The organism is Desulfosporosinus sp. BICA1-9 (genome assembly GCF_000802135.1).
Genome location: NZ_JUEE01000088.1, coordinates 57,672 through 115,342, shown reverse-complemented (window position 1 = coordinate 115,342; position 57,671 = coordinate 57,672). Strand labels below are relative to the sequence as shown.

Annotated in this window: 47 protein-coding genes and 3 pseudogenes (2 of these 50 cut by a window edge); 10 read left to right on the top strand and 40 right to left on the bottom strand. The window is 42.6% G+C overall.

The window, feature by feature from the left end; translation table 11 throughout:
• Positions 1 to 1,033, top strand: partial view of an acetyl-CoA hydrolase/transferase family protein gene (locus tag JL57_RS11980; RefSeq protein ID WP_045691798.1) — the 3' portion only. It extends 332 nt beyond the left edge of the window; 1,033 of the gene's 1,365 nt are visible here — the last part of the coding sequence; the start codon falls outside the window, past its left edge; the stop codon is at positions 1,031 to 1,033.
• 2,224 nt (positions 1,034 to 3,257) lie between these two features.
• Here JL57_RS11980 and JL57_RS11975 read toward each other — a convergent pair.
• The 6 genes from JL57_RS11975 to JL57_RS11950 form a co-directional block, all read right to left on the bottom strand.
• Positions 3,258 to 4,076, bottom strand: a complete 819-nt coding sequence (locus tag JL57_RS11975) for a methyl-accepting chemotaxis protein (RefSeq protein WP_034142273.1) — start codon at positions 4,074 to 4,076, stop codon at positions 3,258 to 3,260.
• 1,073 nt (positions 4,077 to 5,149) lie between these two features.
• Complete coding sequence (locus JL57_RS11965; protein WP_034142271.1) at positions 5,150 to 6,295, bottom strand: acyl-CoA dehydrogenase family protein; 1,146 nt, start codon at positions 6,293 to 6,295, stop codon at positions 5,150 to 5,152.
• A 22-nt stretch (positions 6,296 to 6,317) separates the two neighbouring features.
• The gene (locus tag JL57_RS11960; protein ID WP_291299995.1) at positions 6,318 to 6,695 is read right to left on the bottom strand and encodes a MaoC family dehydratase N-terminal domain-containing protein; all 378 of its coding nucleotides are present in this window, start codon (positions 6,693 to 6,695) and stop codon (positions 6,318 to 6,320) included.
• Positions 6,696 to 6,724: 29 nt separating this feature from the next.
• A complete protein-coding gene (locus tag JL57_RS11955; protein WP_291299994.1) occupies positions 6,725 to 7,858 on the bottom strand; it encodes an AMP-binding protein in 1,134 nt (377 codons plus the stop codon).
• Positions 7,859 to 7,868: 10 nt separating this feature from the next.
• Positions 7,869 to 8,288: an AMP-binding protein gene (locus JL57_RS34245; RefSeq protein WP_291299993.1), complete on the bottom strand. Its 420-nt coding sequence runs from the start codon at positions 8,286 to 8,288 to the stop codon at positions 7,869 to 7,871.
• 30 nt (positions 8,289 to 8,318) lie between these two features.
• A complete protein-coding gene (locus JL57_RS11950) occupies positions 8,319 to 8,576 on the bottom strand; it encodes a thiolase C-terminal domain-containing protein (RefSeq protein WP_034142270.1) in 258 nt (85 codons plus the stop codon).
• Between the two features lie 440 nt (positions 8,577 to 9,016).
• Between JL57_RS11950 and JL57_RS11945 the strand changes: the two genes are divergently transcribed.
• A complete protein-coding gene (locus JL57_RS11945) occupies positions 9,017 to 11,143 on the top strand; it encodes a sigma-54-dependent Fis family transcriptional regulator (protein WP_034142269.1) in 2,127 nt (708 codons plus the stop codon).
• A gap of 189 nt (positions 11,144 to 11,332) precedes the next feature.
• Positions 11,333 to 11,542 (top strand): hypothetical protein, encoded by a 210-nt coding sequence (locus tag JL57_RS11940; RefSeq protein ID WP_034142268.1) that lies wholly within the window; start codon positions 11,333 to 11,335, stop codon positions 11,540 to 11,542.
• 94 nt (positions 11,543 to 11,636) lie between these two features.
• Here JL57_RS11940 and JL57_RS11935 read toward each other — a convergent pair whose 3' ends face one another.
• Together JL57_RS11935 and JL57_RS11930 are read right to left on the bottom strand one after the other, a co-directional pair.
• Positions 11,637 to 12,860, bottom strand: coding sequence for a thiolase family protein (locus tag JL57_RS11935; RefSeq protein WP_034142267.1), 1,224 nt, complete (start codon positions 12,858 to 12,860; stop codon positions 11,637 to 11,639).
• A 39-nt stretch (positions 12,861 to 12,899) separates the two neighbouring features.
• Positions 12,900 to 13,670 (bottom strand): 3-hydroxyacyl-CoA dehydrogenase, encoded by a 771-nt coding sequence (locus JL57_RS11930; RefSeq protein WP_034142266.1) that lies wholly within the window; start codon positions 13,668 to 13,670, stop codon positions 12,900 to 12,902.
• Between the two features lie 490 nt (positions 13,671 to 14,160).
• Between JL57_RS11930 and JL57_RS11925 the strand changes: the two are divergent.
• From JL57_RS11925 to JL57_RS34240, 5 genes and pseudogenes are all read left to right on the top strand, one after another.
• Positions 14,161 to 14,408: pseudogene (locus JL57_RS11925) on the top strand (transposase); the annotation flags it as partial.
• Between the two features lie 839 nt (positions 14,409 to 15,247).
• A complete protein-coding gene (locus JL57_RS11920) occupies positions 15,248 to 16,390 on the top strand; it encodes an acyl-CoA dehydrogenase family protein (protein WP_034142264.1) in 1,143 nt (380 codons plus the stop codon).
• A 58-nt stretch (positions 16,391 to 16,448) separates the two neighbouring features.
• On the top strand, positions 16,449 to 17,807 hold the full coding sequence (locus JL57_RS11915) for an acetyl-CoA hydrolase/transferase family protein (RefSeq protein WP_034142263.1): 1,359 nt from the start codon (positions 16,449 to 16,451) through the stop codon (positions 17,805 to 17,807).
• Between the two features lie 553 nt (positions 17,808 to 18,360).
• Positions 18,361 to 18,888, top strand: a complete 528-nt coding sequence (locus JL57_RS11905; protein ID WP_291299992.1) for a spermidine/putrescine ABC transporter substrate-binding protein — start codon at positions 18,361 to 18,363, stop codon at positions 18,886 to 18,888.
• Positions 18,866 to 19,153 (top strand): transposase, encoded by a 288-nt coding sequence (locus JL57_RS34240; protein ID WP_291299991.1) that lies wholly within the window; start codon positions 18,866 to 18,868, stop codon positions 19,151 to 19,153. The genes JL57_RS11905 and JL57_RS34240 overlap by 23 nt, the downstream gene beginning before the upstream one ends.
• A 509-nt stretch (positions 19,154 to 19,662) precedes the next feature.
• Here the strand turns inward: JL57_RS34240 and JL57_RS11900 are convergent.
• From JL57_RS11900 to JL57_RS11840, 14 genes and pseudogenes are all read right to left on the bottom strand, one after another.
• A complete protein-coding gene (locus tag JL57_RS11900) occupies positions 19,663 to 20,892 on the bottom strand; it encodes an NADP-dependent malic enzyme (protein ID WP_034142261.1) in 1,230 nt (409 codons plus the stop codon).
• Between the two features lie 59 nt (positions 20,893 to 20,951).
• A pseudogene (locus JL57_RS11895) lies at positions 20,952 to 21,332 on the bottom strand (4Fe-4S dicluster domain-containing protein); the annotation flags it as partial.
• Positions 21,331 to 21,477 (bottom strand): annotated as a pseudogene (locus tag JL57_RS34235) (succinate dehydrogenase); the annotation flags it as partial. The pseudogenes JL57_RS11895 and JL57_RS34235, both read right to left, overlap by 2 nt.
• A 301-nt stretch (positions 21,478 to 21,778) precedes the next feature.
• Positions 21,779 to 22,021: a hypothetical protein gene (locus JL57_RS11890; RefSeq protein ID WP_034142260.1), complete on the bottom strand. Its 243-nt coding sequence runs from the start codon at positions 22,019 to 22,021 to the stop codon at positions 21,779 to 21,781.
• 1,674 nt (positions 22,022 to 23,695) lie between these two features.
• Positions 23,696 to 24,112: a PIN domain-containing protein gene (locus JL57_RS11885; protein WP_034142259.1), complete on the bottom strand. Its 417-nt coding sequence runs from the start codon at positions 24,110 to 24,112 to the stop codon at positions 23,696 to 23,698.
• Positions 24,096 to 24,323 (bottom strand): type II toxin-antitoxin system Phd/YefM family antitoxin, encoded by a 228-nt coding sequence (locus tag JL57_RS11880; RefSeq protein ID WP_034142258.1) that lies wholly within the window; start codon positions 24,321 to 24,323, stop codon positions 24,096 to 24,098. The genes JL57_RS11885 and JL57_RS11880 overlap by 17 nt, the downstream gene beginning before the upstream one ends.
• A gap of 327 nt (positions 24,324 to 24,650) precedes the next feature.
• Complete coding sequence (locus tag JL57_RS11875; protein WP_034142257.1) at positions 24,651 to 25,277, bottom strand: NF038143 family protein; 627 nt, start codon at positions 25,275 to 25,277, stop codon at positions 24,651 to 24,653.
• A gap of 76 nt (positions 25,278 to 25,353) precedes the next feature.
• Positions 25,354 to 25,641 carry a hypothetical protein gene (locus JL57_RS11870; protein WP_034142256.1) on the bottom strand — a complete coding sequence of 96 codons (288 nt, stop codon included), beginning with the start codon at positions 25,639 to 25,641 and terminating at the stop codon, positions 25,354 to 25,356.
• Between the two features lie 36 nt (positions 25,642 to 25,677).
• Positions 25,678 to 27,426: a YeiH family protein gene (locus JL57_RS11865; protein WP_034142255.1), complete on the bottom strand. Its 1,749-nt coding sequence runs from the start codon at positions 27,424 to 27,426 to the stop codon at positions 25,678 to 25,680.
• Between the two features lie 476 nt (positions 27,427 to 27,902).
• The gene (locus JL57_RS11860) at positions 27,903 to 28,271 is read right to left on the bottom strand and encodes a hypothetical protein (RefSeq protein ID WP_034142254.1); all 369 of its coding nucleotides are present in this window, start codon (positions 28,269 to 28,271) and stop codon (positions 27,903 to 27,905) included.
• A 65-nt stretch (positions 28,272 to 28,336) separates the two neighbouring features.
• Positions 28,337 to 29,689: a YeiH family protein gene (locus JL57_RS11855; RefSeq protein WP_034142253.1), complete on the bottom strand. Its 1,353-nt coding sequence runs from the start codon at positions 29,687 to 29,689 to the stop codon at positions 28,337 to 28,339.
• On the bottom strand, positions 29,689 to 31,080 hold the full coding sequence (locus JL57_RS11850; protein WP_034142252.1) for a sigma-54 dependent transcriptional regulator: 1,392 nt from the start codon (positions 31,078 to 31,080) through the stop codon (positions 29,689 to 29,691). The genes JL57_RS11855 and JL57_RS11850 overlap by 1 nt, the downstream gene beginning before the upstream one ends.
• Before the next feature lie 5 nt (positions 31,081 to 31,085).
• On the bottom strand, positions 31,086 to 33,221 hold the full coding sequence (locus JL57_RS11845) for a PAS domain-containing sensor histidine kinase (RefSeq protein WP_034142251.1): 2,136 nt from the start codon (positions 33,219 to 33,221) through the stop codon (positions 31,086 to 31,088).
• A 565-nt stretch (positions 33,222 to 33,786) separates the two neighbouring features.
• Positions 33,787 to 34,323, bottom strand: a complete 537-nt coding sequence (locus JL57_RS11840; RefSeq protein ID WP_034142250.1) for a GNAT family N-acetyltransferase — start codon at positions 34,321 to 34,323, stop codon at positions 33,787 to 33,789.
• A 152-nt stretch (positions 34,324 to 34,475) separates the two neighbouring features.
• Between JL57_RS11840 and JL57_RS34230 the strand changes: the two genes are divergently transcribed.
• Positions 34,476 to 34,625 (top strand): hypothetical protein, encoded by a 150-nt coding sequence (locus JL57_RS34230; RefSeq protein ID WP_291299990.1) that lies wholly within the window; start codon positions 34,476 to 34,478, stop codon positions 34,623 to 34,625.
• 145 nt (positions 34,626 to 34,770) lie between these two features.
• Here the strand turns inward: JL57_RS34230 and JL57_RS11835 are convergent, their stop codons facing one another.
• The 3 genes from JL57_RS11835 to JL57_RS11825 all read right to left on the bottom strand — a co-directional run bounded on the left by JL57_RS11835 (position 34,771) and on the right by JL57_RS11825 (position 36,990).
• The gene (locus JL57_RS11835) at positions 34,771 to 34,953 is read right to left on the bottom strand and encodes a hypothetical protein (RefSeq protein ID WP_034142249.1); all 183 of its coding nucleotides are present in this window, start codon (positions 34,951 to 34,953) and stop codon (positions 34,771 to 34,773) included.
• 39 nt (positions 34,954 to 34,992) lie between these two features.
• On the bottom strand, positions 34,993 to 36,084 hold the full coding sequence (locus JL57_RS11830; RefSeq protein ID WP_291299989.1) for a D-alanyl-D-alanine carboxypeptidase family protein: 1,092 nt from the start codon (positions 36,082 to 36,084) through the stop codon (positions 34,993 to 34,995).
• 117 nt (positions 36,085 to 36,201) lie between these two features.
• Positions 36,202 to 36,990, bottom strand: coding sequence for a M23 family metallopeptidase (locus JL57_RS11825; RefSeq protein ID WP_034142248.1), 789 nt, complete (start codon positions 36,988 to 36,990; stop codon positions 36,202 to 36,204).
• A 143-nt stretch (positions 36,991 to 37,133) separates the two neighbouring features.
• On the opposite strand from JL57_RS11825, the gene lexA reads away from it, so the two are divergent.
• Positions 37,134 to 37,748, top strand: a complete 615-nt coding sequence (gene lexA, locus JL57_RS11820) for a transcriptional repressor LexA (protein ID WP_034142247.1) — start codon at positions 37,134 to 37,136, stop codon at positions 37,746 to 37,748.
• 213 nt (positions 37,749 to 37,961) lie between these two features.
• Here lexA and JL57_RS11815 read toward each other — a convergent pair whose 3' ends face one another.
• The 15 genes from JL57_RS11815 to miaB form a co-directional block, all read right to left on the bottom strand.
• Entirely contained in the window at positions 37,962 to 39,065 is a 1,104-nt protein-coding gene (locus JL57_RS11815; RefSeq protein ID WP_034142246.1) for a D-alanine--D-alanine ligase family protein, read from the bottom strand.
• Positions 39,066 to 39,197: 132 nt separating this feature from the next.
• On the bottom strand, positions 39,198 to 39,743 hold the full coding sequence (lepB, locus tag JL57_RS11810; RefSeq protein WP_034142245.1) for a signal peptidase I: 546 nt from the start codon (positions 39,741 to 39,743) through the stop codon (positions 39,198 to 39,200).
• 134 nt (positions 39,744 to 39,877) lie between these two features.
• Positions 39,878 to 41,143, bottom strand: a complete 1,266-nt coding sequence (locus JL57_RS11805; protein ID WP_034142244.1) for a methionine gamma-lyase family protein — start codon at positions 41,141 to 41,143, stop codon at positions 39,878 to 39,880.
• A gap of 597 nt (positions 41,144 to 41,740) precedes the next feature.
• Positions 41,741 to 43,351, bottom strand: a complete 1,611-nt coding sequence (hflX, locus tag JL57_RS11800) for a GTPase HflX (RefSeq protein WP_034142295.1) — start codon at positions 43,349 to 43,351, stop codon at positions 41,741 to 41,743.
• Positions 43,352 to 43,430: 79 nt separating this feature from the next.
• Positions 43,431 to 44,408 (bottom strand): AAA family ATPase, encoded by a 978-nt coding sequence (locus JL57_RS11795; protein WP_034142243.1) that lies wholly within the window; start codon positions 44,406 to 44,408, stop codon positions 43,431 to 43,433.
• A 74-nt stretch (positions 44,409 to 44,482) separates the two neighbouring features.
• The gene (gene typA, locus JL57_RS11790) at positions 44,483 to 46,306 is read right to left on the bottom strand and encodes a translational GTPase TypA (protein WP_034142242.1); all 1,824 of its coding nucleotides are present in this window, start codon (positions 46,304 to 46,306) and stop codon (positions 44,483 to 44,485) included.
• A gap of 155 nt (positions 46,307 to 46,461) precedes the next feature.
• Positions 46,462 to 46,710, bottom strand: a complete 249-nt coding sequence (gene hfq / locus JL57_RS11785) for an RNA chaperone Hfq (protein WP_034142241.1) — start codon at positions 46,708 to 46,710, stop codon at positions 46,462 to 46,464.
• Positions 46,711 to 46,745: 35 nt separating this feature from the next.
• The gene (gene miaA, locus JL57_RS11780; RefSeq protein WP_034142240.1) at positions 46,746 to 47,687 is read right to left on the bottom strand and encodes a tRNA (adenosine(37)-N6)-dimethylallyltransferase MiaA; all 942 of its coding nucleotides are present in this window, start codon (positions 47,685 to 47,687) and stop codon (positions 46,746 to 46,748) included.
• Between the two features lie 14 nt (positions 47,688 to 47,701).
• Entirely contained in the window at positions 47,702 to 48,499 is a 798-nt protein-coding gene (locus tag JL57_RS11775) for a class I SAM-dependent methyltransferase (RefSeq protein ID WP_034142239.1), read from the bottom strand.
• A 95-nt stretch (positions 48,500 to 48,594) separates the two neighbouring features.
• Complete coding sequence (gene mutL, locus JL57_RS11770) at positions 48,595 to 50,631, bottom strand: DNA mismatch repair endonuclease MutL (RefSeq protein WP_034142238.1); 2,037 nt, start codon at positions 50,629 to 50,631, stop codon at positions 48,595 to 48,597.
• Entirely contained in the window at positions 50,628 to 51,962 is a 1,335-nt protein-coding gene (locus JL57_RS11765; protein ID WP_034142237.1) for a histone deacetylase, read from the bottom strand. Before JL57_RS11765 ends, mutL begins: the two co-directional genes overlap by 4 nt.
• A complete protein-coding gene (locus tag JL57_RS11760; RefSeq protein ID WP_034142236.1) occupies positions 51,959 to 53,626 on the bottom strand; it encodes a hydantoinase/oxoprolinase family protein in 1,668 nt (555 codons plus the stop codon). Before JL57_RS11760 ends, JL57_RS11765 begins: the two co-directional genes overlap by 4 nt.
• Before the next feature lie 431 nt (positions 53,627 to 54,057).
• The gene (gene mutS, locus JL57_RS11755) at positions 54,058 to 56,592 is read right to left on the bottom strand and encodes a DNA mismatch repair protein MutS (protein ID WP_034142235.1); all 2,535 of its coding nucleotides are present in this window, start codon (positions 56,590 to 56,592) and stop codon (positions 54,058 to 54,060) included.
• A gap of 126 nt (positions 56,593 to 56,718) precedes the next feature.
• Positions 56,719 to 57,147, bottom strand: coding sequence for a YlbF family regulator (locus JL57_RS11750; protein WP_034142234.1), 429 nt, complete (start codon positions 57,145 to 57,147; stop codon positions 56,719 to 56,721).
• A gap of 75 nt (positions 57,148 to 57,222) precedes the next feature.
• Positions 57,223 to 57,671, bottom strand: partial view of a tRNA (N6-isopentenyl adenosine(37)-C2)-methylthiotransferase MiaB gene (miaB, locus tag JL57_RS11745; RefSeq protein ID WP_034142233.1) — the 3' portion only. 892 nt of this gene lie beyond the right edge of the window; 449 of the gene's 1,341 nt are visible here — the last part of the coding sequence; the start codon falls outside the window, past its right edge — the gene reads right to left on this strand; the stop codon is at positions 57,223 to 57,225.

The following is a 57,671-nucleotide window of genomic DNA, read 5'->3' as shown; positions in this document are numbered from 1 at the left end:
AGCTGACAAATTTTCAAGCAGGGCTGACGTATTTATTGCTATGGTTACGCCACCCAATACCCAGGGTTATGTTAATCTCGGATTAACTAATTTTTACACGATGGAAACTATTAGGCAGGGCAGGGCGTCCGGTAAGCAGCGCGTTACCATAGGAGAGGTCAACGATCAAATGCCTACTGTTTTCGGAAATAACTGGATGCATATTTCGGAATTTGATTATTTTGTGGAAAATTCAAAGCCGATGCCCAACTTTGGGCGAGGGGAACCGTCAGAAATAGAAAAAACCATTGCCCAGTATGTACTGGAGTTAATTAATGACGGAGATACAATTCAAATGGGTATTGGAGGTATTCCTGAAGCAGTAGTCAGTGGCCTAAAAGGAAAGAAGGATCTTGGCGTTATTACTGAGATGTTTCCAATCGGACTGCGAAATCTCGTTGAAACAGGAGTTATTACTAATAAAAGAAAGCCAATTCATAAAGGCGTAACTGTAGCAACATTCTGCATGGGTGACCAGGATATGTATAATTATGTTAATAGCAATCCCTCCTGCGAGTTTTACCCTGGGTCCTATACCAACAGCCCTCTTGTTATTGCTCAACATCCGAATATGGTTGCCATGAATATGGCGCTTATGGTGGACCTCAGCGGTCAAATCAACTCGGAAGGCTTGGGACATCAGCAGATAAGTGGCACTGGGGGCCAACTGGACTTTATGATCGGTTCCTATTGGTCGCAGGGAGGCAAAGGAATTACATTGCTAAGTTCGGCCAGAAAAATGAAGGATGGTAGCCTAGTCTCCGGAATAGTCCCAGAATTACCGATCGGAAGCCCGGTCACTGTTCCTCGAACCTTTGCTCAGTACGTTATTACCGAGTATGGAATTGCCAACTTGAGGAATAAGACTAGACGGGAACGGGCTAAAGCTTTAATTGCTATAGCTCATCCTGACCTGCGTGGGGAATTGCTTGCCAATATGAAAAAGAATTTCTTTCCATTTGCCAGTTTACAGAATGCCAGTTCAGTTTCCTAATCATGGATTTAGGTGATACAACATAGTGAACCCAGTACTTTAGTACTCTACCACAGTCAAACCATTGATATCAATGGCATTTTTGAGCATTAGTTTTGAGCATTAGAATGAACATAGTTATCAGACAAGAAATGCAAGGCCACCTGGGCGGCCTTAGAAGTGACCTGCCCGGTAGTCAACAGCCGGAAGCGAGTCTTGCATGTTAGGAAGCATTTCTAGTGTGAAGCGTAGACAGCAAGTACAAAAGCTGTGTGATTGAGCCTCGATCGCAGCCCATAAACCTGTCTATACTAACCGGTGAAAGTCCGGCCGCGGTAGTTTTCCCGTTCGACCGTGTAGTTATATCCGACTCTCATTTCAGGTGACTGAATGAGGGAAAGCTCGGAAGTAAAAGTCCTCGCTGCTCCACTGAGAGTAGACTGGTTAGGGGGACAAGCAATCTTGGAGGCCGTAGCATAAAGCGAACACTGCAGCGCCGAAATAGTCACCCTGCGATAGGCCAGATTTGAGCAGGATTTTGGAGGGTGTCGAGTCGTTTCGAGGTTGACGAAGACTGGTAAGCTTTCGGAAGTAATGGGAATATGCACGAAAGTTACCCTCGGCAACCCTCTATTTCGTTGGAGCTTTCGCTTTCTTCAGGTCGAGAGCAGTACAATGGTACCTTATAGACCTGGTACCATTGTCCGACCGGGGTGGAGCAGCCGTCAAGGCTGAGAATCTAATGGAGTGAAAGTCTCCTGTCACCAATTGACCGGATTCGGGTGACTAGCTTATCCAATGCGTGAGGAGGTAACGAATCACGTTCTGCTTGGACGAAAAAGCCGCGGCGGCCCATATTACATTGGGAATAGAGGGTCGGAACAGACGGTGCGGCGAGCAAATATTGAGGTCAGAAGGATTAACGAATACTGCAGCCCCGAAATGGACACCCTTCTGAATCTGTTGAAGGGATTTTGTGTAGCGCCGACCCAGTGCCCTAGTGGGGAAGGCCGAAGCTTTGTGGGAAGAAACGGTTAAGTGCACCACAAAGGCAGCCGGGGTAGGGGTTCTGACATCAATAGAAGGATTCACAGAGATAACGACGGGAAGGTCCTACTTCCAGCTGGGTGGCAACAACCAGCAAAGACTCATTTTATAGGGACAACCGAAATAAGTGAGAGGATTTAGGATTGGCGCATGAGGTAGTAGTAGCGATGAGAGAAGGGTAACGTCTTCTTAAGTACAAGAAAATTGTACTTTCAACTAGGTAACACCTAGTTGAAGCAAAGGACCTCTGGGCACTTGGGGGCCTCAGAGAACGCAGTACATCGAGACTGATGACGTATCTCTTAAACGAAGGCTAACCTTTGAGCAAACTAGATAACCAATGGGCGAATATGAGTGTCAGCATTTAAACCTAGGGGTATATAGGAAGGCGAAAGGGATACACCCAAGGTCAGAACCGGACTCGGGAAATCCGACTGTCCGGGATCGCAGGGAGGCTCTGGGAAACGTGGCCTGCATTGGAAGGTGCGCGCGCCCAGTTTCTATCCCGACCTAAGAGCAGAGCAAATGTACAAGAGGTTCCCCAGGAACCTGGGAGAAACTGTTACGTCCATCTTAAGTGTCCGGTGGGGATTACGGGATAACAACTCCAGGCTTTCTAAGGCATGTTCTCAGCTATGGGAAGAGCGAACAATGAGAATAAGGATGGTACTGCCAAGCGAAGGAAACGAAGTGCGGTGGGATGCGATAACAGTAGTCGTAGTGTCGTCATAGTACCAATGAAGTAGGAAAACTCACTCGAGAGGATCCTATAGAGGGAAGGAAAAGGAGAGCTGAGACCAATCGGCATACCCACTTTAGAAGATAAAGTACTAAACGAATATTCATAATTATCCAAAATAAGAGACCGAGAACCCCAATTTGCAATTCAAATTGAAGGCAGATTCAGTGTGCTTTAAGCTTGGGGGCTCTGCCCCCAACGCACCCGAAGTTTAACGCTTTGGTTCTACCTGTAAGGAAATGAAACTAGGAAAAGGAACATTTTGCAATGCTCCCCATTTCCTTCAGCAGAAACCAACTGAGCGCTCAGGTTGCTCTTCAGCATTACCTTATCCTCTACAAGTTGGCAAGAGCTACCTATAGTTTTGCCAAAAAAATCTTAGAAGTAAAATTTCCATTTACACAAAATTATTACATACCCAAGTATGTTGATTTATCCATCTGTTCTTCTGCCAAATGGTTACACATTGCCCAATTTGACGAGCCTTTCAGCCATACGCGATATTTGATTTAATGCCTGGGTGAGCTCAGTTACTCCTTGAGCTTGGGATTCGCTAACGACGGCCAGTTGACTGACAGACTCAACTAAACGATTAACAGAGGATTGTACTTCAAGTACATCTTGTTCAATCGTTATTGCAGAGTTTTTTGTGTGTTCTGCAAGTTTCCTAATTTCTTCAGCGACAACTCTAAACCCTCTACCACTTTCTCCCGCACGAGCAGATTCAATAGCAGCATTGATACCTAAGATATTGCTTTGCTGTGATATTTTTTTTATGGCTGTTGTTATGTCAGAAACATGGATAATATCACTTTTAACATGTAAGGTTTCATCATCCATCGTTTTAGCGGTTGCAAATAGTTCTTGGCTTTGGGCTGAAAGGTTTTCAGCAGAAGCATAAATTTCTTCGACTGATGATAGAATTTCTTCTCCAATTTCCAACAGAGCATTGTATTTTTCAGCAGATATTGCGATGGTAATTACTCCAACCAATTTGCCGTCATCTTGAATTGGGCTGCTAATAACAACGTAGGAGATGGAAAACTGGGACTTTCCTTTGGGAACATGGGCAAGTGTTCTCTCCCCAGATTGTAATACTTCATATGAAATAGTATTCTTATACTTCTCAGTTGGATCGCCTGTTTGTACTCTAAGATCAAGTCTAGGATTATTGTAAGCTGCCAACACATTTTCTTGATTGGCAACAAAGACTGAAATATCTTGGTCGTACCATTCTTGCAAATGAGATGCAACTGATATTACGTGTTCGATCTTCATGAAAAACCTCCAACTATTCATTTTGTTGTGGAGTTGTCAAATTTGGTGCAGTCATTAAACTCGTAAAAATAGTCTGGAATAATGTGGGTACTAATTTATGGTTAGGATATAGTTGGTTCTTATCTACCGGAAGGATAGTGCGCTGCTGGAGAGCAAGAGATAGAGTAATGCACAAAATGTCTTATCAAAGGTTTGAAATTTGTAAACAACTAGGTCGGCACTATTACCGAATGTTCTTTGAGTTTCTGTAATGGTCTGTTCAATATCTGAGTAAATGTTATCCTTAGATAACGACTTTGAATCGGATTGTTTGACATTTAGCAGCTTGCGAGGTTTAAATAACTTTTTGAACAAAAGCAAAAGCCTTCTTTACGTATTAGTAAAATCAGTATTTAGCTTTTGCTGTTTAGGAGTAATAATACTAAGAGTAGACGTGTTGTTTTTGAAGAGCCAACAGAGAGTTGGGACCACTAAGGGGAGTCGCCAACATTTCAGCCACAAAACAATAGTTTCATTTTTGCGTTATAGTTCGTCAAAAATGGGATATACTGTCTTGTGGCTGTTTTTTTCACGAATCATTGCCGTACCCCAAATACACTCGATACTTTGCTTTGCTAATAGGTCGGCGCGTTTCGAAGAGCACTTCTGGGTATTGTTCGGCCGATCATCGAACAGCGCTGCCGCGCGGCCCTTCAGGTGCCGGTTGAAGAACGTCAGCGAATCGGGTTGATGATATTGTGCGCCCGATTTCCATCGGTCGGCCCGGTGACACCCGGCCGGGAGAAAAGCGGGACCAGTACGGGAGGTCCATCAGGTTGACGTGGAACCTCCCGGGCACCCGCACGAAGTAAAATCCTCCGGCCGGCTCTTCTCGAACACCGCCTGTATGGTAGTCAGTAGTTCCAGATTCAACTAAAATGCCCGCTCATGTTTGCAGGAATTACACTACTGAAGCTTTTTGAAATTTCAATTATTCTCATTGAAAATTCCGTCAAATTCATACTTCCGTCCGCTATTTGTTGTGTGTGTCCTGCTTGGTCTCCGCTTATTGCGGCAAAACTACTCACACTTCATCATAAGCCAATTTCCTTGGCGATGATGCTTTTCATGACCTCGCTGGTGCCAGCAAAAATGGTAAAAATTCTGACGTCTCGATAATCGCGGCAAATCGGGTATTCTTCCATATAACCATATCCGCCATATAACTGCAGACAATCGTAAGCTATCCTATTAGCCATCTCGTTTATCCAATATTTTGCCATGGATACCTTCTTCACTACATTTTTGCCTGCCATATGGTCTACCACCAAAGAATCGATAAAAGTGCGACCTAATTCAACCTCAGTTGCCATTTCAGCAATCTTAAAGGAATTATGTTGGAAATCGGAAATCGGTCTGCCAAAGATGGTTCTGCTTTTACAATAATCAATCGTCTCTTTAAGCATTTTTTCCGCCATGGCCTGGCCCCATATAGAACTAAACAGTCTTTCTTGCTGCAGTTTAAGCATTAAGTATTTGAAACCCAAACCTTCTTCACCGACTAGGTTGGTACACGGTACCCGACAATCCTCAAAGAATAACTCAGCGGTGTCCTGGCTACGCATACCCATTTTGTCCAATTTGCGGCCCTTGATGAATCCTGGCGCTCCTTCTTCTACTACGATAAGGCTAATGCCCCGGTGAGGCGGGATAGCCTTTGAGTCCGTTTTGTAGGCTACAATAACTAGATTGGCGTTGATTCCATTGGAAATGAAGGTTTTGGACCCGTTTATGACATACTCGTCTCCTTCTCGAACAGCGGTCGTTTTAATGGCAGAAAGGTCGGATCCTGTGTTGGGCTCTGTCATGGCAATAGCTGATATTATTTCGCCGCTAGCAAATTTGGGCAACCATTTCAGTTTTTGCTCCTCTGTTCCGAAACTGTAGACATATGGAGCAATTATATCGCTGTGCAAAGGAAACAGGGTGCCTACGACTCCGGCCAGAACCATTTCCTCAGCAATAATTACTGAATACTCCAGCCCTGCTTCGGGCCCACCATACTTCTCTTCCAGCCACGGGCAAAGAAACCCCATCTGCCCAGCTTTACGCCATAGCTCTTTGGGAATGATTCCGTTCTCTTCCCACGCGTTATAAAAGGGAACCACTTCTGCCTCAAGAAATTTCCGGAATGAATTGCGAAAAATCTGATAGTCACCTGTTTTTAAATCCATGGTCATAGTGAAGCTACCTCTCTTTATTTTAATTACAGGGATAACCCGCCTGACACGATTTTTTTTCCTCTATGCTTGATACTGTGGTACAACATTGTACTAAATCACCGGGGTTGATTTCACCCAAGTATTGGAATTCTTGTTCTCCGTGTAAAATCCGCAAAGGATTCAGTTCTAACGCCCGGACTAATAGATCAAAGTCTGCTCCTCCCCAGAAATTCATAGCAAATCCAAAAGTAGGCGACGCAATAATGTCGCGATAACCCTTTTCTCTTGCTGTATTACTATTGTAATAAACAGGGTTGGGGTCGCCGATCGCCAGGGCTAACTCCCTAATTTTGCCCGCTTCTACACGAAATTCGAAACTACCAATGATTTGACCGATCTTGATATTCTTGCTTGCCACGCCGATTCGCTCCCCTCGTATTTTGAAGGTTAGTACTTCATTGCTGAGCCAAACTTTTCTCTTAATTTGGTTTTGAGCACCTTTCCGGCAGCATTGCGCGGCAGTGCTTCGGCAAAGTCGATAGACCGGGGCTTTTTATAACCGGCCAAGTGGGCAGCACAGTATTCCAACAGCTCAACGGCGGATATGTACTGGCCATTTTTCAAGACGACCACCGCATGGACCCCTTCGCCCCATTTTCCGCTGGGAATTCCGATCACAGCTGCTTCCAGAACTTTTTCATGGTTGTATAACACTGCTTCCACCTCGGCTGGGTAGACATTTTCCCCGCCGCTGATCACCATATCCTTCTTGCGGTCAACAACGTAGACGAACCCTTCACTATCTAGGCGCACAAGGTCACCACTGTGGAACCAACCGTCCACAATGGCTTGCTCGGTGGCTTCGGAATTCTTGTAGTATTCTAAGAGCATGCCAGCGCTGCGGTAAATAATCTCTCCGACCTGTCCGACGGGTACGTCTTGTCCATGGTAATCGACAACCCGTATTTCGACCCCAATGATGGGTTTTCCCACAGAAGCAGTTTTGCGCAGTGCATCCTTTGGTTTTAACAAAGTTGTGACTGGACTCATTTCTGTCTGACCGAACATATCATAGAGCTTAACATTCGGGATTATCCCGGAAATAGCCTTTCTTAGGCTCTGTGGCAAGATTGCCGCACCTGTAATAGCTAGCTTAAGAGAGCTAAAATTGAATTTTCCAAGGTTGGGTACTTGCAGTAGCGCATTCCACATCGCAGGGACCATAAAGAGGGTCGTTATTTTTTCCTTTCCTATCGTTTCGGAAATTGCTGCCGGGTCAAATTGCCTTTGAATGATGGTTGAACCTCCCATCATGACTGTTTCCAAGGTTAGAGCCAGAGCCGCCTCGTGAAAGAGGGGCGGGATGCACAGAAATATTTCGTCGGGACTGGAATCACGTTCTATCAAGACACTTAAGGCGTTGGACAATTGGTTCTTGTGGGAGAGGATGGCCCCTTTGGGTCTTCCTGTTGTTCCGGAGGTATACATAATGTGAGCAGGGTCATTGTCATTTACAGATATACAAGGTTCTTCCCCGTTCCCTGAGATCAAAAACTCATTATAGTTAATTGCATATGACAATTCGCTTCCATTAGGTACCAGTGATAAAATGCTTGACCTTTGGTATCTGATCTTTCACAGAATCAATCATCTTTTCAAAGACTTGGTCAAAGATCACTGCCACTGAGTCAGAATTGTCAACAATATAGACTATCTCAGGACCTACAAAACGGAAATTGACTGGTACAGCCACAGCACCCAGCTTGGCAAGGGCAAAATAGCAGTCGATGATTTCCAGGCCATTGAACAAAAAGACTGCTACCTTGTCTCCAGCACCGATTCCAAGGCTAGTTAAAGCATTGACCAGTTTATTTACCCGGATATTATATTCAACATAGGTGAATTTACAGTCTCCCTCTTGAAAAGCTAGTTTATCGGGATACTTTCTGGAGTTTTTGGTGAGTAACTCCCCGATTAACAGGTGTCTGGTCAGGTGCTCCTGAACACTCATAATTACCCCTCCTCGTCAAAATCGTCCCTACTAACCTTTTCGGTACATTGTTACCACACAAGCTCCACCCAGGCCGATGTTATGTTGCAAAGCAATTTTCGCCTCTGGCACTTGACGTTTATCAGCCTGGCCCCGCAGTTGCCATACCAGTTCTGTACATTGGGCCAGACCAGTCGCACCAAGGGGGTGACCCTTTGACATTAATCCGCCTGATGGATTAACCACTATTTTTCCACCGTAAGTATTGTCCGCGTCGTTAATAAACTTCTCGGCATCCCCCACTATCAAGAATTGACTTTACACTCTTTATCTCTTTGTTTCCTTTTGCTGCAACTTAACAAGCCCTTATGATCGACCTCCATTTCACGTTAGAGTGTTCAGAATATTCTGATCGTCACAGATATATGTATATGCAAATTATATGCCAACAAAAATGCTGCTAGAGGGATACTGAAGACGTATTTTTTTGTCGCACATAAATCGTTATAATTATAATTACAACAATTAATTCTGATTGATGCCCTCATAAGTTTAATTAGCAAGTTGAGTCACCGCACAAACCAGTTTAAGTAATAAAGCTCGCTACACTTATATGTATTAAAAGTATTACAGATGCGAACACTTCTGTACGTCTTTCGTTACAACCTAATCAATTCTTGTGATACAATATTGACTGTAAGCAGACTCTAATGGTTGATTGGAAATCCATTAGAATTGGGGGTGATTGAATGCTCTTTAAGGACATTATCAACATGGAAATGGTATACCTAAAGCCAGAGGACACTTTAGAGAAGGCAATACTAATTTTTAAGCAGACCAAAATTGATGGCCTTCCTGTTGTCACAACGACCTGTGAACTAATTGGAGTGTTTACCAGAACAAACCTTTACAATGCTCTTCTGAACCGATCATCACTAGAGGATATGATCGATCCTTGGATTACCAAAGATGTTTACAGTCTACCTGAAAGTACCCCTTACGAAGAGGTGGAAGAGGCAGTCAAAAGAAGTCCAGTTGGATCTGCCCCGGTTGTGGATAAACAAGGTAGGGTCGTCGGGGTATTTACCAAGGCTAATATGGTTTTAACCCTGTTAAGAAAATCGAACCTTCTAAATGCTCAGCTGACCGCCATTCTAGACTCAATGCATAACGGAGTAGTAGCCTTTGACCGCGATGGAGTTATTTCCCTAATTAATAAAAACGCGGAGAAAATACTAGGCCTTAGCAGCGAAAAGTTATTAGGAGTACCCTATGACAGAGTTTTGAACGGATTGAACCTTAAACCAATCCTTAAACAAGGGGAGGAAAAAATTGGGATTAAATACGAATGGAATAAAATTGAAACCATCGTTAATATTATGCCTATTCACGATGGGACCTCAGTTACAGGAGCGATTGCTATATTTCATGACCTAACCGAGCTGGCTCAGACTGCCAGAGAACTTGAGTTTGTCAAAAAGCTCAACAGGACACTTGATACCGTCATCAATATCATTAATGATGGACTAATAGTTGTTGATGGGAAAGGGTATGTCTCCCTGATTAATAAGGCCACTGCTGACTTCTTGAAGGTCAAACGGGAAGATGCGATCAATCAACATGTGACTAAATTGATGGAACAAAGCCGTCTGCACGTCGTTGCCCAATCTGGGATACCAGAACTTAGCGAAATTCAAGGTATTGGGGATCAACAATATTTAGTTTCCAGATTGCCTATCATCAAAGATGGCGTCCCTGCCGGTGCAGTTGGGAAAATAATATTTCCTCAACTTCCGGAGATTAGGGAATTGATTAAGAAAGTTAATTCGCTTCAGAGCAAGGTTACTTATTACAAAGAAGAACTGCAAAAATCCAAATCAATCATGGTGGAACCAGCCAATATTCTTGGGACAAGTCCACTAATAATTAAGTTAAGGGAGGAAATTCAAAAAATATCGCAAACAAATTCTACTGTTTTAGTTACTGGCGAAAGTGGAACTGGTAAAGAATTGGTTGCCCAGGGACTTCACTATAATAGTCCAAGGAGAAATGGTCCATTTGTGAGCATAAATTGTGCTGCTATTCCAGAACAATTACTTGAGTCGGAGCTATTTGGCTACGAGCCCGGCGCTTTTTCGGGGGCAAACAAGAATGGAAAACTTGGACGTTTTGAGCTGGCAAACAAAGGAACAATTCTGCTGGACGAGATTGGCGATATGTCCTTAAGCTTACAGGCGAAACTCTTAAGAGTCATTCAAGAACGCAAAATTGAGAGGGTGGGCGGGACCAAATCGATTGATATTGATGTGCGTATTTTAGCTGCAACTCATCGGGAGCTGCGGAAGGCTATGGATGAGGGTATCTTTCGGGGAGATCTTTACTACCGAATTAACGTGATCAATTTACACTCTCCCCCTTTAAGGGAGCGGAAAGAAGACATTAAATTATTAGTATCAAGCTTCATCGAAAAGTTTAACCGTATTTTAAAGACGGAAATTACCGGATTCATTCCTGAAGTATTTGAGATCTTATTAAACTATTCGTGGCCAGGAAATATCCGGGAATTGGAGAATGTAATGGAACGAGCGGCCAACTACGCCCAAAAGGGTAGAATTACACCGGAGCACCTGCCGGCATATCTGATGATCGGTAATATTAATTCAAATGTTGAAGAGCACGGCGAACAAGTCATACATCATGTAGTGCAAGATGATTATCGGGAAAAATTAAATCTGACCGAAAGGGACATTATCCTTTCTGTGCTGGAGAAAACAGGCGGGAACAAAAGCAAAGCAGCTAAGCTGTTGAACATGAGCAGAACTCGTTTTTATTCTAGGTTGAATAAATTGGGATTGGATGGAAATGTATTTTTATAACGCTTATTGCGTAATTACTCCGTTGAAGTTTATAACTCAACTTTCGGTCGCGACCGAGCATAGGTCGTGTAATTTAGCGGGTGGAAATCCCGCTTGGTAAGACGCAAGCCACGTCACCAATAGCGAGTCTCGAATATTAACTACATAATGGATATGACGAAATCGTTTCTAGCTGGTGAAATCGACTGCATGAGTTATTATCTGGACTTCCCCTATGAGGTAGAAAAGCGCTATCGGAAGATGGTTCGAGAAGACAGGGAATATGCGGATCTAATTTATGAATGTCTAGTAGAAGAAGGAACCGATAAGTTTGATGATCTGTCCGATGCCCAGTTCAAGAGGCTGATCAAGAAACAGTATAAATACATCCAAGATGTTGCAAGTGAAGGATTTTTATAAGAACGCGAAATTCGCCCCGATTTTCAATAGCTGAAAATCGGGGCGAATTTTTTGTGCAACGCCCATTATGATCACATATTTATGCAAACAATATTTAATCAACCTTAAGTATAACTGCATCTCCCTGGGCCAGGCCTCCACATATGGAGGCTACCCCATAACCTCCACCACGACGGCGCAGTTCAGCTATAAGTGTCATGGTGATCCGTAAACCACTTGCACCTACTGGGTGGCCCATTGCTACCGCGCCACCGTTTACATTGGTAATGTCGCGTAACTTCTTAATTTTCGCTTCATCACCATCACCCAAAATTTTAGTAGCGACTAAAGGCATAGCAGCAAAAGCTTCATTAATTTCAATAAGTTTGATATCATCAAGTTTCAACCCAGTAAGCTCCAGACCCTTTTGAATTGCTGGTGCCGGGGCAACCGCAATTTGTCTAGGTTTTAAGGCTATACTGGCTACCCTTAGTACAGTAGCGAGCGGTTCTAATCCTAATTCCTGAGCCTTTTTACGGGTAGTTACCATTACTCCTGCTGAACCGGTGTTTAGACCCGGGGCATTTCCCGCGGTTACTGTAGGACTTCCATTGGCCGTGGGTAGTTTGGCAAGAGTTTCTACTGTAGTGCCCGGACGGGGTTGCTGGTCACGATCAAAAATGATTGGTGGCTTCGTTTTCCCTTGGGAAATTTCAACAGGGAAGATTTCTTCCTTAAAATATCCTTTGGAATCGGCTTCGCCCCAAAGGGCATGACTGCGTTCAGCCCATTCATCCTGCATTTCTCTGGTAATTCCATACTCCAGGGCAACCTCTCCGGCATCGACAGCCAATACCCCAAATCCTGCGTATCCCAAGTTCATTAATTTATCGATCAACTTCATATCCCCTATGCGTTGACCATCCCAACGGCGTTCCGGTGGCAGGTAATACGGTGCACGGCCCATATTGTCAACACCTACAGCAATACTTAATTCAGCTTCACCGAGCATCAGGTTTTTCCAGGACAACTGTAGAGCGCTGGTGGAGGAACAACAAGCCCGATCTATGTTGTTGGAAATAGTTTCTTCGCGCAGGCCGGCTTTAATCAATGCCTGTCTGCCGATTATATCCGATTGAGTCCATGCTTCTCCTAAAATGCATTGACCCAAATTAACGTCATCAACGGCTTCCGATGGAAGACCTGATCTTTTGACTAACTCGGCGATAACCCAGCTTGCCAAGTCTGAACTAGGAATATTTTTCGTTACTCCCCCAAAGCGGTCAAAAGCAGTACGGGCAAAGGATACTACTACAATATCGTTATCGTTTTTTGACATAAAAACTACCTCCTGATCAATTTTAACTAGTTTAAATTACTATTTGGGTTGCATACGAATGGCGCCGTCTAAACGAATGGATTCTCCGTTAATCATTGGGTTTTCCACAATCTGCTGGGCCAGCATGGCGTATTCATCAGGTCTGCCTAACCTTGAGGGGAAGGGAACCATCTTGCCTAACGCATCCTTGACGTTATCGGGCAACCCTTCTAGCATAGGAGTATCAAAAGTTCCGGGAGCAATTGTCGCTGCTCTGATACCAAATTTGGAAAGGTCACGAGCTAAGGGGAGCGTCATGCCAACCTGGGCGGCCTTGCTTGCTGCATAGGCCACCTGGCCAATCTGTCCATCAAATGCAGCAACCGATGCAGTATTTATAATAACTCCTCTTTCGCCATCTGCATTGGGCTCATTCTGAATCATGGCCATGGCAGCGTTACGGATTACATCAAATGTTCCAATCAGGTTGATGTTAATAACCTTTTTAAATAGGTTCAGGTCGTGAGCGCCTTTCTTAGGATCGGCAGTTTTCTGCGCTATTCCAACGGCAGCACAATTTACCACAACATCTATCCGGTCAAATTTTTCTAATGCAAATTTAATGGCTGCCTCTACATCTTCGTTAATAGCAACGTTGGTTTTTGTAAAGGCCACCTGGCTTCCCAACTCAGAAACAATCGCAGGGCCTCTTTCTTCATTTAGGTCCAAAATTACAACATTTGAACCTGCCTTGACAAATCTCCGCACAACTGCTTCTCCAAGCCCTGAAGCTCCGCCGGTAACGATAGTAGTTTTATTTGTAAGTTCCATTATCAATTCCCCTTTATCTAATATTTGAATCCTTAAAACTATAGCTGAAGGTCTCTTCGAGTAATTAGTGTTATAAACCAAGAAGTCTCAACATTAATAACCTGAATTCCTGGTAAATAAAAGGACCCCGATGATCTTCGGGAGTAAATATATCCGTTCCTTAGCTGCAATTTTGTTTTCTAATAGATATCAATTTCCTCTTTTTTATTTTGGTCTTGCTTTTATTTAATTTGCATTAACCTGTCTACTATCACCTCCTAATGGCAGAACAACGAAGATGAAGAATGAAGAATGAAGAAATGAAATATGCAAATGATATGCCAATTTAAAAGAAAGCCCGTAAACAGGGGGAGAGATTAAAAGGAAGATAGAAGTGTCTTACAGTAAGAGGGGAAAAAGAATATGATATGTTTCAAAGATGAAACATTGGGTGAATGTCGTAGTGTTGAGGACATTCAAGAAAAGCTCAGAGAGTTATTTAAAGCAAGTTTTTGAACCTGAAATCATTAAAAAACATGAGAAAGCCGTTAATGGTTTGGAAGAGCAGATCATTGCCATGTATGCTAAAGATATGTCTACTCGGGATATTGAAGACCACATACGAGATATCTATGGTATCGACGTCTCTGCAGGTATGGCTAGTAAAGTGACGGACAATATCATGCCCTAGTTGCTGAATGGCAATCCCACCCAGTGGATGGATTCTATCCATTGGGTGGGATTGCCATTCACGTGCGCTCGTAAGTATCAGAAATGATGCACGGGCTGAGAAGAAATCTACCAATAGACAGTAGCGGGTTCAACGCTAAAACCCGTCGTTAACCAACTAAGCCCTAAGGGAAGGGTACCATAGCATGTTAGTAAAGGTACAAGTTCCCAAACCATTCTGCCTGTATAAGGATAAAAGCTATACTGCCTGAACCATAGTCAAAGGGGTTATAGCGTCAGCCTTGGCGAAAGATGGTTATAAACGCCATGTGACAGGGGTGTACAGCCAAAGTGGATGACGGTACATAACAATTCACTTTGATAAAGGAGTATGGGGAACGATCACTATGATAATGTATAGCCTTGGCTAGTACCATCTTCAACCGCAAAAAGCGCGGCTATTGAAATAGCCACATTATTTCAGGTTACCATCAGATTTGTCCTAAATTCACCGAGGGCTCTGGAAAAAGACAATACTATGCCTGCGACTATCCCATCCCAAGCACCATTCATTCCAATACGCCAAGGGTTCTTGCAGTATTCATAATATTCCGATCATCTGTTCAAAGGCTCTCCGGATTGTTTTATCATATAAACCTCATGCTGTGTTTCACTTTTAGACAACTGTGTTCCATATATGGAACATGTGGGCGATCTTGAAATATAAAAATGCGACTATTCCGACTTTTTAATTATTGGCACGGTTATTGCTAAGTTTAGTATGCAACGATTGGAAAGGCTTTTTCAAACAAGTAATGCGAGAAGGATGTGATGATAAGTAAAATATTGAAATATGATAACATTTTTTAGTATTTATTTATTTATTGTCATGTTATAAATGACAATAAGACTTGAGGAGGATGATTATAATGGAAAGAAAACTGCCGTTTACCCAAGAGCACGAGATGTTTAGAAAGACATTCCGCGATTTTGTCGAAAATGAGTTAGTACCTCACTATGAAGAATGGGAAAAAAATTCAATCGTAGCACGAGATGCGTTTAAGAAAATGGGAGACTATGGTTTTTTATGTAATTGGGTTGATGAGCAATATGGTGGCAGTGGTGCCGACTTTCTTTACGATATGATTATTATGGAAGAAATAGGTCATCGGTCTCTAATGGGCTTTTTTAGCCCCCTGCATAGTGCAGTTGTTGCTCCGTATATCGCTTCTTATGCTAATGATGAACAAAAGGCCCTATGGCTGCCTGGTTGCGTCAGCGGAGAGAAAATTCTGGCCGTAGCTATGACTGAACCAGGAACAGGCTCTGACCTGGCTGCCATTCGCACTAAGGCTGTTAAAAATGGAGATTATTATATACTGAATGGTTCAAAAACCTTTATTTCCAATGGAATACTGGCTGATTTAATAGTTGTAGCTGCCAAGACCGATCCCACCGCAGGTGCCAAAGGGATCAGCCTCTTCGTTGTAGAAAGAGATACTCCGGGTTTTGAAAGAGGTCAGAGTATCCCCAAAATAGGTTTACATGCCCAGGATACATGTGAATTGTTCTTTAACGATTGCCGGGTGCCAGTAGATAATTTGCTTGGTAAAGAAGGGGCTGGCTTTACCTACCTGATGCAGAAACTACAACAAGAAAGAATCGTTACTTGCCAAGGAAGTACATGTTTGGCAGAAAGAGCTTTGGAATTAACCATTCAATACGTCAAGGAACGTCAGGCGTTTGGACAACCTTTAAGCAAGTTTCAAAATACGCAATTTGTTCTGGCTGAGTGTGCTTCTGAGGTGCAAATTGCCCGAACCTTTACCGATGCTCTTATCGCTGATCACATGGCACACAAAGACATTTTACAAGAAGTCAGCATGGGCAAATACTGGATCTGTGAGACGGCACATAAGGTAGCTTCAAGATGTCTGCAATTGTTTGGCGGTTATGGTTACTGTTCTGAATATGAAATTTCCCGAATCTTTACTGATACACGGATAAAATCGATTTTTGCTGGTACCTCTGAAGTTATGAAGGTTATAGTGAGCAGAGGATTAGGATTATAGTTGTGAATTCTTTCCTAGACATAAAAACACCAAATTCAACCATTAGGAGGTTTATGTAATGAGTTGGAAAGATGAATATCAAAGGAAACTGATCTCGATAAACGATGCTGCGAAACTAGTGCAATCCGGAGATTACGTTGCGACTGGTTTAGGACCTGGAAATTGTTCAAGTGATGTTTACAATGCTATTTTAGCCCGTTATGAAGAGTTGGAAGATGTTATAATGTTTGATGCACTTCAAATTCGTGCTTCGAGGTTATTAAATCCAGAATTTTTGGTCAAATCATATGGTCATATTAACCATCAAACAGGTTATGGTCATAAGACGGTACGAAAAACCTATCAGCACAAGCTTTGTGATTATCTACCATCAAACGTCGTTGATTGCCATGAGAAGATATCGCGAAGGGCTAGCATTTTCATTGCCCAAGTAACTCCTCCCACTAAAGATGGATATGTTAATCTTGGCTTAAGTAATTTTTATACAATAGACAGTATTAGCTTTGGCAAAGCATCTGGTAAACTGCGTTTAGCAATAGCTGAAGTTAATGAGTTCCTTCCAGTTGTGAATGGTAATAACTGGATGCATGTATCCGAATTTGATTACTTCATAGAAAACGCCACCCCCCCGCTTATAGTTCCAAGAAGTACCCCTACTGAAGTTGAAAAAGCCATAGGTAATTATGTTCTGGAACTAATTAACGATGGAGATACTATTCAGATGGGGATAGGCGGTATTACTGAAGCAGTTGTTGCTGGTATTGAAGGAAAACATGATCTCGGTGTACATACAGAGATGTTTCCTATTGGGCTGCCCGAGTTGATTGAGAAAGGTATTGTCACCAATGCTAGAAAGCCTTTTCACAAAGGTATAACTATTGCTACCTTCTGTTTGGGAGAACAGAGTATGTATGATTATGTCGAAAATAATCCAGCTTGTCAATTATATCCAGCATCCTATACTAATAACCCTGCTTTTATTGCCCAACATCCTAACATGAAAGCCATTAATATGGCAATAAACTGTGATTTGACCGGTCAGATTACTTCAGAGGGAATAGGATCACGTATGGTAAGCGGTGTTGGTGGACAGCTTGACTTTATGATAGGCGCCCAACTCTCACCAGGCGGTTTTGGAATGACATTAATTACTTCCAGCAGAAAAAGAGACGATGGTTCTCTAATATCATCAATTGTTCCGGATTTGCCACCGGGAACTCCGGTTACAGTTCCACGCCATTATGCCCAATTTGTAATCACTGAATATGGTGTTGCCGATTTGCGTTATAAAAGCATAACAGAACGTGCAAAGGCGCTAGTTGCTATTGCACATCCTGATCTGCGTGGAGAATTACGTGATAGCATGAAGAAAAATTTCTTTCCCGGATTTGTCAGTGATTTAGTACTTGATAAGTAAGTCTCGTAAACAACCCAGGCATTTGGATTATACTGGCTATTTGGCTCTGGCCGTAAACTACCGGCATTATATATAAATCATCATGAACTAATACCTAAGCTGAAGGGGCGGGCTGTGTAAAAACAGAGTTGCCAAGACCGCTTAAAACCTTAGGTTTGGGCGGTCTTGTAATTTTGTAGGGAGAAAATTGGTATAATTTATGTACCATAATTAATCAGCACTTTAGCCTCAACCACAGTCAAACCATTGATTTCACTGGTATCTTTACCGATTTCAAAAGTGTATCAAATTCGGAGTTTTTTAAAGCTTTTGTCAGACCTTTCATTCTGCTAAAATCAGAGGAGAGAGAGGATGAAATGCGAAAAAACTTCTTTGTAAAATTAGTGAGATATATGAAGAATGTTTACCATCTCGAACGTGGTTTGAATAAACTGACTGACGAAAGGCAGTTGAGAATAAGGCTTTTGAAAACGGAACCATTGACGGATATACTGTGGTTGCTATCGATGGAACAAAATTCTTCGGGAGCAATAAGAAAAGCTGTCCAGAATGCTTGAAAAATAATAAAGGCGAAAAGACTCATTGTTTCCATAGTGGCGCTGTAATGTCAACAGTAGGGATTGGCCCCAAACTGGTTATTGGCTTTGAGATGTACAAGCCCGGACAAGATTCCATTTCGAAGGATGAAGGGGAGTTGAGCGTAGGGAAAAGGCTGATTTCAAGCGTCGTGAAGAGTCATAATAAATTAATCGAAGTTGTAGTTTATGATGCCCTTGCCTGTAATTCCATCTGGATTAACCACTGCAAAAATCTTGGTATTGATGCAATTGTCCGAGCAAAAAACAATAACAATAATAGTTTGCGGTTAGCAAAAAAGAAGGTGAATAAGTCAGAGGCAGTTGAGGTTTGGGAAGATGAAAAAGGATTTGAGAAAGTTGAAGTTTACGAGTCAACATTTACTATGGACAACGTAGAGCAACCGTTGCGTTTTATAAAATTTGCTCTTAAACATAAGAACAAACAGCGCACACAGATTATGATCGTAACGACATGTATGGATGGCGCTCAAGACATTGTTTAAAATTATAAGAGCACGTTGGGATATTGAGAACTCGATTTTTAATAACTTGAAAAGCAAATGTGGTTTAGAGCATAGCTTTGTGCATGGGGGGAAGGCAGTAGAAGCAGTGCTATATTTGATCTTTATGGCATCGAATATTATGCAATTATTTTTAGTGAGGCGACTGAGAAACCGTTTTACAACTCAACGAGAAATGGTAAGACTTTTATTGAAAGAACTATATCTGCTGAAGTATCGAGCTGAATTGGTTTTTAGTAGCTCATAGAAATTGAGTAATTAAATAAGAATCTAAAACATGGGGTAGGGGAAGGTGTATTCTTTTTTAAAGAGAATTAGATAAATGTTGAGGACAATTCGAAAAGTCATTTAAATATAGGATATGAAGCGGATAAATTCATACAGAGGCTAAATTGCTGAAGCCGAATTAGTTTTGAGTAGCGCATAGAGATTAGGCAACTAAATAAGAAGACTAATTTTGGGGTAGGGGAGGTATATCCATTTCGGAGTTAAATTAAGTAAATGATGGTGATAAAATACATAATAAGTGAATTCCTCAATAATGATCGGTGGAAATCATACAGAAGCTTAATTGCTGAAGCGGCGGTGCTTTCAGGCAAAAAAAATAGCCTTCGGTTTTTGTGCCGAAGGCTAATAGCGTCTTCACAGCATCAAGATATTTCAAGTCCTAACGCGCCTGACAAAGGCGTGCCGGAAAGGTTCGAATGCCTTAAGGCAATACGAGTTTATAAAGCCTTTATTTGTGGCCCGCGAAGACTACTCTGGACGGATAGCCCATACTTTCTTGGAAATTTCTTCAGGGTCAACGGTTATTCGGGCTGCTCCGCTGTCCATAGCGGCCTTGGCAACTGCTGCCGCTACAGCGGGGGCGACGCGGGGATCGAAAGCTTTCGGGATTACGTAATCAGGGTTGCGTTCTTCGTCGCTGACCAAGCTTGCAATCGCGTAGGCTGCTGCTATTTTCATTTCTTCATTAATTTGAGCAGCGCGAACATCTAGAGCACCTCTAAATATACCGGGAAAGGCCGAGACGTTGTTAACTTGGTTTGGATAATCCGAACGACCGGTGCCAACAACTTTAGCTCCTGCTTCTTTAGCGAGTTCAGGCATTATTTCCGGAACTGGGTTTGCCATGGCAAAGATGATTGGGTCGACAGCCATGGATTTAATCATCTCAGGAGTTAAGGTATTGGCTGCTGAAACGCCGATGAAGACATCAGCACCTACTAAAGCGTCGGCGAGGGAACCTGCTAGCTTCTGAAGATTGGTTACTTCAGCAATGGCGTCTTTGGATTTATTCATCCCGACAGGGCGCCCTTTATAGATGGTTCCTTTGGTATCACACATAATGACCTCTTTTACACCCATACTCATGAGTAATTTAATAATGGCCACACCAGCGGCGCCGGCTCCATTGGTAACAACGCGAATGTTATCCAATCGTTTGCCAACGACTTTAAGAGCATTGATCATACCAGCCATAACGACGATGGCTGTGCCATGTTGATCATCATGGAAAACAGGAATGTTCATTTCTTTTTTGAGCCGCTCCTCAATCTCGAAGCAGGCCGGCGCACTGATGTCTTCCAAGTTGATTCCGCCAAAGGTTGGTTCCAAAAGCTTTACCGTCTCAACAACTTTTTCGACATCTTCAGAGTTTAAGCAGATCGGGAAAGCATCAACTCCTGCAAAGGTTTTAAAAAGGACGGATTTTCCTTCCATGACGGGCAGGGAGGCGGGTGCCCCGATGTTTCCGAGCCCGAGAACTGCAGTTCCATTCGAGACTACTGCCACAAAATTGCCTTTGTTTGTATAAACATACGCTAAGTCGTTATCTTTCTGGATATCTAAACAAGGTTCTGCAACTCCTGGAGAGTAGGCCAAGGATAAATCCCGGCTGTTTCGGACAGGCACTTTACTGTGTACTTCCAGTTTCCCCACATTGTTACGATGAAGCTCTAAAGCATCTTCTCTTAATGATCTCATTTAGCTAATCTCCTTTTTGAAAATTTTCCTCTTAATTTTTATCGAATATAGTTGTTGAACTATTTTCGAAGCCAACGGTCAAGTGCAAATTTGTTAATTTCACGGTTTAAATCTGCCAGACTCGTTGTCAAAGGCATTTCTTTTGGACAAGCACGAACACAGTTCTGAGCATTGCCGCAATCAGCAATCCCGCCTTCATCGAGTAACGGAGCTAACCGTTCGTGTTTATTCATTTCTCCGGTCGGGTGGGCATTAAAGAGACGGACTTGGGATATTGCCGAAGGGCCAATAAATTTGGAGCGTGAATTCACTTGTGGGCATGCTTCCATACAACATCCGCAAGTCATACACTTTGACAATTCGTAGGCCCACTGACGTTTGACCTCAGCCAAACGAGGGCCAGAACCTAAATTATAAGTCCCATCAATGGGAATCCAAGATGACCTTGTCATACATCTCCGGCCCTCCGCGGGCAGAGAGATTAAGAAACATGTGAAAGATCAAGAACAGACCGATGGGCACTAACCCTAATAAAGAATGGACTCTGCGAATCAAGAAATGATCAGGCTTTTGTGGTGTACTCATAAATCCCGGATCCTCTCCTCTCAAGTTGTAATGATATATACTGCATGTTTGAAAGTTAGATGCAAGCTGTGTGCCAATTCGAGATGATTTAACTGTATTTTAAAAATATTTATCCCGGAGGCCGTACAAAGCCTTATCTGCATTAAGGTTCAGCCGATGGAATATTAAGTTAAGAATTGAGAAGGGGGAGTAATGAATTCTTATTAATCAAAATTTATACACAAAAAATTCTAAATAATAGAATTTGATCGAACATAAGTTTAGTTTGACAAGGATTAGTTTGAAATTAGTTTATTGCAAGTTAGGTCATAGTTCTCAGCTTATTATATAGAGTTGCCAGGGATTTCTTCAAGGCCTTGGCAGCTTGCTTCTTTCCTTCGGCAGAGTCGCCGAACCGTTTTAACGCCAAGCGGATCATTTGCTTTTCCATTTGCTCGATGGGCATTATTTCTTCGATCCCATGCTCCTGAGGAATAGGAGACAGGGAATCAAAGAGATTAAGGATGGATTTATGACTGATTAATTCTTCATCAGAAGTAAGCATAGCGCGCTCCATGACGTTTTGAAGTTCGCGGATGTTACCGGGCCAGTCATAAAACACCCCCAAAAACTAGATAACGACTCAACTATATAATTGCATGACAAATAAGCCTACTGCTTGGTGGCTTGTTTCTTTAAAGATGATTATTCTCTAACTTCCGGTGATGTTTACCTTAACCCCAACCCCAAGACTTTCCAAGGACTTTAGATTTCTTTGAATCATCTTTTTCTTGTTTAAAGTAGTAGTGTAATAGTCAAAATAATTATTGCAATGGGGAAGGGGAAACGGAAGATAAATTTCTTTCTGTTAATTTATTAGTATTAGCAGAGCAATTAGATGAAAGAGTTCAGTTTAACCTGACAATAAATGTTAAGAGTAAAACTCAAGTTGGTAGAACTTCAATGTGAAATAGAAGAAAAAGTAAAAAACTCTTCACTAAATAGGAATTTGTAACCATACGAGGAGTGATATTCTGTTTAGCGAGATAAATCTGGGTTCAATAATTCAACTTAAAATTACTTAAGTAATCATCAATCAACTTTAAGTGTTTATTATGTGCCTATAAAGTGCTTGTATTAGTATAATATATCCTGACGTCTAAATTGACGCCTGTTGCCATAGATTCCTCAACTTGGATGAATCATACTAGGCTCTGATTTTCAAAGCATTATAGAGCTCCTAGAGGTTGTTTTTTTAACTTGGATTGAATCGCTGACTCTAATAATAGGTTAGGACAGGCAAAATTGGCGAATTCATTGGTCCAGTGACAAAATACTGAAAGCGTTTCTCCAATGTAACGTGAAAAACATAATTACTCAGACACAGATAGCCTGATAAATCGATACGGATAAGATTGTGCTTGTGAAATCCGTGTCGGGCTTTTCAGGCTGTTTTTAGTATTACCCCCTAGCCGTATTTTATGCTCTACTTTACATAATATCTATTATCGGACCCAATAAAATTACTAACAACTCTGACGGGCGACACAAAAGTTCGGAACTAATTGACACAAAAGTTTATAAAGAGTTTATAAACCGACCTCATTCGAAATCTTTGACACAAAAGTCCATAAGACAATAAGACAATCATCGGTTTCTTCTAGCAAGCAGATCAACACCTGCCTAAAGTATACTCTACTGCGCTTGACCTAAGCTAAATCACAACTCGTTTGCCATTAGTGTTCATTTAACTATACGTGCTCAGAAAAGGACTATTGATTTGGAGATAGGTATTCTTTGAGCGTCAGAGACCTAGCTCAATCCCCTCCTTCCGTTATCCCAGTGTAGCGCCCAGCTCTTCTTCCCATTTTGCTATTTGTCTACCTTTTGGAATGCATTCATAACACTTTCTAACTAAAATACGCTATTATAAATCAACCCGTGTTGTTAGCCGTAAACGATCTGATGATATGATTCGATGCTTGTGCTTATTTACTTATAATGGAGAAAATGGCCTGGCGTACTTCGTATAATCCTACCAATCTTCTTAAAACCTAGGTTTAATGGAACTTTCAATTATTATACAGAAAACTCTCCTTTGCAGATCATGTCAATACTACTAGCAAGGAGAGTGATTTATTATGCAATCAAATAAAAGTTGTCAACTGGTTGAGCAGTATCTTGGATATCTTACCGTAATCAAAGGGCGCTCATAAAATACGGTCAAAGAATATCGAACTTATTCAAAATAATTAGCAAGGAAGTCATCGGGTGTAATTGCTGTAACTGGTGACCCAACGAAGTCTTTTAGATTGCGAGTAATAATTAACTCAATTCTCCTACGTTTGGCACAAGTTGCCAATAAGGCGTCTTCATAATCATCCATTAACAGGATGAGCGCTTTCTCGCAGTCACTTCTTGTAACGTCAATAACCTCAAATATGTTGAAAATTGTTGTAAGTATCTGTTTTGCTTGATTGGTATCATGAAAATATTTATTGATGAAATAGTAAATATCTGTTACAGAACTTGCAGTTATGGATGCATTCAATTTATCTTCCGCAACGAACCTAAAAATCTTTTCGGCAGAGATATTATGAGGATTACGATTCATCAATGCATCAAGCATAACATTTGTATCAATCAATATGTTCATGTTTCTTTAACCTTTCTTCTCTCGCCTGTTCTAAAGTCATTTCATCAGGAATAATACCAAACAGTGATTCCACCATTTTTACCTTATCTTCTTTTAAAGGAGAGAGTTTTGCAACACCCTTTCCATTCTTCGTGATGACGATTTCCTCCTCGTTAACGAGTGTTAAATACTTTCCGATGTTTGTTTTAAATTCAGTCGCGGTAACAAGCATTCAAGCCACCCCAATCCAAAAAATTAGTTGATTTCATTATATCGCAATCGAACAAATTTGCAAATATAAATCGTGCGATTTCATGTAGAGGGAAGTGGTTTCTTGTCAACAAATAGTACAACGTTATCAGCAAATTCCTTATAACACCCTTCTCATAATTCTTGCCTCCACCATTAATGTGAAAGTTTTAATCGCTTGCTCGTTAACAGATGCAGCTGCTGCCATTACAGTTATTAAACTCATAATGACCTCATCCAAATTATATTATAATATCTCTCCCACAAAGAGTGGGGAGAGATATTATAATGGCTTTAGTTCACTGCTACGTTATCTCTGTATAAAAAATTGCTTTGCTTCCTCAACTCTAAGTTCCCAAAGATACTTTTCCATTTTTCCCAGAATTTCAGGTACTTCTACAGCATCTTTAAAGGTAGAAGTGGTTGCTCTCGTCACTTCTTTTTCAGTCTTTGTTAAACGGTTTATATAACAAAGATAATTATCCTCTGTTTGATAATGGCTGACCACCATTTGATCATACTTATCTTCCTTTGAAGCTAATAACGCTAGATAATGCTCGCAGAGTAGTTTAATTTCCTCAATTTGCTGATTATAAATGTTTATAACTGTTTGTTCAGCCTTAGGGTTTTTTTGCACAGTTTCTGCCGCCATTGCTATCGATTCCTCATGAGAATATTCATTTTTGTATATTCTGCATGCAGTATCAAGAGCAATTTTCTTAGTATATAAATATCCTTCACAGAAAGCAGTTGATGCCGCTTTATACTTTTGAGAACGTTGCATGAACAGAATAAAAACTATCGGCATCAGAATCATCCAAGCAGATAGCTCTGGTTTTTCCAAAACTTTGGCAGTAATAGTCTGAGCAGTTTTATTTTCATAGGCTAAAATTGCTTCGTAACTTTCGTTTCTGATCAATTGCTTCTGATTCGTCATTTTTATCCCTTCTTTTTATAAAAAACTCTCCCAGGATCCTGGGAGAGTTTTTTATTGTAATAAATACTACTCTTCACTAATCAACCTTTGTCATTCCAGGCGAGTACTGCAGAGTATTTGAGACGCGTGGCTCTATCTCTCTGATTTGTTCCACAAAGATGTAGAACCATGCTCCTGCTTCAATTTTTTCTTCAATGATTACTTGATGTTCCTCAGAGAAGCCAGCTAGCTGCGATAGAAAAGGTAACCCAACTGTCACAAAGGTATACAATAATACTAGGCTTAATATTAATTGTAATGATTTATTAAGTTTTAGTCCCTTTCTCTTTCTCTCTATTGTCAAGTACTCTCTTAAAGCATACATATTAAACCTCCAGCATAAGACACCTTGTCTTACCCATTACTTCATCAATTTCTCTGTAATTGAAGGGAAAACTTGCATGAACATAATATATCCCATTGCAAAGGTCAGCGCAATGTTAAAGGATTGACCGCATACATAGAGTATGGCTGGTTTTCCTCCTTTAAAATACTTGCCAAATTCACGGAAATTCGTGGATAAACCAATACTAGCAAAAGCTAAAGCAAAGAACCATTTTTGGAGACTGCCTAAAAAGCTGCTCGTACCATTATCAATAAGCACTTTTGCGCCGTCTGCGCCCATTCCTGAATAGATGAAGGTGAAAACTATCGAAGCACCAATGAAACCAAGGACAAACTTGGGGAAACGATTCCAAACTTCGCGCATTGCGGCTGAGAAGCTCAAATCTGCTTTTTTAGATTTATCAACTTCTACCACTAATGCCCAATAAGCTGCTATCCCAAACGCCATTAAACCAATTAAGATATTCTGAATCATTTTAATGGTGGCAGCCACGTCTCTGGCAACAGGCCCGAGAATTTCGCCAGCCGCTACAACAGCTCCGGTAGAGTCAACGGTTCCGCCAATCCAAGCACCGCCAAGGACCGGATTCAAGCCAATGGCCTTGATCACCATCGGCATTACAACCATCATTACGGCTGTAAATGCAATGGAGATACCAACTGCTAAGGTAAGTTCTTCCTTCTTGGCCCTACAAGCTGCAGCAGCTGAAATAGCGGCCGAAACACCACTTACGGACATATCTGCGGAAATAACCATGTTTAAAGTGGGAGATTCAATTTTAAGGATTTTTTGTCCGAACCAGAAAGTCGTGATTAAAACAATGGGGGTTACTATCCAAGTAACAAAAATTCCCGGGATACCGATCAGCAGAATTTTGTTCATCAAGATGGTGGCACCCATGAGTACCAAGCCTGTTTTAATATAGTATTCTGTTTGCACAGCGGGCATTATCCACTTTGGTGTGCCAATGGTGTTGCTAACTAAGAAGCCAAGGATGATGGCCCACATCACGTATTCCAAACCCCATGCTTTAGCAAATTCGTGACCTCCTATGAAGAAGGACAGCGCTGCCACAATAAAAATAACTGGGAAGGCAACTAAGAATTTGCTGACCGAATCCCCCATAAAGTACCTTCCGATAGCAAAGAGGATCGCCAAGGCAATCATTAACACAAGCATTGTCATAAGGTGATTATAGGGTTTAGTTTCTGCTGCAGTCTTAGCTTTAGCTTCGCTGGCTTTGGCCTTTTGCCAAGCCGCGATTTGGGTACTTGCTTCTTTGTTTAAAGCAGCATCCTTAAAGCTTGCCTCTGCAGCTGCTTTTTCTGCTACACCTGCCGCATCTTTGGCCTTGGCAGTAGCAGCTTTTGCCTCTTTATATTTTTCCGCTGAGGCTGCGCTTTTGGCTTTTGCGTCGCTTTCACTTAGGAAAAATGATTTCATTGGATTGTCGTTGCTCCAGGTTGCAGGAACACTAAAATATTTAGTAATTGATTTTGCCAAAGGAGCGCTTGTCCCCTTTAAATTTGTTTTCGCAGCATTGGCATCAAACCAAGCCATGGTTTTAAAGGGTGCCTTTTCCGCTTCCGCCTTCATCGTAGCATTGCTGTCTGCAATTATTTTATCCATATTTGCGGGAGAATTACCAAAAAATATAAACATACTAAAGAAAAGAATAATAGCACCAAGCCAAATCGCCCAATAATCTTCATGCTTTAATAGAAAAGAATACTTACCTTCGGGTTTTGTTGATGGGATAGACATCTTTTAACCTCCTCTAAAATGTGTTTTTGATTTTGTTCTAGAATTCTTCAATCTTCGGGAAAAAAATCTCTTTCACAACCTCCCCTAATTTTTTTGACCATTTTCTTTGAATTACATATCATATAAGCAAGAACTATGCCAAGTCCCCGTTCTTGTGAAAACGAGGTATATATAACGTTTATGGCCTTACGAAGAGGTATAAATCAACTGACTAACCATGACAATTTGGCACTCATGACATTTTGTCATGACAAAATGTCAATTACACGACACGCAGCACGACACCCAGAAGACAAAGTGGACATCTAAACGGGGGGGACTGTTCTCCTGTCGAACTTAATTTAGACAGAAAAAACATCCCCCCCGTCTTGCGTTTCTATGACAAGGCTCCCCTTTTCTTATTCTTCTTACCCGAAAGACCCATGAGCTTTCCCTTCACGAATGTCCTTGACATCTTTTTGAGGCAGTACAGAAATTTATAAGACTCCCCATTTACGGGTATATTCAACGTTTAGGTTAAATTCACTATCCTCAAATCCTTGTTCTTTGAGAATCTTGATAGCATCGTTAAAATCATAGGTTTCGGTTTCCATGAGGATATAATCTTTTTTACCAGTGATTGCCCAGTCATCATGGGCTTCAGACAATAATTCCATCATGGTAGCGATCCGCTCTAATCTCGAGCTTAAAAACTCACTAAAATTTCGAACTGCTTTAGCGCTTACCCTCTTAACTTTAACAATATCATCCAAAGGAGGTCTTTCGCCGGTTGACCCATTATTTTTTTCAAAAAAATGGAACAAAAATCGAGTTCTTTGTACACAAGTCACATTATCCTGGCGCATACTCTTTTTCTCCTTAATCTTTAAACAATATTAATAAGCTTTTAATACCTTTTCTGGCTTGAAGCTTACTTGACTGTTATCCAATAGCTACCCATAATTACAACCGATAACAGATATCCAAGGGGAATATTTACCAGCACACCAGCAGTAAAAGCTGCAAAGGGCTTCCAACCGACTGCAGCAAGTTCCTTTATGCGACTCGTTAGACCAATTGAGAGAAAGGTGAAGATAAAGGCCCAATTTCTTAATTCTATAATCGGATTAATGATGTTATTATCGAGGGCTTTGGAAGTCACTACATTCGGAGAAGCAGCTAAGAACGTTATGATAATTGAGGCTACAAAGAACCCTATAACGAATTTCGGAAAACGTATCCAGATATCAAGAGCATCCGGTTTGGTGCCAGCATACCTTTTATCCCATCTTGTGACAGAAATAAAGGCCATGATGAAACACCAGATCCCGATGAACATGTCACGACCTACGACTTTCATCAGGGTAAACGTTTTGATAGCTTGTTCATTGATAGCAGCCGCTGCGGCCATACCAGGAGCATCGGCAAATTCTGATGTGCCAATCCAAGCACCCGCTGGACCTGGTGGAATATGCAATGCCTTAATGGCTAAGGGGAGAATGAAAATCATGATGATGGACCAAAGAATAACCAGAGAAATTGCTATTGAAACGTGCTGCTTTTCTGCTTTAACAGCTCCACCAATGGCAATCGAAGCAGAAACTCCACAGATCGAACCTCCGGCAGCCAGTGTAGCAGCAAAGCGCTTATCTAGCGCGAAAATCCGTGTTCCTGTCCAGTAAATGGTGAGGAAAGTAGCTATCGCAATTATTGTTGCTTGGGCAAAAGCTGTCGAGCCGGCTCGGACAATTAAAGTTAATGGTAAGGATGCACCCATTAACACAATTCCCAGCTTAATGTAAAATTGGGTCTGGAGTGCGGTGCTTAGCCAATAGGGAATCTTTAAAAGGTTACTAATTGCAAGTCCTACTACGAGGGCGAGAAGCGGGGTTTCAAAGTTATATCTTTTCATGACATCCCAAGAACCCCATACCGAAACTAGAACACTGAGTAAAAAAAGAAACGTGAATCCTACTAAAAATCGCTTAACTTCTCCACTAAGAGCTTTAATCGCAATTGAGAATAAGATCAGAAAAAATAAATAGAGGGTTAAGAGAGTGGTCTTATGGCTACTAAGATAACTAAAAGCAGTGTTATAGTCGCTATAGTTCGGGATCTTAACGACAATCCAATTTCTAAAGTTATATCCATTACTCCAAAACACGATTGCTAACAGTACGATTGTTAAACCAAGCCACATGGCCCAATAATCTTCCTGCTTCCAAAGGTCGGACCAGCCCCCGGAAGGAGTCGTTGATTTCTTTGCAGAGGATATATAGCCCATTATTCAACCACCCCATAACTTTGTAACTTTCGATACAGATTCCTCACACTGATTCCTAATATATTTGCAGCTTGTGTCTTATTGCCCTTAACTCTTTTAAGAGTAGCTAAAATGTAGTGCTTTTCAACATCTTCTATTGAGGGATATGGATTGCCACGGAATATATCGAAGAATCCATCTTCTGAACCGGAGGAGTGAGATGGCTTCAGGATTTGATCTGAGTTTCCCCAAATATCTTTAGGTGCGATCCTTCCACCGATAGACAAGATTATTCCGCGTTCAATGAGATGGAAGAGCTCACGAACATTACCCGGAAAATCATAATTTAGCAATTGCTCAATTGTTTCTGGTAATAAACTATATTCGTCTTGAAGAAAATTTTTGTTGGTCTGGGTTTCAAGAAATTGTCTTATAAGCGGAAGAATATCTTCCCGCCGTTCTCGTAGTGGAGGGACGATTAAGGTTAACCCGTTTAAGCGGTAAAACAAATCTTCTCGAAATCTTCCGCAATTAATCTCCTGCTGAAGATCTCGATTTGTTGCTGCTACAATCCGAACATCTACCTGTCGGAGTCGGGTATCTCCAACCCGGCGGAATTCTCCGCTTTCTAAAAACCGGAGAAGCTTTACTTGAATAGACAAGGGCATTTCACCAATTTCATCGAGAAAGAGCGTGCCGTTATCGGCCATTTCTACTAATCCGATTTTCTGAGACCCGGCTCCGGTAAAGGCTCCTTTTTCGTGTCCAAAAAGCTCACTCTCTATTAAAGTCTCTGGTATAGCGCCTGCGTTGACAGGAATCCAGGGGCGGTTTACCCGTGAGCTCCAGTGATGGATTGCTTGAGCAATCAACTCCTTACCCACGCCGCTCTCTCCTTGTATGAGGACTGAGGCATCTGTTTGAGCAACCTTATGGGTCATCTCAAGGAGCGCAACCATGGGTGCACTTTCGGCGATAATTACTAGTTCTCGAGTTTGGCGATTCACTACCTGCCTGAGCCCTGTATTTTCCAACAATAACTTCTTTTTTTCAAGGGCTTTTTGTAACGTAATTTCGAGTTCTGACAAGTTACACGGTTTGGTCAGGTAATCATACGCTCCAAGTTTCATAGCTTCAATGGCTGACTCGATGGTACCATTACCAGTTAACATGACGACTTGGAGATCGGGTTGTAATTGTTTAATCTTTGGTAAAAGAATAAGCCCGTCACCGTCCGGCAGCTTAATATCCAACAGGACAGCATCGATTAAAGTATCTTTGAGAAGGGATAAACCTTCTTTGGCTGTGCCGGCTTCCATTATTTCATAGCCCTTACGCTTTAAACGCTGTGCAATAATCACACGCAAGGCTTCCTCATCGTCTAAGATTAGAATCCTGTGACTGTGCTTCATCTACTTTAATCTCCTCCCTTATGGAGAGGCAAGGTTATCCTCACACAAGTTCCTTGACCTTCCGAACTTTCTAAAGCCATCTCGCCTTGCATCTTCTGAACAATTCCGTAACTTACATACAACCCCAAACCGGTTCCTTGCCCTACAGACTTCGTTGTAAAAAACGGGTCGAAGGCCTTCTTTAGATTGATTTGAGGAATTCCTTCCCCATAATCCTTGATCGTAAAATGAATTTTATCCCCTTCGTGACATCCTTTAACTTCGATCATTTTTCCTTCAGAGGAGGCATCCAAAGCATTGTTGATCAGATTGAGAACCACTTGCTGCCACTCGTTTTCATTACCCAGGATAAATAGACTATTTTCCAGTTCGACCTCAACTTTAATCTTCTTGTGTTTAATCTTGTGTTCTAAAAGTCCTAGTGTCTGCACGCTGACTACACCAATTTCGATAAGGTCACTCCCATTGATGCGCTGTCGGGCAAAACCAAGTAAACGACCCGTAATCTGTTTACATCTGTCGATTTGTCCCAAGACCGTCTTAAAGCCGGTCTTGATTTCCCCTTGCGTTGGCCCTAGTTCTTCCTCATTCAAGCGGTCTAGTAAATCCTCACTATGAGCCGCAATTATAGCCAATGGATTATTTATTTCATGAGCAACTCCTGAGGCCAAAAGTCCAATGGCAGCCATTTTATCCGTCTCAATCATGCGGGCTTCCATTTCCACCTCTTGGGTAACATCGTCGAGTAATAACAGGTAAGCCGCACCTTCTGGATTATCAGGTGATAGCTCATACTGCATCTGACGGAAATGTCGGCGTTCCTCGTTCACGAAAACAGAACATATATTACGCCCTTTTTCGTGGTAACCGCCCTCCATTTCTTCTCCATTAACAACTTGATCACACGGGAGATTCTCTAATTGATGCCCAAACCATTCTGAGAACTTCGTATTCCACCAAATAATCTTCTTATCAGGATTTAGTAGAACCATTCCAGCCCCAACCCCGTCAACGACGGTGGTCAAGAGCTCCTTCTCATTTTTTAGGTTTTCATTTTTTTGATCTAGTGAATTTAACAACTGATTGAAGGATCTAACTAACCTCCCGATTTCATCCCAACTCTCAATTGGAATATGGGATTCTAAATCTCCCGTTGAAATGATCCGTCTAACTTGACCTTCAAGATTTTCAATGGGATGAACTACTTTTAAACCAAAGGCAATACTTAAAATCATAGCAAGGACCATGATTAAGATGGCAATGACCATGAGCCGATAGGCAAAAACTAAAATTGGTTTATTCGCTTCTCGGGCTGGCTGTTCAATAAATACTGCCCAATTCGGAGTGCCCATAGAAGCAAACGCCCCTATGACGGAAACACCATCCAGATTTTTATACTCATTTCCCTGGGAGGAATCTTCTCCCTCTAGAAAACTTTGAACAGCAGGATCTTCACGAATTTCCTCATGATGCAAAACAAGATTGGAGTCAGTATGCCCAATTAAATTTCCGGCTTGGTCAACTATAAATACGTACGCTCCCTCACCCAACTGCATATTAACATATCGGCTGATGATCCCATTCAAGTCAACTTTAGCTTGCAAATATCCGATTCGAGCTTTAGTCAAGGGGTCTTGAACCGCTACAGTCAAATAGATCTCCGGGCGACCATCACTCGAGAAGAACACTTCACTAATAGCTGATAATTTTTCCGTGGATATCGGATTTTCAATTTTGGTTGCTGACGTAGAAGGGTGAATTCCCTCTTGACGAGTGATCTGATCGATGATGATAAAATTTTCATCAGTTATCTTAATTTCTTCGATAAAAGACTCTTGGTGCAAAAGTATTTCTAAAATTATCTGACGTGATGTTTCGTCTTTCCCTATGAGAGCGTAGGCACTCGTTACCTTCGTAGGGGTTAAACTGATCTCAACATTTCTGACGAAGTTTCGTATTTCATTGGCGATTACTGTTACCTGCGCAAAGTCTTGTTCGTAAATACCCTTTTGTAGATTTTGTCGTACAGATGTAAAACCTAAATTACCAAGAAGGAACAGAGGAAGAATGGACATGGTGACTCCAAATATAAGAAAATGAATTTTAAGGCGCATCCACCATGGAATTAAACTTTTTTTCAACAGTCGGCCCCCATCCGTGTTTTTTCTTCCTCAGATCTAATAACTATGTCTTTACACTTAGTGTAGCACGAGCTTACTGATTTTTGTCAAAAAGACGACATTTTTTTATATAATCATTTATTTTGGTCACAGAATGTGAAAATAGCACCCCTTTTCTAATCGAAAAGAGGTGCTTTCTGTCTTTTGTAGATAGACATTTTTTATCGATCTAACTATACTTGAATTGATTTGTTCAAAGATCCTCGTTTTTCTTCGGAGATTCTGTGGAATTTCTTATAAACTTGATAACAAGAACTAATTATGAATTTAACACTTGCAATTGCTAATAGAACCATCAGTACTATTAAAAACCAAGTAAATATTGTTACAGCCATCGTTTTTTCTCCCTTCACAACTTAAAATTATCGATGTGAATTACTTGCTTTTATTATAACAGACTGAAATTTAAAAAGATAGTGATTGTTCTCACTTTCTCAAAGTCTAACTCTTCCGACTAGTTTTAATTTTTTTACAATTTTGTTAATTGCGAGTGCGGGAAAGTAAATTGACTGATACAACCCTCCTTCTAATCAATGGTAAGACCCATATAGATACAATCAAAAAACTGCCCTGAAATAAAGAACTCCCTTGTAATCAACCCCTCTTGAATGAAGCCAATTTTCTCGTAGACACGAATCGCTCTATCATTGTCACTTCGAACTCGAAGATTAAGTTTGCGAACTTTGTTTGAGTCCTTTGCCCACTGAATCAATTCTTGAACCAAAACGGTTCCAATTCCTTGGTCCCAGTAATTCTTAAGTACTGAAACTCCGAATTCGCCCGTATGTTGTATCCGGGCCCGGATTCCACCAGTAAAGTTTAAACAGCCAATTACCTTATCTCCAACTAAGGCGAGGAGCATAATTCTGTTTTTGGTGATGCGACTTTCTTCGAGGAAAACTTCCTCTTCGCTTACCGATACCTCAAGTTCACCAGGTCCAAAGGTTAGGAAATCCGATTGAGCACCGATCATCTGTAAGTAGATAACGAGCTCGGGAGCGTCTCCTTTGCCGGCTTCTTTTATTAGCACCGTTTGTCCGTTTTTCAAAGGAATGGTTTTCATAGGATTTCTCTCCTCCCTCGTATAACTGCTTATATCAATTTCAAATATACTTTATCCCAATTATGGAATATCATCAAACATTATTGGATTGTAACCTACAATTCAGGAAATACTATCAGAGTAATAAGTTTAATAATGAGGAGGCGTTCTTTTTGAGTAATCAAGATCAGACAAGAAGAGAAGTTTTAGCTAATAAATATCCAGAGATGGACGAACATTTTGAACAATTAAAAAATCAGGCTAATGAACCTAAAATTGAAAGATTAGGGGGAAATAATAAGAAGCAAAAACAACGAAGCTAAGATTAGTTCTCAAATAACTAATAGGGGGAATTAGGGAATATAAGTTCCCCCTTCTTACTTAAGCGCATTGAAATTAAATCAATGGATTTAGCCCACCATCACTCATTCCACTTGCACTAAATAATACATCCCCCTTTTGGTCGGGTTACTCTTCAATATTCACTAATATATCGTCGATCTCAATTTCAGCGAAGTCACCCTCGGGTGTTTTAATACACTGGCAACAATTATCACATTGTTTTGTCGGATCTAGATCACAAAGATCACATTCTCCACATGCTGTGCAAACACGATCTTCCAAAACGCAAGGCTCACCAAGCTTATTCAAGTTCTCAAACCTCCAAAGTACTAATTATTATGAACTAAATTAAAATAGTCCCGGACTCACAATCAACGATCTTGGGTCTTTAGATAGGTCTCGAAGTGCAGCCTTTGACCGTTGCTCTGCCCACGCTTCATCCAATAAGTTAATGGTATCTTTATAGCGTTGCTCACTCCCAAATAAGACCAGTAATAAATCTCCGTCTGCTCTTGTGACATAGGTTACAAGGCATTGACCAGCTTCTGTCGTGGTACCAGTTTTTAGACCTCGGTCTCCAGGATAAACCCCTAGGAGGAGGTTCGTGTTCTGCAACTCCGCGTTACGAATCTTACCCTGAGCGTCTTTCCACTGGACACGTGCGTGGTTTTTCTGAACATATTTCATGAGTTTTTCATTCTTGATAAAGTGATTGGCAATCACAGCAAAGTCGCTAGCAGTGGTATATTGGTCAGGGTCGGGCATTCCATGTGGGTTCGTAAAGCGAGAATTTTGACACCCTAGAGCAGTGGCATAGTTATTCATTTTCTGAGCAAATTCAGGGATTGAACCGCTGATTTTGACTGCCAAAGCAGCAGCTGCGTCATTAGAACTGTTGACATAAAGCGCAGTTAACAGGTCGTCGACGGATATTTCGTCTCCTGGACTGAGTCCAAGTCTGGAGCCTTCTACCGTTACTTCAGGGCCGACCTTCACGATATCCGTCTCTTTCAAGCTCTCTTCAGCGATTAAACCAGTGAGGAGTTTCAAGGTGCTGGCAGGGGCGCGTTGTAAGTCAGGATTTTGTGATTTAAGTATCTGGTTCGTTTGGGGATCAAGGAGTACGTAGCTTACCTTTGGCGCTATGTGCTCCGAAGCTGAACTTGAACTTGAAAATGAAGTATTAGTATTAGTATTAGTATTAGTAGTATTATCTTTACTTGTAGGTGTAGCAATTGCTATAGCAGCAGCTGTTGGTGTAGGAGTAAGTGAGGTCATGGACTTGAAGATTTTTAGTTTAGTTTCAGCTAATGTAATAAGGCCTTTGACCTTGGCAGGGCCTAGATCAAAATAGCGGAATCCTACCAACGATAATATTCCAATGAACATCACAAGTATAATTCCCTTTGATCTGAAATGTCTTCGCTTTTTATAGCTCAATGATTAACCCCTCCTAGGGCATCTCCTTAGTAATTACTTATGCTTACCCGAACTTATAGTTTCTGATTGCACAAACAAGGTTATTATAACTAATTTTAAAATATTGAGCAAGTTCCTTTATTTCATCCATAGTTGCCAAACTGCCAAAAAAGGATAGGGATTGACCCATTTTCCATTGGGTAGTTCAATTCCAAAATGAAGATGATCGGGTGTAGTCAAGGCGTCTCCAGTGTGCCCCATCCCTCCTATGGCCTCCCCTTTTTCGATTCGTTTTCCTTTACTAAGGTGCGGCGAACTATATTGCAGATGGGCGTAATAATAATAATTTCCATCATCCCCTCGTACTCCGACTCGTTCTCCACCCAGCCTGTTCCACCCTAACTGCTCAATCTTTCCCCCACAGATACTAACAATGGGAGTCCCTTCCTTTCCAAACAAATCTGTCCCTTCATGTCTGCGGAATCCTCCTTCTCGATCTGCACCAAAGCTATCATCGAACCAGGTCGCACCCTGCACAGGAAAGACATATTTCTCGGGATAATAATATGTATATTGCTTTAGGATATCCCGATGCCTCCGAACTTTTTTAAGGGAAGCTGACGGAAGCGTGCCCCAGTTTAAGTCTTTAAATAGAACTTGATTGCGAAGTTGGTCAATAAGCGCCTGAGCTTCTTTTTCTGGTAGAGTCGAACGGATTGCTAATAAATCCTCCCATGAAGCAGTAGGGGATTTGAGGCTATCTTCATGGCACTGTTTCACAAGAGTAGGTGTTACTGAACTCAAATACGGATAGATATCTTCTGATATATTAGGTGGCTTATGAAGTAAATGCCATGCAATCATGCCGAGTAAAATAAGAAATATGAGCTGAGCTAATCTGTGTTGGAGTCTGGTATAAATTCTCATCTTATTCCCCTACTTTCTTCAAAGATCATTTTCTTTTCACATTCTCGTTTATACTGACTATACATGATTCATTGCGAACATTTGTTTGCACTTTACGGCAATGGATGGTACAATATTCCTGAATAGATGGGGGTGTGATACTTATGTACCCGGATTTATCAATGCGTCAAACGAAGATCTTGGAATTTATTAAAGAAGAAATACGTAAAAAAGGATATCCTCCTGCCGTTCGGGAAATAGGCGAAGCTGTTGGTTTACTATCTAGCTCTACAGTGCATGGACATCTTCAGACCTTAGAGGAAAAAGGGTATATCCGGCGTGATCCTACAAAGCCTCGGGCCATCGAGATCTTGGATAGTTCTATTGACCCAATTGACAAGCAGAAAGCGATACATGTGCCCATTGTGGGTCGTGTAACTGCAGGACAGCCGATTTTAGCTGTGGAAAACATTGAAGGCACCTTTCCCCTTCCGGACGATCTGGTTCGTCAAGATAATGTTTTTATGCTTAAGGTTCAAGGAGATAGCATGATTGAAGCAGGCATTCTGGATGGAGACTACATTATCGTCCGTCAACAAAATGTAGCTAGAAACGGCGAAATCGTTGTGGCATTGATAGGTGATGAAGCAACTGTAAAACGATTTTTTAAAGAAAGAACGCTCATTCGGCTCCAGCCCGAAAACTCTGCTATGGAACCAATCTATTCCCAGGACGTCTCGATTTTAGGGAAAGTTGTCGGTGTCTTTCGTACCCTCTAATAAGACGCCCCCTAAACAATATGCACTAGAAAGAACGCTTACTATTACTCTTTCATTTTTTATCAGTATTTTATCAAAGCACTAAATTTGATAAATAAAATAAGGGGAGCAGAGATGGATATCCATCTCTGCTCCCCTTTATGATCGGGAATACATGAAACCTAAAAGTAGGACTCTTTAGTAGCGGTTAGCCATCGGTTGCCATCGGCAACCTTATTCAGGCGAGATTTTGGAGCTTTGTTTATCCTGAAATCGTTCTAAACCTAAAGTGATTAATTCATCAATCAAATCAGAGTACGGAATTCCGGTAACCTCCCAAAGCTTGGGGTACATTGAGATTTCCGTAAAACCTGGTAAGGTATTAATTTCGTTTAGGTAAATCTCGTTTTGAGGGGTTACAAAGAAATCAACACGACTCAAACCACAGGCTTCGACAGCACAGAAAGCTTCAACGGCCATCTTCTGTAAACGCTCTACGATAGATTGATCGAGGTCTGCCGGGATCAACAGTCTAGAACCAATATTGGAATACTTTGCTTCATAAGTATAGAATTCCTGCGCAGGTAAAACTTCTCCAGGAAGCGAGGCTTTTGGCCTGTCATTCCCCAGAACAGAGACTTCAATTTCTTGGCCAATAATTGTTTCTTCGACAACGATTTTACGATCGAAGTTCGCTGCAACCTTTAGCGCATTCTGCAATTCTAAGCGATGATGGGCCTTGGATATTCCCACACTTGAGCCTAGATTAGCTGGCTTTACAAAGCAAGGATAGCCTATCTTTGCCTCGATTTGATTAAGACTTGTTTCTACCTCGTTCAGTAAGTCTGAACGAAGTAACGTCAGGTAGCGTGCTTGGGGCAGCTCCTTTTCATGGAAAACGGCTTTCATCCGATCTTTGTCCATACCAAGTGAGGAACCTAAAACGCCTGATCCTACATAAGGGATATTAGCCATTTCGAGTAATCCTTGAAGAGTTCCATCTTCCCCATAGGGTCCATGAAGGACAGGAAAAATCAGATCAACTTTCCCTTGGTTTGGCAGAACACGACCATCTAAAGCAATAAAATGCGGGTTTGTCGGATCAATAACCAGCGTAACCTGACAAGCTTGATCTTGGGAAGGGAAGCCATCCTTGATCAATTTCCCTGGTAATTCCCCCCAAAACCATTGCCCAAGTTTATTAATGCCGATGGTTTCTACATTATAACGATTTCGATCAATGGCATTATAAATAGACTGGGCTGAATTTAATGAAACCTCATGTTCACCAGAGCGGCCACCAAATAAAAGAGCCACATTTAGTTTGTGTTCACCCACTATACCCCACCCTCTCAATTAATCTCTTTAGAACAAAAATTCATATGTTCTCTGTGTCCCAAAAAATTTCCTCATAAGAGAAGATAATCTTTCTCATAGAAGTATATGCTTCTAAAAGAAAAAAGCTCCCGCCTAACGGGCAAGAGCACCAATTTGTCCTATAGGCCAGTAGCGAAAAAGAGTTCTGCCGGTAATATTTTCCATCGGTAAAAAGCCCCATTCCCTAGAATCCGCACTGTTATTGCGATTGTCTCCCATCACAAAGACTGAATTCTCAGGAACGTCTATGGGACCGAAGTTATTGTTAGGCTTCTCTAATAGATAGGGTTCATAAAGAGGCTGACCATTGACATAGGTTGTACGATTTCGTATTTCGATTTTATCTCCTGGTAAGCCTACGACTCGTTTAATGTAGTCATCTGTCGCATGGGCACTGGCTGGTGGATGGAAAACAACAATATCACCAGGGCTAATCTGATCAAACCGTTTAAAGAAAAACTTATCTACAATTACCCGGTCTTCAAGTTGAATGGTAGGAAGCATTGAACCAGTAGGAATTTTGCGTGCTTCAATCACAAAGGTACGCAACAACCAAGAAAGCGCAAAGGCAATCAGGACAATTTCTATTAGTTCTATTAAAAATCGCCCAGTACTTTTTGGTGACTCCGAAGTATCCATAATTCACCTCTTTCCCCCTTAAATATTAACATATTTTTTTCAAGAAAGCTTATATAAGCAAAGTGGATTCTCTCCTCAACGAGTTTAGCTAAACTTATCTGAGGAGAATAGCCATCGAATTAAGTCTGAAAAAGTTAACTGAGAAGTCCTTGTTCAAATAAATTAAGAGCTGCTAAAATGTTGCCTAGCTGCACATAATGATGTGAAATTCCACCTTGCTGATAAACAATATAGGGTTCGCGGAGAGGACCGTCAGCAGAAAATTCACTGGTTGAACCTAAGATAAAAGTTCCCCCTGCCATAATGACTTCATCTTCATAACCTGGCATACCAGAGGGTATAGGCGTGACGTGAGAATCAAGTGGAGAACCTTTTTGTATTCCCTGACAAAAGGCGATCAGCTTTTCTCTTGATCCGAGCCTAACGGCTTGGATAAGATCAGTTCTTAGCATTTCTGGTTCTGGATTTACTTCAAATCCTAAAGCTCGCCAAAATGCTGAGGAAAAAACCGCACCTTTAATCGATTCAGAAACCGTCAAGGGACTCAAAAATAAGCCTTGATAAAACAGTCGTTGCCACTCTAAGGTCGCCCCCATGTGCTCACCGATGCCTGGTGCTGTTAAGCGCTGGGCAGCGAGTTGAACTAGATCTGCGCGCCCGGCTACATACCCACCGGTAGGAGCTAGACTGCCTCCTAGATTCTTAATTAGCGAACCAGCGAGCAAATCGACGCCAATATCACCCGGTTCTTGGATTTCGACGAGCTCTCCATAGCAGTTATCTACAAAAATAATCAGTTGAGGATAGTTTGTTTTGACATTTTCTACAAGTTCCTTTAACTGAGCTATCATCAGAGAGTTGCGCCAAGCATACCCTCGCGAACGCTGAACCATAAGTAAGCGGGTCTTATCTGTAATTCTCTCGCCTAAAAGAGAGTATTGTATTTTACCTTGTGAGTCTAAGGGGATGTCCTCATAGGATATCCCAAAATCTATGAGACTCCCCTGCCCTTTTCCCCTTAGCCCGATAACTTCTTCTAGGGTATCGTAAGGAGCTCCGCTAACCGAAATAATATGATCGCCTGGTCGAAGCACACCAAAAAGGGCTGCAGCAATTGCATGAGTCCCTGAAACAAACTGACCGCGGACAAGTGCCGCTTCGGTTCCTAAAATACGGGCTGCTACACGGTCGAGGACTTCTCGACCAGAATCACCGAGTCCATAACCCGTGGTTCCCTGTAAGTGATAAGTAGAAACTCGCTCTTCTTGAAATGCTTTTAATACTTTCTTATGATTTTTGAAGGCTATCTCTTGTAGTACAGGTAGTTGACGAAAGAGTGCTTCTTCCGCTTCGGCTACTGCTTTGTTAATCAACTTCGGCCAATCGGGATTCAAATACAAACTATTTCCTGGTTTCTAAAACGCATTAAAATTAACTAAACTACAAAATGCGTCCTTCACTTGTCCGACGAACAAGCGGCAACGTCACAGGATTCAGTTGCTGAGCCACAGACTCTCGTCTATGTTTCGGATGGTTAAACTCCGTAGATTTAACCGCCGCTTTCACGTTCTATCCAAAAGAGGGTGTTACCCATCGCCTAAGATCACCATGACAACAGCCTTTCACCACGTGTACTGTTGCCATTTCTTATCTTTAAGCTGGAGTTAATACCTCAGCTAAGCAAGCTTTCCGCAAATGTTGCCATGAAACCAGGCTTTTCACATCCTTTCGTATTAAGTTTAACCTTCGATTTAGAACGTGCATAGGTCCATTCGCTTTCACGAATAAAATGACTGCCTCGGTATTGGCCGTAATAATCCAGCTCTGCTACCCCTAATCCGTCCGGATTTGCATCAACCCCGATAGCCCCATCATTTGAGGTATACTGTGCAGCTTCTTTCTCTTCAATCGTGACATGGACGTAGTACCGTTTATTCTCTCGTATGATTTCAATTTGATAAGCTTTGCCAGTCTTTAGGTAGTCAATCTCTGGGGGTTTAGGTTAGTAATGAGCTGACATATTTCCATACTGGCTTGAGAGAATCTCCACGAGTTAGGGACATTTTGACGGGATAAGGAAGTTGTTGAGCTAAATCATTCAAAGCATCTTCATCTAAGGCTTTATCAACCTTATTTAGCAAGCTTAGCATAGGTTTTTCAACGCATCCAAGTTGTTTTAGCACTTGATGGACCGCCTCAGCTTGTTGGAGGGCCTGAGGATGACTGGCATCTAAAACATGAATCAAAACATCCGCTTGTTGTACTTCTTCTAAGGTTGCAATAAAAGCATTAATCAACTGAGTGGGTAATTTTCTGATAAACCCAACCGTGTCGCTAAGCAGAACTTCCAAGGAAGAGCTTACTCTAATACTCCGAACGATGGGATCTAACGTAGCAAATAATCTATTTTCACCAAGGGGCAAATCGGAACGACTACCCGCTTGTTCCATGGCATTTTTCATGAACGTCGTTTTTCCTGCGTTAGTATAGCCTACTAAGGCAATGATGGGGAGCCCACTTCTACTTCTTTGACGGCGCTGAACTTCCCGGTGCTGAAGTACAAGTTTTAATTCTCTTTCAAGTTGGGTTATGCGATCCCGCATTCTCCGACGATCCATCTCAAGTTTTGTTTCTCCAGGACCCCGGGTGCCAACTCCTCCACCTAAACGAGAGAGTGCTTGTCCCTGACCTGTTAAATAAGGTAATAGATGCTTTAATTGAGCTAATTCAACTTGAAGTTTACCTTCCCGGGATTGAGCGCGCTGAGCAAAAATATCTAAGATCAATCCTGAACGGTCTAATACTTTCAGACCAGTTTCTGCCTCTAAGGTTCGCAACTGGGTGGTCGATAGTTCATCATCACAGATAATCACATTAGCTTCTGTTTCCTGTAAACGGTGGACAAGTTCTTCAAGTTTTCCGGTTCCAAAATAGCTGCGATTCTGGCTATAACGCCTTAATTGGACAAGTTGACCGACTACCTCAACCCCAGCTGACCGGGTTAGTTCGCGCAGTTCATCTAGATAATCCTGATTTTCTTGGTCACTTTCTTCCAGGGCAATAAGGAAAGCGCGCTCACTATTAGGAGGGGTCTGAGGTTTGGTCCCTCTCGATGTACCTTTGGAAAGTTCATTAAGAGCCTGGTTATAGTCAAAGGAATTCCAGTTTTTAGGGCTGAGATTAACGAGATAAGGATTGTCCTCGTCTGTCCGATAGGCAATTTGAATTCCCGTGAGTTGCCCATCGAGAACACCAAGGGAAGCCATACTTTCCAGCTGAAGAGAGGATAAGGCACTATGATCAAGGGGACTTAGGGAGTAGTTCCCCTTGGGATGCGTATGGATACAGCGCAAATGTTTTCCCACGGATCTTCCTTTAATCGGAGGAAGGGCTACCGTGGCATGACGGCCAACAGCCCCGGCTAACAGTGTGCCGGGACGGGAAAGATAGACAGCGATTTCCCGATTCCAAAGTTGGGTTAGGCGAATCAATTCTTCAAGAATTGTAGAATTGATAAGTTCAGTCCGTTCTGTTTTGATTTCAGAAAGATTCTTAAGTTCTTGTATCTGGCTTGCCCGAATTCCAGACAAGTCTCCCGAAATGTCCATAGCCATACAAAAAACCTCATGTTTCCTAATTTTCCTGACTGATTACACTTCAAAATGCACTCTTGCAAACGCTTTTCCACTAGAGATCTTCCAAATTTATATCTTCAGGCAAGATCTGAATTAGTTCTTCGCGACTTGAACTCGTTTTTTGGAACAGCCGAACGGCTTGTTTTCGAACTGTTTTTTCCACGAGGTTACGGACAAGCCGAGCATTCCCTGCATAACGATGGGTGTTGAGTAAGTTTTGCAGGTGGAAGCGGAGCGCATCTTCCGCCTCAGTTGTTAATTCATATTGCCGAGTTTTTAGCATCAGTTTACCGATAGCTAGTAATTCATCGAGGGTATAATCTGGAAAGTCAATATGTATAGGGAAGCGGGAACGAAGTCCAGGATTAGTCTGTAAGAACCATTCCATTTCTTGACGATATCCGGCCAAGATTAAAACAAGATTGTCTTTATTGTCCTCCATAGCCTTGACTAAGGCATCGATGGCTTCCTTGCCAAAATCTTTCTCTCCCCCTCGAGCTAAAGAATAGGCTTCATCAATAAAGAGGACGCCGCCTAAGGCCTTCTTAAGTTGCTCTCTTGTCTTTTGTGCAGTATGCCCAATATATTCACCGACTAAATCTGCCCGTTCACATTCGATCACATGTCCTTTTTGAAGAACTCCCATTTCTTTAAACAGTCGCCCGACCAAACGTGCCACTGTTGTTTTGCCGGTTCCTGGATTCCCTCTAAAAATCATATGTAAAACAAGGGGTTCTGCTATGAGTTTTTCCTGGAGTCTCCGTTTTTGGATTTCCACATAGGCTTGTAGATCTCGGATCAGACGTTTCACAATGATTAAACCGATATAGGTCTCTAATTCATCGAGAATTTCTCCGACTTTTTTATCTTTATCCTTATCTTTTTCTTGTGTAGAGTTACTCTTTCGTGCTCGGCCAATCCCCGCCATCTCAGCGGTAGGAGTGGGTTCACTTGGGTTTTTGGGGGGTAAGGGAATTTGAATGACCGGAGGTTGAGAATTGTCCGGTTTAAACGTGATACGGATTGTCATAAGTACAGGCACACCTCCCATCTTTACTAATATACGCAAGTAAAGATAAAAGGTGTCCTAGTTAAGTGTTGTTATTATTTCCCTGTTAAGCTTTTGGCGTAACGTACTCGAGAAGTATGATCTAAGAACTTCTTACGCAGTCGAACACTTTTAGGGGTGATTTCGACCAATTCATCGTCGTTAATAAATTCTAAGGATTGTTCTAAAGAAAGCTCTCTAGGCTTATCCAGGCGTAACGCTTCATCTGCTGAACTGGTACGCATATTGGTGAGCTGCTTTTTCTTACAAACGTTAACTTCAATATCCTGTTCACGTTTATTTTCTCCAACAATCATACCTCCATATACATGAAGGCCTGGATCAACAAACAATTGGCCGCGCTCTTGAGCAGAATAGAGACCGTAAGCGTTCGTTTCTCCTTCTTCGAAGGCAATCAGCGCGCCGCGATTTCGGCCTGGGATATCCCCTTTATAAGGTTCATAACCCAAGAACATATGGCTCATCATTCCCTCACCCCTGGTTTGGGATAAGAACTCTCCTCGGAAACCGATCAGGCCTCGAGCCGGAATTCGAAATTCTACGCGGAGTTGTGTTGCAGAGAGATTTATCATATTAGACATTTCAGCTTTGCGCTTACCTAATAACTCCATGACAGCTCCCAAGGAACTCTCTTGTAAATCACAGATTAAGAATTCAATGGGTTCGCATTTGACACCGTCGATCATTTTATAGATAACTTCAGGTTTAGAAACTTGAAGTTCATACCCTTCGCGACGCATGTTTTCAATTAAAATTGAGAGGTGAAGCTCTCCTCTACCAGAGACTTGAAAACTATCAGCAGAGTCTGTCTCTTCGACTCTCAGGCTGACATTTGTCTCAACTTCTTTCCAGAGACGCTCCCGAATCTTACGCGAGGTAACAAAGTGTCCTTCACGTCCGGCAAAGGGGCTGTTATTAACCATAAAATTCATGGAAAGCGTAGGCTCATCCACTTCAATGGTCGGTAAAGCTTCAGGACTAAGGGCACAGGCAACAGTTTCCCCAATATTAGCACTTGTTAATCCCGTAAGGGCTACGATTTCTCCAGCAGACGCTTCGGGCACGATTTCTCGCTTTAATCCCTCGAAAAGCATAACTTTTCCTACTCGCGTCCGTTCAAAACTTTCATCCCGCTTGATCAAGGTGATATTTTCATTTTGATGAATTGTCCCTCGAACGATACGACCAATGACGATTTTACCGACATAATCGTCATAATCTAAGGTTGTAACAAGCATTTGAAAGGGAGCATCGAGATCAACGACTGGAGCTGGAATATGCTCTAAGATAACGGAAAATAAAGGTGCCAAGGTGTCTTCCAGAGCATCAGGAGAGAGTCCTGCAATGCCTGAGCGCGCAGAGGCATAGACAACTGGAAAATCTAATTGATGGTCTTCTGCACCGAGCTCAATGAAGAGATCTAAGACTTCATCGACCACTTCAGCCGGTCGTGCATCCGGGCGGTCTATCTTATTGATGACAACAATGGGGATAAGCTTCAGTTCCAAGGCTTTTCGTAAAACGAAACGAGTTTGAGGCATCGGCCCTTCAAAGGAATCGACGATCAGAAGAACTCCATTGACCATCTGTAAGACACGTTCAACCTCTCCTCCGAAGTCAGCATGCCCTGGAGTGTCAATAATATTAATCTTTGTTCCCAGCCAATGGACAGCAGTGTTTTTTGATAAAATGGTAATACCACGTTCACGTTCTAAATCATTGGAATCCATGACGCGTTCTACAACTTGTTGGTTAGCACGGAAGGTTCCACTCTGTTTAAGCATAACGTCAACAAGGGTCGTTTTCCCATGATCAACGTGAGCGATAATTGCAATGTTTCTTAAATTTCGAGTTTCCATAGTTGGGTTGAGTTCCTTTCTTTCACTAAGATAAAAGCATATAATCTTAGGATAACATAGTCCAGTAATGAATTCAAGCATAAAGAACTAAGTTCGATCTATACCGAACTTAGTTCTTCATGCTTAGAAAATCGTCGATGATCTTGATAGTTAACTTAAGTATTTGAGTCTCCTGCACTTGCGGTATTGAAGTTAATCGGTCGAATAGGCATTACCGTTGATATGGCATGTTTATAAACCATTTGTTGTCTGCCCTCAAATTCAATGACGACCGTAAAGTTGTCAAATCCTTTAATAAGTCCCTTAAGCTGAAACCCGTTAACCAAATAAATGGTCACCGGGAGGTTTTCTCTGCGTACCTGGTTTAAAAAGGTATCTTGTAAATTGATGGGCGACTTGTTCATGATTTTTCCTCCATCACCTTATATTTCTATAATAACTATATTACACGAGTTTCGCAGGCTCTGCAAGTTTGTACGACAATCTTGAGAATCTCATTTAATTGAAGACTAATATCGTACCAGCTAATCCGAGGATCACGTCGGAACCAGGTGAATTGACGTTTGGCAAAATGACGTGTATCACGTTGGAGTAATCTTAACATTTCTGGTTGGGTGACTCTCCCTTTTAAGAACCAAATTGCATGACGATAACCGATACTTTGCAAAGGTTTTAAGGTCGGGGCATAACCGTCCTTTAAAAGAGCTAGGGTTTCTTCAATTAAACCCTGCTTTAACATTGTAACGCAGCGTTGATTTATCCGATCATAGATTACGTCTCGTGCCGCAGTGAGCCCAATATAAACAATGGCTGGATCAAGGGGCTGGTATTCATCATCTCGAAATTGACGCTGGCTGGAGAGGGTTTTTCCTGTTAGTTCAAAAACTTCAAGAGCCCTGATTATGCGCAAAACGTTGTTGGGATGGAGCTGCTCCGCAGTGACAGGATCCTGTTTCTCCAGCTCTCTATGCAGTGCCTCGTTGCCATGTAAAATAGCGAACTCCTTCCATTTGCTCCGAATTTCCTCTGAGCCGTGTTGCGAAAAATCATAGGGATCTAATAAGGAACGAATATAAAGTCCTGTTCCACCGACAACAATCGGAATATGTCCCCGGCCCCTAATCTCAGCGATCAACGAGGTTGCCAGGGATTTAAACTGAGCAGCCGTAAAAGGTTCCGTGGGATCTAAACAATCAATCAGATGATGAGGGACAAGTTGAAGCTCTTCTGCCGTCGGTTTTGCTGAACCAATATCTAATTTCTGATAGACCTGGACGGAATCTCCAGAGATTATTTCTCCACCGATGGTTTGGGCAAGTGCTATTCCCAGTGCGGTCTTACCAACTCCAGTCGGACCGATTATTACTACAAGTGGATACACCTATCCTACCTCCATTAAACTAGAATGACACCATAATCAACTGGGCTGTACTGGCCTCCGAGTAATATCTCAAAACCAAGGCGTTGGAACTCTGAGCTGTTCTTACGTTCCTTTAAGACAACCCGTTTCCGAGCGATTCGACAAGCCTCATAAATTGCCTTAGGGTCGAGTGGTTTATGCTCTGACCATTGGTGTAAGGGTTGGATTGATTTTGATTGTTGGAGAGTCTGCCTGAACATGGGATCAAAATAGACGATATCGACGGAACTAGTGGGAATTCGTCTTAAGAACTCCATGTGATCTCCCCAAGAAATTTGAATTCTATGTGAAGCGTCTGCTAAAGCAGCCCAAGCGACTTGTTTTTCTGTTTTTTTAGAATTTGTAATCAGTTCAGTAATATGGCTTAAACCATCTTGTACCATAGCGGCTAAAACCGGGGATTGTTCAAAAGCAAGGACCTTTCCAGTTTCACCGACTGCCCATGCTCCAATTAAAGCATCCGTTCCTAAGCCAAGAGTAGCATCGATCAAGGAGTCACCAGCGCTGATCTTCGTCGCTTCAAGAAACCGATCTGACCCACCTCGCCGAAGATTAATCAGACGAATCAGGGCCATGCTGGGATGAAAGGCCAGCCGTTCCGTTCCATTGGTCAAGAATACACCACGTCGAGTGATGGCTAGTTCTGGAAATCTCTCTTCCCCCCTCGGTGTAGTGATCCAGTTGCATCCGGGGTGTTGAAGAAACCAATCAAATCTCCTTTGAAGTCTCGAATCTGAATGGGTTATTTTAATATGGATGGGGAGTTCATTCACTAGCCATAAGCCCTCCCTTGTAACTTCATAAAAGCTTCTTGTTTCCTTCTTACGGTTAGTATGTCCCTGTCACAAAGCACACAAACTTCCCATCGTTAGGTGCGATAAAAACGTCTTTCTAACTCCCCACGGGACATTTTAACCATGGTAGGGCGACCATGGGGACAGGTATAAGGATTCTGAGTTTGATAAAGTCGGGCAATCAGTTGTTCCATTTCCAACAAGGACAGTGAGTCTTGGGCTTTGATGGATTCTTTGCAAGCCAAAAGATAGATCCACTCTTCCAACAGTTTGTTTAAGTTGGGTGCTGTGTTCCTCAACAACACTTCTTCGATAAACTCACGCAGCAGCTTGTCTGGTTGAGATATTCCAGTCTGGACCGGTACACCTCGTAATAAGTAGGTACGTGAGCCAAATTGTTCTAACACAAATCCCATTTCATTAAGAATCCACAAATGCTCTAAGAGAACCTGTTCTTCCTGGAGGGTGAACTCCATGGGAAGTGGTATAAGAAGTGACTGACTTGCTTGTTCTGCATGTTTGAACTCCTTTAATAATCGTTCATAGTTGATCCGTTCGTGAGCTGCATGTTGATCAATCATAAAGAGAGTTTCACCATCCGTCGCCAAGATGTAGGTGTTGAAAAGCTGTGCTAATGGCCAGATTTGAGAGAGAATATCTGGGGCATTGGGGTTGTCTGGGGTAGTTTGTTCATAGATGATAGAACCATTATCCTGAGGAACACTAGTCTTTTGCTGAGGAAGTGTACCGAAAAATTTTGCTTGATCAAAGACTTGGGGTTTCTGGGGGCTAGTCTCTGGGCTAGTCTCTGGGTAAGTCTCTTGGTAAGCCTCTTGGTAAGCCTCAGGCTTAGTATAGGTCTGAGCATTGGTTTGAGTACTCGTTTGAGCAATAAGTTGACTTTCCTTAGCATCTGTTGACAAAGGTTCGGCTATCTCACTGATTTGCATCGCTGCATTAGGGGTTGGTGTCGAGGTTAACCTAGGGGTCAATAACTGAGTGCCCTTAGGAGTTGACGGGGTTCGAATTGCAATGGAGCTAGAAGCATTTGTTGCTGAAACATCCATTCTAGGTGGGAGCGAAAAGGTAGATTTGGTCGTCTCAAAGGTCGGTAAGGGCTTACTATTTATGAGAGTTCGATAAACAGCCTGACTGATAAAATGGGTTAAGGCTTGTTCATTCTTGAACCGAACATCCATTTTTGTGGGATGAACATTCACATCATAATCTGATGGCGGAACATGCAGGTGCAGCACGACTATGGGGTGAAGCTTCGCCGGAATCAGGGTGTGATAGCCTTCCTGCAAAGCACGGCTTAAAAACGACGAACGTATACTTCGTCCGTTAATCATAAAAACTTGAGCTTGCTTAGAAGTTCGGACCAGATCCGGTGGACTGATATAGCCTTCTAAACACCACTCTTCGTGTTGCGCATGGATTGATATAAGTTGCCGCGCCATGGTATGCCCGAGGATAGATCCAATTGTTTCACGTAACTGACCACGCCCAGAGGTTTGCAAAACAACTTGCTGCGGATGAGTTAGAGAAAATGCAATCTCTGGGTGCGCCAGCGCCATGCGCCCGATGGAATCACTAATCAGCCCAAATTCCGTCGGGGTAGATTTTAAAAATTTCAATCTCGCTGGCGTATTATAAAACAAATCTCGAACTGTTACTGAGGTTCCGACCGGGCACCCGACTTCTTTAAACTCCCCTTGTTCTCCACCTTTGAGTGTTAGGCTCAATCCGGCAACTTCATCAGCAGGACGTGTGGAAATTTCCAGATTAGAAACCGAGGCAATGCTCGGTAAAGCTTCCCCTCTGAACCCGAGGGTTCGCAAATGATCGAGATCTCCAATCTCAGTGATCTTACTCGTCGCATGACGAATGACGGCTAAGGGTAAATCCGAAATGCCGATTCCGCAGCCATCATCTCGCACCCGAATTAACGGAACACCATTCCCCTCAATGGTTATGTCAATGTGTTTGGCCCCCGCGTCTATAGCGTTTTCTACCAACTCTTTAACCACAGAGGCTGGTCGTTCAACCACCTCTCCAGCAGCGATTTGGTTAGCAGAGTGTGTATCCAGAATATGAATCACCGGTGTCAAAATTCCTTCAGTCCTTCCTTACTATCCCAAACAACTAGTTTGTCATGAAGCTGATTCTGCAGGAGTCCGCTTCTGATTTTCTCGCTATGCCTATGAGTATGCTCCCAAAGGTCATAACCTGCTTGCTCGCACTCTGGGCAAGCGTGAAACGGAATTCTGACTAAGATCGATGTCTGGGGAGCGCGCCGACTTTCTATAAAGACTGTACCAGCACAATGATTACATTGTCGGATGTAATCCTGGCGGGTTTCTTGGAACCCTTCTGTGTCATAGTAAATTGAATTGGGTATATTGATCCAATTTCCTTTCGGGAAGGTGGGTTTGTTTTGAACGCTGAACTTAGGTTGAACCGCTTGATGCTGTTTTTTAAGAGCTTCAAAATATGGCTTCAAATCTGCCCACGCTAAAGTGGGGCGAGTAAGCTTCTGGGGTTCTCGAACATGATGATAATCTTCTCCAGCCAGGGCCAGTAAAATGGCCAGGTTAAGATAAGGAAGAGCTCCTTCGATGGAATATCCACCTTCCAGAACTGCCAAATCCGGTTGAAGAATTTCAGTGATCCGACCATACCCGTCTGCGGTCAGATTCATTGAGGCGAGTGGATCTGTAAAATGATTGTCCTGACCCGCCGAATTAATGATCAGCTCAGGAGCAAAGGCTTGCAGACGCGGGAGCACCCAATTTTCCATGACATAATGATAGCCTTCATCTCCCGTTCCAGGCGGTAGTGGAATGTTTAGAGTCTGATCCCAGGCATTGGGACCCCCTTTTTCATAGACAAAGCCACTGCCTGGAAAAAGTGTACGTCCATCTTGATGGATAGAAATAAAGAGAACATTGGGATCGTGATAAAAAATATCTTGAGTTCCGTCTCCATGATGGACATCCGTATCTACAATCGCAATCTTTTTTACACCATACTTGGCCCTTAAATGGTTGACCAGGATTGCCTCGTTATTCAGAGTGCAAAAGCCACGGTTCCCCCAAACCGTCGCTCCTGAATGATGTCCTGGTGGACGTGCCAAGACGAACCCATTAGAAATTTCGCCACGCATCCGTGCTTCGCCTAATAAAATGGCGCTCCCGGCGGCAATTAGATGGGCATCTAAGGAGTCCGTATGCGCCTGTGGGTTGGGGAATAAGGCTTGAGCCCGTAACCCCTGATGCAAAGATGCCACCCGGGGTGAAAACTGTTTAATTTGGGGTAAATCAAGAACCCCCTCCTCGAATAGTTGCTCTTGGGTGTAGAGGAGGCGTTCTTCACGTTCAGGATGGGAGTCTCCTAAGGACCAATCAAAGGCTGGAAAAAACAGAATTCCGGTTCGTTTCATAGGATCACCCTCCCGATCACACCAGCTCGCTGATGAGCAGCTCCATGCACAATTTGGCCCACGGTGCGATAATTTTGAACAATAGGGAAGAAATCAAAGTGCTCTTTTTCAACAGCATAAGTATCTAGGCCATACTCCTGCACTTGCCGTTGCACAAGGGTATCCAAAAACCCCTCCACTTCTTTGTGAGGTCGAAGTGAGCCTGTCCATTTACCCTGTTCTCCCGTCTCTTCTACGCGGTACTGCTTCATATAGGTATCAAGATGGAGAGTGCAATCAAAGGTAGGTCTTGCCATAGCTGTGCCAAGAGCATTGGAGATTTCTGCGCGATAGCCAAGCTTTACCGGGGTTCCCAGACGTTTTCCTAAGGCAGCCGAAATTCCTCGAGCAGCTCCGCCGGTGACTAAGGTGTGGAAGACATGGTTTTCCTGAGGATGGAGAACCTCCCACACTTTATAAGCTGGTTCTTCTTGCCACTCGCGTTTTAGAGAATCTACAGCCTCAGAAATTCTTTCGACGACTTGAGCAAGAATGGCACAGGCCAGCTCCTTCAGCTGCTGAGGGGTTCGTCCTTCCGGTGGTAAAATTGAGGCCAGACCTTCTTCAGCAAGTTGCAGATTACCATAATCTATCAGCCCCAGATACCGCATGGCATCCGTCGGAGTGGGTGCATTCCCACCTAGACAATACGCAGGACCGAGGCGATAACTTTCGAGAACAAACCCTTGATCCGTAGCATGAACGACAGAGTCTCCCCCTACCGGAATGGATCGAACGGATAAAGAGCGGACCAGTGTTGCGAAGGATCCAATGTGAGCTCCTTTAGAACTAAGTAAAGGTACTCCTGCTAGAACAAGACCCATATCCGTGGTTGTTCCGCCAATATCAACGACAATGGACGACTCCGTAGAGTCGATTTGGGTTAGAGCTGACAAAACACTGGCAGCGGGCCCAGAATAGATGGAATCGATGGGGCGAATCTTAGCAAGTGGTAAACAGCCGCCATCGGCCTTTAAGATAAATATGGGGGTCTGAATTTTTCGTGCAGCAACAGCGGTTTGTAATTGTTGGGCAAATTGATGATAGAGATCCGCTACCCCTAAGTTGAGATAGGTTGTCAGACTTCGTCGATAAAAATTTGCTTGACCCCACTCATGTCCCAGAGCAATCCGTAAGGATGGGTTCAATTGCTTAAGATAACTAGCAAGTAATTCCTCGTGAAGATAGTTCCGATGAGAGAATTTCCCGACAATGGCTACGCGGGTTGGCTTCTCGAGCAGGTCTGGCGATAGCAGTTTCTCCCATTCTTTCTGGTCAGGGGATTCAATTTCTCTGCCTCGAAAATCCATTTCTCCTGAGAGCTCCAAATAATCTACCGGCCAGGGAAGCGCATCCATTCTCATCCCCTTGCCAGAAAACAGCATTAAGTTAACCGAGGGAATTTGCTCTTGGAGAATGGCATTCGTTACCAGGGTTGTACTGACAGTGAGGCGGTCAAGCGCCTGTCCCTCTCTAATAGCTAACTTATCAAAAGCTTCCATAAGGGTATCTACTAAATTTTCTGATTGGGTGGGTACCTTGGCTGTTTGTTGGATACGACCATTGGCGATCAACACTGCGTCAGTGTAAGTTCCCCCCACATCGATACCTACTTGAATAGGCATGGTTACACCCCCTTTTATCGAGGTTCGAGGTTCGAAGTTCGAGGTTCGATCTTAAAACTCGAACATCCTACGACGAACTTAAACTTAAACCTAAACCTTTACTTTACTTTAACTTTTGACTTTTGACACTCGACTCTGTCCATTTTCCACTTACATGAAATTACTCACCTCAGAATTCGTACTTTGTTGGGGACATTCCTTTCTCAAAGAACAGCTATTACTTCAAAAAGTGTGCCCCCTTTCGAACTTCGAATCTCGAACTCGTGCTTCGTGTATGTCCCTTTCCGTTCGTACTTCGAACCTCGAACCTCGAACCTCGAGTTGTGTCTCCTTCCCGTTCGTAACTCGAACTTCGAACCTCGAACCTCGAGTTGTGTCCCCTTTCCTTTCGAACTTCGAACCTCGAACTTCGAACCTCGCGTATTGCCTCGCTAAATGCGCTCCTGTAAGTCAAAGAGATATTGAAGTGCTTGGCGAGCCGTCATGTCTTCTAAGTGGATTTGTTTAATTTCTTGTAAGAGCGGATGAGTTTGTGGAACATCGAACAGTGTAAATTGGGTCATAACTTGGGTCGGAGCAGAGCTTGCGTGTACCGGCTCGGATGATTCTAATTCCTTGAGCAAGGTCTTGGCACGTTGTAAAAGTTCTTGAGGGAGACCTGCCAGGCGCGCCACTTGAATACCATAACTACGATCTGCGCGACCCGGCAGAATTTTATGTAAAAAGACAATGTCTTCTCCCTGTTCCTTCACCCCCACATGAAGATTAAATAGCCCGGAAAAATCATCCTGTAACTGCGTCATTTCATGGTAATGGGTGGCAAAGAGCGTCTTAGGGTTAAACTCAGGCTGTTGAACTAAATACTCAGCCACGGCCCAGGCGATACTTAGTCCATCATAGGTGGCGGTCCCTCGTCCGATTTCGTCTAAGATAATTAAACTTTTGGCAGTGGCATATTTCAAAATATGCGCTACCTCATGCATCTCGACCATAAACGTACTTTGGCCAGCCGCTAAGTCATCTGAGGCACCTACTCGTGTAAAGATCCGGTCTACTTGAGAGATGATGGCCTTTTGGGCCGGCACGAAGGATCCGATTTGGGCCATCAAAACGATTAAGGCGACTTGGCGCATGTAAGTCGATTTTCCGGCCATATTGGGTCCTGTGATCAGCGCTAGATGGTGTTTCTGGGAAATAAGCGTGTCATTGGGGACAAATTTACCTGGTTCGAGCATGACTTCTACAACAGGATGACGACCTTCAGTGATCTGAATCTCCCCGTCATTAGTAATCTGAGGACGGACATAGTGATTGCGAATAGCGACCTCAGCTAAACTGACCAAGACATCCATCTCTGCTAAAACTTGAGCGATAGTCAGGATCTGCTTGGTATTTTTTCGAACACTCTCTCGAAGGACTAAAAAAAGCTCATACTCTAGTTCTTTAAGTTTATCATCAGCGCCTAAGATTTTTTGTTCATATTCTTTGAGTTCAGGAGTAATGAAACGTTCAGCATTGGAAAGAGTCTGTTTACGTTGATAGTCTGAAGGAATAAGGTGGGCATTGGCATGGGTAATCTCGATGAAATAACCAAACACTTTGTTATACCCGATCTTTAAAGAGCGAATCCCCGTGCGTTCACGTTCGAAGCTCTCAAGTTGGGCAACCCATTCTTTTCCGCCTGTCGAAATACTGCGTAATTCGTCCACCTCTTGGGAATACCCTGTTTTAATAATATTCCCATCCCGAATCGATAAGGGAGGAACTGGATTAAGCGCCTCTTGCAGGGTTGTGACGAAGGTTTCAAAGCCCTCCAATTGAGGAGCCTTGATTTTCAGAGTCTCAGCAGTGCTCGCCATTAGGAGCGTTCGTATTTCAGGAAGCAAAGCTAAGGTTTGGGTCAAGGATAACAAGTCCTTGGCATTGGCGGTTCCGTAAGAAACCTTTCCTATCAGACGTTCGAGATCATAGACCTTGGAAAAAAGCTTTAACAAATCTTTGCGCAGAAAAGAGTCCGAGGCTAATTCATCAACCGCGTTGAGTCGCCGCTCTATATCATCCTTCAGTAGTAATGGTTTATCAATCCAATGCTTGAGTAGTCTACCGCCGAAGGCGGTCTGAGTGGAGTCCAGGACAGACAGGAGAGTTCCCTTTCTCCCTACCCCTCGGAGGGATTCTGTAAGTTCCAAGTTGCGACGTGTCCATTGGTCTAAAAACATCCACTGCTCGGAACGGAAAGTTTTTATTTCAACGATATGGCTTGGATCAACGCCGGGCATTGTTTCCAATATGTAAGTCCATAAACTAGCGGCAGCACAGGCAGCAACGGGAAATTCTTGCAACAGAGTCTGTTGCCCTTCAAAGTGCTGACTTAAATTGTGACTGTAAAATGTATTACGATCCCGCAGACTACAAAAATACCCCGTCCAAAGCTTAGGTTTTTTTATGAGCTCTGGCGGAAGTAGGACTTCGGCTGGGTTTATCCGAGAAACTTCCGCGAGCAGCACATCGAGCTCAGGGGTTTGAAAAATAGTAAATTCTCCTGTGGATAGATCAAGAAAGGCTAGTCCCCAGTGCTGCTCGTGAAATACACTGGCTAGATAATGATTAGAGCGTTCTGCAAGGGATTCAGTAAGGGTTCCTGGCGAGACTATCCGGATTATGTCACGCTTGACGATGCCTTTAGAATCTTTGGCGTCTTCGACTTGTTCACAAATAGCCACCTTGTGACCGGCGTTGACGAGTTTTGATAAATAATTATCGAGAGCATGATAAGGAACGCCACACATGGCGATACGTTTCCCATCCCCTGCATCTCGGCCAGTTAAAGCGATTTGTAAGATAGGTGCAGCAAGCTCTGCATCTTCTCCAAACATTTCGTAAAAATCACCTAACCGATAAAAGAGAATTGTATCGGGTGCTTTGGCTTTAATTCCACGATATTGTCGCATCATAGGGGTGGTCATACCATGTCTTCTCCCTTATAAAAGTTTGTTGACTGATGATTCTACTCAGAGACGATAAATCCTAAAAGGGAAGAGCTACTGATTTAGCTCTTCCCTTTCGATCTCGATTCTGCGGTATTTTCTAAATTAATTCCCGCAGCCGCAGCCTCCGCCGCTGCCACACCCTCCGGGTTCGCATCCTCCTGGAGCACAACCATCATCTCCACAGGAGCAGCTATCAGAAGAACCTGCTATGGCTCCGGCAAGAATAGCATTAACACCATCTAACATTTCGGTAAACTTGTCTTGTGCTTTCATGTACGCGGCGATAGCGAGATTCGCTTCTACCTTAGCTTCAATTTCATCGACCGCATTTTTATCAATTTCAGTAGGCTCAGAGCCGCCTTGTTGTGCCTCCATAAAGCGTTCTTGAGCTTTCTGTAATTCTGCAATCAATTCTTGGGCTGAAACATCAGCAGCCATTGCATCCTCTGCACTGTGTAATTCGGCGAGCTCGGAGCTTCGAGCGATGGCATCTGCCAAGAGCCGGGCATTTTCAATAATTTCGTTTGTCATTGTATGACACCTCCGCATAATACATTCTACATAGGACAGGAGATTCCTGCTTCCATCACAAAGTTAAACAGAATTCTACTTAGATCTTTCAATTTCTCCGGTAAGTGTCCAAGATCCAGCGTCTAGTATCTTCACGTTTACCAAGGACCCGATGAGTTCTGGATGACCATTAAAAACGGCCAGTTCGTAGCCGCGTGTTCTTCCAGTTAAACGCTCAGGATTTGTCCTACTTGGACCTTCGACCAAGACTTCATAGGTTTTTCCTATCATTTTTTGCCGCCATACCAGACTCTGCTGGTTTTGCACGCTCATCAACTTCTGTAAACGTCGCTTTTTAACATCTAGCGCAATTTGATTCTCCATTTCGGCAGCAAGCGTACCAGAACGTTTGGAATACATGAAGGTAAAGGCATGACTATAATGAACTAAATTCATGATTTCCAGAGTTTGCTCGAAGTCTTCTTCCGATTCACCGGGAAACCCAACGATTACATCTGTTGTAATCCTAGCCTGGGGAAGGAGCT

Bases quoted from the DNA above. Each gene is read 5' to 3' on its own strand.
- JL57_RS11915 (WP_034142263.1), top strand. From the start codon at position 16,449: ATGAGTTGGAAAGATGAATATCAAAGGAAACTGATCTCGATAAACGAT.
- JL57_RS11865 (WP_034142255.1), bottom strand. From the start codon at position 27,426: ATGTCTATCCCATCAACAAAACCCGAAGGTAAGTATTCTTTTCTATTA.
- JL57_RS11900 (WP_034142261.1), bottom strand. From the start codon at position 20,892: ATGAGATCATTAAGAGAAGATGCTTTAGAGCTTCATCGTAACAATGTG.
- JL57_RS11965 (WP_034142271.1), bottom strand. From the start codon at position 6,295: ATGACCATGGATTTAAAAACAGGTGACTATCAGATTTTTCGCAATTCA.
- JL57_RS11760 (WP_034142236.1), bottom strand. From the start codon at position 53,626: ATGCCTATTCAAGTAGGTATCGATGTGGGGGGAACTTACACTGACGCA.
- lepB (WP_034142245.1), bottom strand. From the start codon at position 39,743: ATGGATACTTCGGAGTCACCAAAAAGTACTGGGCGATTTTTAATAGAA.
- JL57_RS11945 (WP_034142269.1), top strand. From the start codon at position 9,017: ATGCTCTTTAAGGACATTATCAACATGGAAATGGTATACCTAAAGCCA.
- JL57_RS11795 (WP_034142243.1), bottom strand. From the start codon at position 44,408: ATGACAATCCGTATCACGTTTAAACCGGACAATTCTCAACCTCCGGTC.
- JL57_RS11935 (WP_034142267.1), bottom strand. From the start codon at position 12,860: ATGTCAAAAAACGATAACGATATTGTAGTAGTATCCTTTGCCCGTACT.
- JL57_RS11850 (WP_034142252.1), bottom strand. From the start codon at position 31,080: ATGAAGCACAGTCACAGGATTCTAATCTTAGACGATGAGGAAGCCTTG.
- JL57_RS11860 (WP_034142254.1), bottom strand. From the start codon at position 28,271: ATGCGCCAGGATAATGTGACTTGTGTACAAAGAACTCGATTTTTGTTC.
- JL57_RS11855 (WP_034142253.1), bottom strand. From the start codon at position 29,689: ATGGGCTATATATCCTCTGCAAAGAAATCAACGACTCCTTCCGGGGGC.
- JL57_RS11890 (WP_034142260.1), bottom strand. From the start codon at position 22,021: ATGCTTACTTCTGATGAAGAATTAATCAGTCATAAATCCATCCTTAAT.
- JL57_RS11930 (WP_034142266.1), bottom strand. From the start codon at position 13,670: ATGGAACTTACAAATAAAACTACTATCGTTACCGGCGGAGCTTCAGGG.
- JL57_RS11825 (WP_034142248.1), bottom strand. From the start codon at position 36,990: ATGAGAATTTATACCAGACTCCAACACAGATTAGCTCAGCTCATATTT.
- JL57_RS34240 (WP_291299991.1), top strand. From the start codon at position 18,866: ATGGCGCTCAAGACATTGTTTAAAATTATAAGAGCACGTTGGGATATT.
- JL57_RS11885 (WP_034142259.1), bottom strand. From the start codon at position 24,112: ATGAACATATTGATTGATACAAATGTTATGCTTGATGCATTGATGAAT.
- JL57_RS34245 (WP_291299993.1), bottom strand. From the start codon at position 8,288: ATGAGTGTTCAGGAGCACCTGACCAGACACCTGTTAATCGGGGAGTTA.
- JL57_RS11975 (WP_034142273.1), bottom strand. From the start codon at position 4,076: ATGAAGATCGAACACGTAATATCAGTTGCATCTCATTTGCAAGAATGG.
- JL57_RS11750 (WP_034142234.1), bottom strand. From the start codon at position 57,147: ATGACAAACGAAATTATTGAAAATGCCCGGCTCTTGGCAGATGCCATC.
- mutS (WP_034142235.1), bottom strand. From the start codon at position 56,592: ATGACCACCCCTATGATGCGACAATATCGTGGAATTAAAGCCAAAGCA.
- JL57_RS11920 (WP_034142264.1), top strand. From the start codon at position 15,248: ATGGAAAGAAAACTGCCGTTTACCCAAGAGCACGAGATGTTTAGAAAG.
- JL57_RS11840 (WP_034142250.1), bottom strand. From the start codon at position 34,323: ATGAAAACCATTCCTTTGAAAAACGGACAAACGGTGCTAATAAAAGAA.
- typA (WP_034142242.1), bottom strand. From the start codon at position 46,306: ATGGAAACTCGAAATTTAAGAAACATTGCAATTATCGCTCACGTTGAT.
- hfq (WP_034142241.1), bottom strand. From the start codon at position 46,710: ATGAACAAGTCGCCCATCAATTTACAAGATACCTTTTTAAACCAGGTA.
- hflX (WP_034142295.1), bottom strand. From the start codon at position 43,351: ATGGACATTTCGGGAGACTTGTCTGGAATTCGGGCAAGCCAGATACAA.
- lexA (WP_034142247.1), top strand. From the start codon at position 37,134: ATGTACCCGGATTTATCAATGCGTCAAACGAAGATCTTGGAATTTATT.
- JL57_RS11870 (WP_034142256.1), bottom strand. From the start codon at position 25,641: ATGTATGCTTTAAGAGAGTACTTGACAATAGAGAGAAAGAGAAAGGGA.
- JL57_RS11940 (WP_034142268.1), top strand. From the start codon at position 11,333: ATGAGTTATTATCTGGACTTCCCCTATGAGGTAGAAAAGCGCTATCGG.
- JL57_RS11765 (WP_034142237.1), bottom strand. From the start codon at position 51,962: ATGAAACGAACCGGAATTCTGTTTTTTCCAGCCTTTGATTGGTCCTTA.
- JL57_RS11880 (WP_034142258.1), bottom strand. From the start codon at position 24,323: ATGCTTGTTACCGCGACTGAATTTAAAACAAACATCGGAAAGTATTTA.
- JL57_RS11875 (WP_034142257.1), bottom strand. From the start codon at position 25,277: ATGACGAATCAGAAGCAATTGATCAGAAACGAAAGTTACGAAGCAATT.